The 55,740-nt window shown below is 64.4% G+C and carries 56 protein-coding genes and 1 pseudogene (1 of these 57 cut by a window edge); 34 read left to right on the top strand and 23 right to left on the bottom strand.

Translation table 11 applies throughout. The features are described 5' to 3' along the window. The 5 genes from CCZ28_RS08405 to CCZ28_RS08420 all read left to right on the top strand — a co-directional run. Positions 1–1,593 carry the 3' portion of a ribonucleoside-diphosphate reductase subunit alpha gene (locus CCZ28_RS08405; RefSeq protein ID WP_140217420.1) on the top strand. It extends 1,323 nt beyond the left edge of the window, so only the last 1,593 of its 2,916 coding nucleotides appear in the window; the start codon falls outside the window, past its left edge; it ends in the stop codon at positions 1,591–1,593. Positions 1,594–1,829: 236 nt separating this feature from the next. Further along, entirely contained in the window at positions 1,830–3,080 is a 1,251-nt protein-coding gene (locus CCZ28_RS08410; protein ID WP_140217421.1) for a ribonucleotide-diphosphate reductase subunit beta, read from the top strand. Between the two features lie 73 nt (positions 3,081–3,153). Next, positions 3,154–3,309 carry a hypothetical protein gene (locus CCZ28_RS24425; RefSeq protein ID WP_167509223.1) on the top strand — a complete coding sequence of 52 codons (156 nt, stop codon included), beginning with the start codon at positions 3,154–3,156 and terminating at the stop codon, positions 3,307–3,309. 49 nt (positions 3,310–3,358) lie between these two features. Next, complete coding sequence (locus tag CCZ28_RS08415; RefSeq protein WP_140217422.1) at positions 3,359–4,294, top strand: 5'-nucleotidase; 936 nt, start codon at positions 3,359–3,361, stop codon at positions 4,292–4,294. A gap of 722 nt (positions 4,295–5,016) precedes the next feature. Continuing rightward, positions 5,017–6,060: a hypothetical protein gene (locus CCZ28_RS08420; protein WP_140217423.1), complete on the top strand. Its 1,044-nt coding sequence runs from the start codon at positions 5,017–5,019 to the stop codon at positions 6,058–6,060. A gap of 284 nt (positions 6,061–6,344) precedes the next feature. Here the strand turns inward: CCZ28_RS08420 and CCZ28_RS08425 are convergent, their stop codons facing one another. Then, positions 6,345–6,770, bottom strand: coding sequence for a transcriptional regulator (locus CCZ28_RS08425; protein ID WP_140217424.1), 426 nt, complete (start codon positions 6,768–6,770; stop codon positions 6,345–6,347). 172 nt (positions 6,771–6,942) lie between these two features. On the opposite strand from CCZ28_RS08425, the gene CCZ28_RS08430 reads away from it, so the two are divergent. The 3 genes from CCZ28_RS08430 (at position 6,943) to CCZ28_RS08440 (ending at position 9,589) form a co-directional block, all read left to right on the top strand. After that, entirely contained in the window at positions 6,943–7,371 is a 429-nt protein-coding gene (locus CCZ28_RS08430; RefSeq protein ID WP_140217425.1) for a BRO family protein, read from the top strand. A gap of 576 nt (positions 7,372–7,947) precedes the next feature. After that, positions 7,948–9,081, top strand: a complete 1,134-nt coding sequence (locus CCZ28_RS08435; protein ID WP_140217426.1) for a GGDEF domain-containing protein — start codon at positions 7,948–7,950, stop codon at positions 9,079–9,081. A 52-nt stretch (positions 9,082–9,133) separates the two neighbouring features. After that, positions 9,134–9,589: a GNAT family N-acetyltransferase gene (locus CCZ28_RS08440; RefSeq protein ID WP_140217427.1), complete on the top strand. Its 456-nt coding sequence runs from the start codon at positions 9,134–9,136 to the stop codon at positions 9,587–9,589. A 73-nt stretch (positions 9,590–9,662) separates the two neighbouring features. Here CCZ28_RS08440 and CCZ28_RS08445 read toward each other — a convergent pair whose 3' ends face one another. Beyond that, a complete protein-coding gene (locus CCZ28_RS08445; RefSeq protein ID WP_140217428.1) occupies positions 9,663–10,547 on the bottom strand; it encodes a LysR family transcriptional regulator in 885 nt (294 codons plus the stop codon). Between the two features lie 145 nt (positions 10,548–10,692). On the opposite strand from CCZ28_RS08445, the gene CCZ28_RS08450 reads away from it, so the two are divergent. Further along, positions 10,693–11,451 (top strand): SDR family NAD(P)-dependent oxidoreductase, encoded by a 759-nt coding sequence (locus CCZ28_RS08450; protein WP_140217429.1) that lies wholly within the window; start codon positions 10,693–10,695, stop codon positions 11,449–11,451. A gap of 6 nt (positions 11,452–11,457) precedes the next feature. Here CCZ28_RS08450 and CCZ28_RS08455 read toward each other — a convergent pair whose 3' ends face one another. After that, positions 11,458–12,201 (bottom strand): class I SAM-dependent DNA methyltransferase, encoded by a 744-nt coding sequence (locus CCZ28_RS08455; RefSeq protein WP_140217430.1) that lies wholly within the window; start codon positions 12,199–12,201, stop codon positions 11,458–11,460. A 97-nt stretch (positions 12,202–12,298) separates the two neighbouring features. Here CCZ28_RS08455 and CCZ28_RS08460 point away from each other — a divergent pair, with 97 nt between their 5' ends. After that, the gene (locus CCZ28_RS08460) at positions 12,299–12,766 is read left to right on the top strand and encodes an RNA methyltransferase (protein WP_007160503.1); all 468 of its coding nucleotides are present in this window, start codon (positions 12,299–12,301) and stop codon (positions 12,764–12,766) included. A gap of 5 nt (positions 12,767–12,771) precedes the next feature. Here the strand turns inward: CCZ28_RS08460 and CCZ28_RS08465 are convergent, their stop codons facing one another. Beyond that, a complete protein-coding gene (locus CCZ28_RS08465; protein WP_140217431.1) occupies positions 12,772–13,602 on the bottom strand; it encodes an IclR family transcriptional regulator in 831 nt (276 codons plus the stop codon). A 239-nt stretch (positions 13,603–13,841) separates the two neighbouring features. On the opposite strand from CCZ28_RS08465, the gene CCZ28_RS08470 reads away from it, so the two are divergent. The 8 genes from CCZ28_RS08470 to CCZ28_RS08505 all read left to right on the top strand — a co-directional run bounded on the left by CCZ28_RS08470 (position 13,842) and on the right by CCZ28_RS08505 (position 20,791). Next, on the top strand, positions 13,842–14,861 hold the full coding sequence (locus tag CCZ28_RS08470) for an ABC transporter ATP-binding protein (RefSeq protein ID WP_140217432.1): 1,020 nt from the start codon (positions 13,842–13,844) through the stop codon (positions 14,859–14,861). Next, on the top strand, positions 14,858–15,724 hold the full coding sequence (locus CCZ28_RS08475) for an ABC transporter permease (protein WP_140217433.1): 867 nt from the start codon (positions 14,858–14,860) through the stop codon (positions 15,722–15,724). Before CCZ28_RS08470 ends, CCZ28_RS08475 begins: the two co-directional genes overlap by 4 nt. A gap of 4 nt (positions 15,725–15,728) precedes the next feature. Next, complete coding sequence (locus CCZ28_RS08480) at positions 15,729–16,523, top strand: ABC transporter permease (RefSeq protein WP_140217434.1); 795 nt, start codon at positions 15,729–15,731, stop codon at positions 16,521–16,523. Positions 16,524–16,540: 17 nt separating this feature from the next. Beyond that, positions 16,541–16,831: a (2Fe-2S)-binding protein gene (locus tag CCZ28_RS08485; protein ID WP_140221308.1), complete on the top strand. Its 291-nt coding sequence runs from the start codon at positions 16,541–16,543 to the stop codon at positions 16,829–16,831. Then, positions 16,828–18,189 (top strand): NAD(P)/FAD-dependent oxidoreductase, encoded by a 1,362-nt coding sequence (locus tag CCZ28_RS08490; RefSeq protein WP_140217435.1) that lies wholly within the window; start codon positions 16,828–16,830, stop codon positions 18,187–18,189. The genes CCZ28_RS08485 and CCZ28_RS08490 overlap by 4 nt, the downstream gene beginning before the upstream one ends. Further along, positions 18,186–19,322, top strand: coding sequence for an NAD(P)/FAD-dependent oxidoreductase (locus tag CCZ28_RS08495; RefSeq protein WP_140217436.1), 1,137 nt, complete (start codon positions 18,186–18,188; stop codon positions 19,320–19,322). The genes CCZ28_RS08490 and CCZ28_RS08495 overlap by 4 nt, the downstream gene beginning before the upstream one ends. Beyond that, positions 19,313–20,341, top strand: coding sequence for an ABC transporter substrate-binding protein (locus CCZ28_RS08500; RefSeq protein WP_140217437.1), 1,029 nt, complete (start codon positions 19,313–19,315; stop codon positions 20,339–20,341). Before CCZ28_RS08495 ends, CCZ28_RS08500 begins: the two co-directional genes overlap by 10 nt. Positions 20,342–20,443: 102 nt before the next feature. Continuing rightward, a complete protein-coding gene (locus CCZ28_RS08505) occupies positions 20,444–20,791 on the top strand; it encodes a cupin domain-containing protein (protein WP_140217438.1) in 348 nt (115 codons plus the stop codon). A gap of 49 nt (positions 20,792–20,840) precedes the next feature. Here CCZ28_RS08505 and CCZ28_RS08510 read toward each other — a convergent pair whose 3' ends face one another. Continuing rightward, complete coding sequence (locus CCZ28_RS08510; RefSeq protein ID WP_140217439.1) at positions 20,841–21,464, bottom strand: glutathione S-transferase family protein; 624 nt, start codon at positions 21,462–21,464, stop codon at positions 20,841–20,843. Next, the gene (locus tag CCZ28_RS08515; RefSeq protein ID WP_140217440.1) at positions 21,458–22,090 is read right to left on the bottom strand and encodes a DJ-1/PfpI family protein; all 633 of its coding nucleotides are present in this window, start codon (positions 22,088–22,090) and stop codon (positions 21,458–21,460) included. Before CCZ28_RS08515 ends, CCZ28_RS08510 begins: the two co-directional genes overlap by 7 nt. Before the next feature lie 247 nt (positions 22,091–22,337). Between CCZ28_RS08515 and CCZ28_RS08520 the strand changes: the two genes are divergently transcribed. After that, on the top strand, positions 22,338–23,354 hold the full coding sequence (locus CCZ28_RS08520) for a GGDEF domain-containing protein (RefSeq protein ID WP_140217441.1): 1,017 nt from the start codon (positions 22,338–22,340) through the stop codon (positions 23,352–23,354). Between the two features lie 5 nt (positions 23,355–23,359). Here the strand turns inward: CCZ28_RS08520 and CCZ28_RS08525 are convergent, their stop codons facing one another. From CCZ28_RS08525 to CCZ28_RS08535, 3 genes are all read right to left on the bottom strand, one after another. Then, positions 23,360–23,758, bottom strand: a complete 399-nt coding sequence (locus CCZ28_RS08525) for a septal ring lytic transglycosylase RlpA family protein (RefSeq protein WP_140217442.1) — start codon at positions 23,756–23,758, stop codon at positions 23,360–23,362. A 135-nt stretch (positions 23,759–23,893) separates the two neighbouring features. Further along, on the bottom strand, positions 23,894–24,520 hold the full coding sequence (gene trhA, locus CCZ28_RS08530) for a PAQR family membrane homeostasis protein TrhA (RefSeq protein ID WP_140217443.1): 627 nt from the start codon (positions 24,518–24,520) through the stop codon (positions 23,894–23,896). 30 nt (positions 24,521–24,550) lie between these two features. Next, complete coding sequence (locus tag CCZ28_RS08535) at positions 24,551–25,912, bottom strand: cation:proton antiporter (protein ID WP_205894649.1); 1,362 nt, start codon at positions 25,910–25,912, stop codon at positions 24,551–24,553. Positions 25,913–26,096: 184 nt separating this feature from the next. Here CCZ28_RS08535 and CCZ28_RS08540 point away from each other — a divergent pair, with 184 nt between their 5' ends. Continuing rightward, positions 26,097–28,490 carry a DEAD/DEAH box helicase gene (locus CCZ28_RS08540; protein WP_140217444.1) on the top strand — a complete coding sequence of 798 codons (2,394 nt, stop codon included), beginning with the start codon at positions 26,097–26,099 and terminating at the stop codon, positions 28,488–28,490. 311 nt (positions 28,491–28,801) lie between these two features. On the opposite strand, the gene CCZ28_RS08545 is transcribed toward CCZ28_RS08540, so the two are convergent. Together CCZ28_RS08545 and CCZ28_RS08550 are read right to left on the bottom strand one after the other, a co-directional pair. After that, positions 28,802–29,269, bottom strand: a complete 468-nt coding sequence (locus tag CCZ28_RS08545; RefSeq protein ID WP_140217445.1) for a DUF4442 domain-containing protein — start codon at positions 29,267–29,269, stop codon at positions 28,802–28,804. Positions 29,270–29,431: 162 nt separating this feature from the next. Beyond that, a complete protein-coding gene (locus CCZ28_RS08550; protein WP_140217446.1) occupies positions 29,432–30,622 on the bottom strand; it encodes a sugar transporter in 1,191 nt (396 codons plus the stop codon). A gap of 416 nt (positions 30,623–31,038) precedes the next feature. Here CCZ28_RS08550 and copM point away from each other — a divergent pair, with 416 nt between their 5' ends. Then, positions 31,039–31,374: a CopM family metallochaperone gene (copM, locus tag CCZ28_RS08555; protein WP_140217447.1), complete on the top strand. Its 336-nt coding sequence runs from the start codon at positions 31,039–31,041 to the stop codon at positions 31,372–31,374. A gap of 61 nt (positions 31,375–31,435) precedes the next feature. Then, positions 31,436–31,516: pseudogene (locus tag CCZ28_RS08560) on the top strand (VOC family protein); the annotation flags it as partial. Between the two features lie 165 nt (positions 31,517–31,681). Here CCZ28_RS08560 and CCZ28_RS08565 read toward each other — a convergent pair. The 6 genes from CCZ28_RS08565 to CCZ28_RS08590 all read right to left on the bottom strand — a co-directional run bounded on the left by CCZ28_RS08565 (position 31,682) and on the right by CCZ28_RS08590 (position 37,402). Beyond that, positions 31,682–33,001 (bottom strand): purine-cytosine permease family protein, encoded by a 1,320-nt coding sequence (locus CCZ28_RS08565; RefSeq protein ID WP_140217448.1) that lies wholly within the window; start codon positions 32,999–33,001, stop codon positions 31,682–31,684. A 102-nt stretch (positions 33,002–33,103) separates the two neighbouring features. Beyond that, positions 33,104–34,081, bottom strand: a complete 978-nt coding sequence (locus CCZ28_RS08570; protein ID WP_140217449.1) for a biotin-dependent carboxyltransferase family protein — start codon at positions 34,079–34,081, stop codon at positions 33,104–33,106. Continuing rightward, a complete protein-coding gene (locus CCZ28_RS08575; RefSeq protein WP_140217450.1) occupies positions 34,071–34,949 on the bottom strand; it encodes a 5-oxoprolinase subunit B family protein in 879 nt (292 codons plus the stop codon). Before CCZ28_RS08575 ends, CCZ28_RS08570 begins: the two co-directional genes overlap by 11 nt. Position 34,950: 1 nt before the next feature. Continuing rightward, positions 34,951–36,315, bottom strand: a complete 1,365-nt coding sequence (locus tag CCZ28_RS08580) for an acetyl-CoA carboxylase biotin carboxylase subunit (protein WP_140217451.1) — start codon at positions 36,313–36,315, stop codon at positions 34,951–34,953. A gap of 10 nt (positions 36,316–36,325) precedes the next feature. Further along, on the bottom strand, positions 36,326–36,574 hold the full coding sequence (locus CCZ28_RS08585; protein WP_140217452.1) for an acetyl-CoA carboxylase: 249 nt from the start codon (positions 36,572–36,574) through the stop codon (positions 36,326–36,328). A gap of 69 nt (positions 36,575–36,643) precedes the next feature. After that, on the bottom strand, positions 36,644–37,402 hold the full coding sequence (locus CCZ28_RS08590; protein WP_140217453.1) for a 5-oxoprolinase subunit PxpA: 759 nt from the start codon (positions 37,400–37,402) through the stop codon (positions 36,644–36,646). A 129-nt stretch (positions 37,403–37,531) separates the two neighbouring features. Between CCZ28_RS08590 and CCZ28_RS08595 the strand changes: the two genes are divergently transcribed. Next, on the top strand, positions 37,532–38,449 hold the full coding sequence (locus CCZ28_RS08595) for a LysR family transcriptional regulator (RefSeq protein ID WP_140217454.1): 918 nt from the start codon (positions 37,532–37,534) through the stop codon (positions 38,447–38,449). 459 nt (positions 38,450–38,908) lie between these two features. After that, positions 38,909–39,289, top strand: coding sequence for a VOC family protein (locus CCZ28_RS08605; RefSeq protein ID WP_140221310.1), 381 nt, complete (start codon positions 38,909–38,911; stop codon positions 39,287–39,289). Here CCZ28_RS08605 and CCZ28_RS08610 read toward each other — a convergent pair. Then, on the bottom strand, positions 39,286–40,134 hold the full coding sequence (locus tag CCZ28_RS08610; RefSeq protein ID WP_140217455.1) for a CAP domain-containing protein: 849 nt from the start codon (positions 40,132–40,134) through the stop codon (positions 39,286–39,288). The two genes, CCZ28_RS08605 and CCZ28_RS08610, sit on opposite strands and share 4 nt — an antisense overlap. A 148-nt stretch (positions 40,135–40,282) precedes the next feature. Here CCZ28_RS08610 and CCZ28_RS08615 point away from each other — a divergent pair, with 148 nt between their 5' ends. From CCZ28_RS08615 to CCZ28_RS08630, 4 genes are all read left to right on the top strand, one after another. Next, entirely contained in the window at positions 40,283–40,564 is a 282-nt protein-coding gene (locus CCZ28_RS08615) for a peptidylprolyl isomerase (protein WP_007160531.1), read from the top strand. Positions 40,565–40,664: 100 nt separating this feature from the next. Further along, a complete protein-coding gene (locus tag CCZ28_RS08620; RefSeq protein WP_140217456.1) occupies positions 40,665–41,096 on the top strand; it encodes a GFA family protein in 432 nt (143 codons plus the stop codon). Between the two features lie 659 nt (positions 41,097–41,755). Then, a complete protein-coding gene (locus CCZ28_RS08625) occupies positions 41,756–43,351 on the top strand; it encodes an isocitrate lyase (RefSeq protein WP_140217457.1) in 1,596 nt (531 codons plus the stop codon). A 26-nt stretch (positions 43,352–43,377) separates the two neighbouring features. Further along, entirely contained in the window at positions 43,378–43,707 is a 330-nt protein-coding gene (locus CCZ28_RS08630) for a hypothetical protein (protein ID WP_140217458.1), read from the top strand. Positions 43,708–43,820: 113 nt separating this feature from the next. Here CCZ28_RS08630 and prpD read toward each other — a convergent pair whose 3' ends face one another. The 4 genes from prpD to CCZ28_RS08650 form a co-directional block, all read right to left on the bottom strand. After that, on the bottom strand, positions 43,821–45,305 hold the full coding sequence (gene prpD, locus CCZ28_RS08635; protein ID WP_140217459.1) for a 2-methylcitrate dehydratase: 1,485 nt from the start codon (positions 45,303–45,305) through the stop codon (positions 43,821–43,823). Between the two features lie 95 nt (positions 45,306–45,400). After that, the gene (prpC, locus tag CCZ28_RS08640) at positions 45,401–46,528 is read right to left on the bottom strand and encodes a bifunctional 2-methylcitrate synthase/citrate synthase (protein ID WP_140217460.1); all 1,128 of its coding nucleotides are present in this window, start codon (positions 46,526–46,528) and stop codon (positions 45,401–45,403) included. Between the two features lie 55 nt (positions 46,529–46,583). Further along, positions 46,584–47,471 (bottom strand): methylisocitrate lyase, encoded by an 888-nt coding sequence (prpB, locus tag CCZ28_RS08645; RefSeq protein ID WP_140217461.1) that lies wholly within the window; start codon positions 47,469–47,471, stop codon positions 46,584–46,586. A 4-nt stretch (positions 47,472–47,475) separates the two neighbouring features. Then, the gene (locus tag CCZ28_RS08650; RefSeq protein WP_140217462.1) at positions 47,476–48,177 is read right to left on the bottom strand and encodes a GntR family transcriptional regulator; all 702 of its coding nucleotides are present in this window, start codon (positions 48,175–48,177) and stop codon (positions 47,476–47,478) included. Positions 48,178–48,333: 156 nt separating this feature from the next. On the opposite strand from CCZ28_RS08650, the gene pabB reads away from it, so the two are divergent. The 3 genes from pabB to CCZ28_RS08665 are packed head-to-tail and all read left to right on the top strand — an operon-like array spanning position 48,334 to position 51,687. After that, the gene (gene pabB, locus CCZ28_RS08655; RefSeq protein ID WP_140217463.1) at positions 48,334–49,677 is read left to right on the top strand and encodes an aminodeoxychorismate synthase component I; all 1,344 of its coding nucleotides are present in this window, start codon (positions 48,334–48,336) and stop codon (positions 49,675–49,677) included. Between the two features lie 48 nt (positions 49,678–49,725). Next, positions 49,726–50,346, top strand: a complete 621-nt coding sequence (locus CCZ28_RS08660) for a phosphoadenosine phosphosulfate reductase domain-containing protein (RefSeq protein WP_017641933.1) — start codon at positions 49,726–49,728, stop codon at positions 50,344–50,346. A gap of 60 nt (positions 50,347–50,406) precedes the next feature. Next, positions 50,407–51,687: an MFS transporter gene (locus CCZ28_RS08665; protein ID WP_140217464.1), complete on the top strand. Its 1,281-nt coding sequence runs from the start codon at positions 50,407–50,409 to the stop codon at positions 51,685–51,687. Here CCZ28_RS08665 and CCZ28_RS08670 read toward each other — a convergent pair. Continuing rightward, a complete protein-coding gene (locus CCZ28_RS08670; RefSeq protein WP_140217465.1) occupies positions 51,660–52,970 on the bottom strand; it encodes an MFS transporter in 1,311 nt (436 codons plus the stop codon). The two genes, CCZ28_RS08665 and CCZ28_RS08670, sit on opposite strands and share 28 nt — an antisense overlap. Positions 52,971–53,236: 266 nt before the next feature. On the opposite strand from CCZ28_RS08670, the gene CCZ28_RS08675 reads away from it, so the two are divergent. The 3 genes from CCZ28_RS08675 (at position 53,237) to CCZ28_RS08685 (ending at position 55,657) form a co-directional block, all read left to right on the top strand. Next, entirely contained in the window at positions 53,237–53,977 is a 741-nt protein-coding gene (locus CCZ28_RS08675) for a FadR/GntR family transcriptional regulator (protein WP_140217466.1), read from the top strand. 40 nt (positions 53,978–54,017) lie between these two features. Beyond that, positions 54,018–54,704 carry a FadR/GntR family transcriptional regulator gene (locus CCZ28_RS08680; protein ID WP_140217467.1) on the top strand — a complete coding sequence of 229 codons (687 nt, stop codon included), beginning with the start codon at positions 54,018–54,020 and terminating at the stop codon, positions 54,702–54,704. Between the two features lie 83 nt (positions 54,705–54,787). Further along, positions 54,788–55,657, top strand: a complete 870-nt coding sequence (locus tag CCZ28_RS08685; protein WP_140217468.1) for an SMP-30/gluconolactonase/LRE family protein — start codon at positions 54,788–54,790, stop codon at positions 55,655–55,657. The last annotated feature ends 83 nt before the right edge of the window (positions 55,658–55,740 follow it).

The following is a 55,740-nucleotide window of genomic DNA, read 5'->3' on the forward strand; positions in this document are numbered from 1 at the left end:
GGCAAGCGCAAGGGCGCGGTCTGCGCCTACCTGGAAACCTGGCACCTGGACATCGAGGAATTCCTCGAGCTGCGCAAGAACACCGGTGACGACCGTCGTCGTACCCACGACATGAACACCGCCAACTGGATCCCCGACCTGTTCATGAAGCGGGTCTTCGAGGACGGCAACTGGACCCTGTTCTCTCCCGCCGACGTGCCCGATCTGCACGACCTCTACGGCAAGGCCTTCGAAGAGCGCTACGAGTACTACGAAGCCCTGACCGAGTACGGCAAGCTCAAGCTGCACAAGACCATCAAGGCCAAGGATCTCTGGCGCAAGATGCTGTCCATGCTGTTCGAGACCGGCCACCCGTGGCTGACCTTCAAGGACCCGTGCAACCTGCGCAGCCCGCAGCAGCACGTGGGCGTGGTGCATAGCTCCAACCTCTGCACCGAGATCACCCTGAACACCAACAAGGACGAGATCGCCGTGTGCAACCTGGGTTCGGTGAACCTGGTGAACCACATCGTCGACGGCAAGCTGGACGTGGCCAAGGTCGCCCGCACCGTGAAGACCGCCGTGCGCATGCTCGACAACGTCATCGACATCAACTACTACTCGGTGCCCCAGGCGGAGAACTCCAACCTCAAGCACCGTCCGGTCGGCATGGGCATCATGGGCTTCCAGGATGCGCTGTACCTGCAGCACATCGCCTACGGTTCCGATGCCGCCGTGCAGTTCGCCGACACCTCCATGGAAGTGATCAGCTACTACGCCATCCAGGCCTCCTGTGACCTGGCCGAAGAGCGTGGCAGCTACTCCAGCTTCCAGGGCTCGCTGTGGTCCCAGGGCATCCTGCCGATCGATTCCGAGAAGCGCCTGATCGAAGAGCGCGGCGCCAAGTACATCGAGGTCGACCTGTCCGAGACCCTGGACTGGGCCCCGCTGCGCGAGCGTGCCAAGAAAGGCATCCGCAACTCCAACATCATGGCCATCGCCCCGACCGCGACCATCGCCAACATCACCGGCGTGTCCCAGTCGATCGAGCCGACCTACCAGAACCTCTATGTGAAGTCGAACCTCTCGGGCGAATTCACCGTCATCAACCCCTACCTGGTACGCGACCTCAAGGCCCGCGGCCTGTGGGACTCGGTGATGGTCAACGACCTCAAGTACTACGACGGCTCCGTGCAGCAGATCGAGCGCATCCCGCAGGATCTGAAGGACCTCTACGCCACTGCCTTCGAAGTGGAGACCAAGTGGATCGTCGAGGCCGCCAGCCGTCGCCAGAAGTGGATCGACCAGGCCCAGTCGCTGAACCTGTACATCGCCGGCGCCTCGGGCAAGAAGCTCGACGTGACCTACCGCATGGCCTGGTTCCGCGGTCTGAAGACCACCTACTACCTCCGTGCCCTGGCCGCCACCAGCACCGAGAAGTCGACCATCAACACCGGCAAGCTGAACGCCGTGAGCGCCGACCCCATCACTGGCGTCCAGGCCAGTGCCGCGCCCGCCCCGGCGCAGAAGGTCGAAGCCGCTCCGGCCCCCGCACCGGCTCCGGTGCCCAAGGCCTGCAGCCTCGACGATCCCGAGTGCGAAGCCTGCCAGTAACACCCAGCCCTCTCTAGCAGAGGGCCGCTCTCCATCCCCTCTCCCTCTGGGAGAGGGTTAGGGTGAGGGTCACACCCCACCCGCGCACCGCTCTTATCCCCTCTCCCCTCGGGAGAGGGTTAGGGTGAGGGCCAACCCCCACACCCACAGCTCCAGACCCCCTCTCCCCCGGGAGAGGGCTAGGGTGAGGGCCACGCCGCCCCGCCCCCACCACACAGCCACCCAGGAGACACCCCATGCTGAACTGGGACGAATTCGACAAAGACGACGAAACCACCACCGCCAAGCCCGCCCAGGCTGCCGGCCAGCAGGCGCCCGCCCAGACCGAGCGCCTGGATTCCGAAGGCGACGCCCTGGTCCATGACGCCCGCGCCCTGTCCGCCGATGACTCCGATGCCGTGGCCCGCGCCAAGGCCGCGTTGAACGAGCTGGACATCCAGGAAGGCCTGGACGACTTGGAAGGCTCCTCCGCCCGCGTGCACGTCGGCGACAAGCAGATGATCAACGCCCGCGCCGACCTCAACCAGCTCGTGCCCTTCAAGTACGATTGGGCCTGGCAGAAGTACCTGGATGGTTGCGCCAACCACTGGATGCCCCAGGAAGTGAACATGAACGCCGACATCGCGACCTGGAAGAGCGCGGACGGCCTCACCGAGGACGAGCGTCGCATCGTCAAGCGCAACCTCGGCTTCTTCTCCACCGCCGACTCCCTGGTAGCCAACAACCTGGTCCTGGCCGTCTACCGCCTGATCACCAACCCCGAATGCCGCCAGTACATCCTGCGCCAGGCCTTCGAAGAGGCGATCCACACCCACGCCTACCAGTACTGCATCGAGTCGCTGGGCATGGATGAAGGCGAGATCTTCAACATGTACCACGAGATCCCGAGCGTCGCGAAGAAGGCGAGCTGGGGCCTGAAGTACACCCGCTCCATCTCCGACCCCGAGTTCAAGACCGGCACCCCGGAGACCGATCGCCAGTTCCTCAAGAACCTGATCGCCTACTACTGCGTACTGGAAGGCATCTTCTTCTACTGCGGCTTCACCCAGATTCTCTCCATGGGCCGCCGCAACAAGATGACCGGCACCGCCGAGCAGTTCCAGTACATCCTGCGTGACGAGTCCATGCACCTGAACTTCGGCATCGACATGATCAACCAGATCAAGATCGAGAATCCCCATCTGTGGGATGCCCAGATGAAGGACGAAGCCACCCAGATGATCCTCCAGGGCACCCAGCTGGAAATCGAATACGCCCGCGACACCATGCCCCGCGGCGTGCTGGGTATGAACGCGGCGATGATGGAGGACTACCTCAAGTTCATCGCCAACCGCCGCCTAACCCAGATCGGCCTCAAGGAAGAATACCCGGGCGCCACCAACCCCTTCCCCTGGATGAGCGAGATCATGGACCTCAAGAAGGAGAAGAACTTCTTCGAGACGCGGGTGATCGAGTATCAGACGGGTGGGGCGTTGAGCTGGGATTGAAAGAGTTTATCAAGGCTCCTTAAAACACCTATTTGCTTATAGCATCTACTCAAAACCACCAGGGGAGATAAGCATGTTTTTAGGTTTCTTTATAATGGCAGCCGGCATATTAGCTTTAGCCGAAGCCATAGGGCTAATTGGTGCAAATGTAAAATGGGGAATTCCACTAGCCATTACTTGCTTTGGCGCATCGCTTATATGGGAAGCAATCCAAAAGCGTAAAACCTAGAATAAAAGAAGGGCCGCGCTTGCGGCCCTTCTTTATGGGAGTCAAAAAATTGCCCTATGATCTTGAAAAGCGCTTAGTGATCGGACTAGCGTCTAGCGCACTCTTTAATCTTGAAGAGTCTGACAATGTTTTTAGGACTCAAGGAGAGGAGGCCTATCGAAAATATCAACGAGAACACCAAGACACACCACTACCTAACGGCGTCGCATTCCCATTCATTAGACGAATACTATCCCTCAACAATTTAAATCCGAAAGATCCATTAGTAGAAGTAATTTTAATGTCTAGAAATGACCCTGACACGGGTCTAAGGGTAATGAAATCGATTGAATTTAATAATTTACCAATATCTAGAGCGGTGTTCCTGCAGGGGAGATCGCCTCAAGACTACATTCCCGCACTAAAAATTAGTCTATTTCTATCTGCAAACGAAAAAGATGTAAATCAAGCAACAATTGCTGGATACCCAGCAGGCCAGGTTTTAAAAACAAACTCATACGAAGACCCCGATGACAGTGAGCTGAGAATAGCGTTTGACTTTGATGGAGTACTAGCTGACGACGAGGCGGAAGCAATCTTTCAAAAAGATCGTGATCTTTCTGTCTTTCATCAATATGAGAAAAATCTTGTTGACACCCCTCATAACCCTGGACCACTTGCTGAATTTCTAAAGAAAATTTCAAAAATCCAAAAAATAGAGCAAACCCAAAAAATTAATGATCTTTCGTATAGCCCAATATTGAACATTAGCATAGTAACAGCGAGGAACGCGCCCTCACACGAGCGAGTTATAAATACGATGCGAGCATGGGATATAACGGTAAACGAGGCTTTTTTCCTAGGAGGAATTGAAAAGAGATCTGTCTTGAACGTATTAAAGCCACACATATTTTTCGATGATCAAAGGCTACACCTAGACCCATCATCTTCTACTTTACCTTCAGTTCATATCCCCTTCGGCGTAGCAAACACACCCAAGCTATAAATACTTAAAATGCTCGAATTCTCTACACTATCAGCACTTTCAATAATAATTGCCACATGGTCAATAAGCTCTGGCAGCCTTTATCGAAATCCTTCTCTACTACTTATAACAGGACTTCTTCTTTCCCTATATGGAGCATTCTTAACAACCACCTTAAACACACTATCTAACAGCTCTGTCTTTACAAAAATCTTTGAATCACTACCTCTATCTGCTGCGATAATAAATTACACAATTGCAGCTGCGGGCGGAAGCCTAATTGCATCAGGAATACTTTTAAAAGCTCAGGCTACTCACGAAAAAGAAAAAAGAACGCCAAGAAAATACTAAAAATATTACTTAAAGAGCAGCAGCGGGCAAATCAACAAGATGACGATTTAAAAATAAGAGCAAAAGATCTAAGCGACCGTGAATTCGATATCGAGCTAGCCCGTGTAAAAGAAAGAAAAAAAAGAGCAACCGTAGAGGTGATCGCTGCAAAATTAACCTACAAGCATCTGCTCGACGATTAGATCTATAAATCTTTATACCTTACATTACACCAAATCCACACTAACACCCCAACCACTCTCAGGTGCAATCTTAAATCTGTACGCTTTATGATAGTTTTTCTACCCACTAGCGTTAGCACCACTATGACTAAATAGTTTTTTGTCCCATTTTCTTTGTCATAGTAACTCTATGGTGTTATTAATAACTTTGTAATTACCCAAGGACGAACCGTGCCCCGCTGGACCGACCAACCCGCCACCGATACGGATGCCGTCTTCGATTTTATCCTCGAGTTCTCCGGTACCTTCCTGCGGCGTCATGCTTCGCTGCTGGCCAAGATGCTGCCGCCGACGTTGGGCTTTGGGATGTTCCTGGCCTATTTCGCCCGTAATCACTTCTATCCCAGCTTCGATCTCTTCCAGTTCTCGTCGCTGCTGCTGGCGGCTGCCTGCCTGGGTTTCCTGACCATAGGCGCCTTCGTTGCGGCGCTGTTCCTGCCGGGGGCCTGGGTTTATTACGGCTTTATCAATACGCCGGCGATCAAGGAAGACATCACCTATGCCCTGCCCTATCGAGGCGAAGGGCGCTTTCGCAAGATAATGCTGCTGATGGCGCTGGTGTTCTTCGTGCCCTATCTGCTGGCGGGGTTCAGCGATGCGGCCATCCTCTTCGTCGATCCTGAGCTGTTCCTCGGAGTTTCACTGCTGGCGCCCATACCTATCACGCTGTTGGCAGGCATCACTGTGCAGTGGCTGTACGAGCTACGCCGTTTCAGTTTTTTGAAGTTCGTCTGGCAGGCGTATCTCCCAACGATGGTGGTGGGCTACTTCATCCTTTGGATGCTGATACAGACCTATCCACTGGTGGAAGGCTGGTCGCCTCTCGCGAAGTGGGCCACGCTCGCTGCAGCGCCTTTCGCCATTGCTTTTGTCGCGACCTCCACATCCATGGTGTTCATCGCGGGTTGGCAGGTGGCGTTGATGTTTTCCTCGATCTTCGCCTTTATCCTGGCTGGCTACAGTGGCGCCCTCACTACCCTACCCGAAACGATGGTCAAGACGCTGGGCCTGGGTAACTACCAGGCCAAGGCCATCGTGCTGGATGCCTCCTATTGCGCCAAGGAACAGGCCAAGGTGCTGCCTACCAATGACCAGTGCGTGCTGCAGGATGTGCAGGTGGTCTGGTCGTTGGGTGAGGCCTTCGTGCTGCGGCTGGCGGATGACAGCACGGCGCGGTTGCCGGCCTCGGCGATTCGGGCGCTAGTGAAGCTCTAGACGAAAATAAGGTTTAGCTTTCGCCATATCTTGGTCCACGGCTAGTCACGGGCAAGACCACTCAGCGAAAGCCTGAATGTGCGTAGGGTGAACAACGCGAAGCTTGTCCACCATGGGGGCTTGATCGCAGCGTCTACGTGGAAAAGGCTGCGCCGTTTTCTACCCTACGCAAGGCTGGCATACCGTTACTCACGGATGACCCCATAGTGGCGAGAAGTGCTCTCGCAAGATCCTGCTAAGGGCATGAGGCTTTTAATACCCCGTGGCGCCCTGCTGGACCAAGATCACTCCTTCCCTTTGCCGCCCTTGACGACGGGCTGGGAGGCGCCGGCCTTGACGAAGGCGAGGATGACGTCGCGCACGACCTTGCGCTGCTCCGTCGGTAGTTTGAGAAAGGCCTCGATGGCCTCGCGCTCGGGATAGAGCTCGGGGGTTTCCCAGTTGCCCCGGGTCTCGCGAATCGCGGTCTGCGCCTGTTCGCCGTAGCGCAGGACCTGGGGTTCGATCTGTAGCCACTGGGCCAGGACCTGTAATTTGTCCTGAGCGGGAATGGATTTGCCGCCCAGCCAGCGGGAGACCGCCTGGAAGGTCACGGAGCGCCCCCAGTAACGCGAGTTGAATTCTCGCTCCAGCACGGCGGGTCGGTCGGGGTAACCGGCCGCGAGCATGGCGTTGCGCAGGCGCTGGGCGAAGTCGGCTTTATCGTTCATGGAGGCGGACGTTAAGGTCCGCTTCAGTTCTGCATTGAACGTTCATTTGCATAAAAAATGAAATTCATGGTTTCATTCGAGCTCTGAAAGGGGCGTTCCCGGCGTCTTGGCCAGTAGCCCTCCCCTGCAAGCGGATAGTTTTCCGCCCTGTCTTCGCTACGGAGGTAATGGAATGCCTACGCCTCATCTCATGCACTTCGCCGGGCGTCCCCTGCGCATCTATCAGTTCTTCGACGGCCAGCTCTGGTTCGATTGCCGCGATGTGGCCAAGGTGTTGGGTTATCCGGATGCACTCGAGGCTGTCCGTACTCACTGCAACCACAACGGTCTGCATTTCGGCATCGGTGAGCGTCCGGTGGTGCTTGTCGACCTACCTAACACCTTGCGCCTGATGATCCACAGTTCCAGCGAACAAGCCGCGCTCTTCGAGGAGTGGCTGCGACATGATTGTCTGAATCACTTCTTCTGCCGTCTCCTGCTGCCCAGCGAAGGCCAGGTGAGGGTCGACGCCCAGCCGCTTCTCCGTCTCTATTGGCGCGACCAGTACTGGGTGAAACTGTCCGACGTCGCCGAGGCACTCGGACCGCGCCTGCGCTTCTGAGCGGTAACAATCAGGGATAGGCGAGTAGAAGTCGAACAAGCATCCGCCCTCCCTGCTCCGGTGAGCAGTCAGCATAGGTCATCGTTGCCAGGGGAAGCCGTCGCGCTCGCTCGTGCCTTGTACAAAACACCACTGCACCCAGGGATAGGCCTGGAGCCTGCCGATCTCCCTTGGAAGTCCGCAGGGCCAGAGAGACCGCAGCATATCAAACGTCATACAGAACACCCACGGGAGGACCGAAGATGCTCGCCAGATCCCGTGGTGCCGATCTGCCTCCATCGACCATTGTTGCCCGCTGCAAGGCTTCGCCCTGACCATGGCGCTCAGTGCAAACAGCCCTTCGCGTAGCTTGCCGATAGCGATCTGCCGAGCAAAGCCAACATCGCTCCGCGGCAAAGCACGTCAGTGGAAATTCAGGGTTTGCTCCTCGCTCGTCCGCTTTAGTCACCTTTTATCCAGAATAGGTCTGCGGCTTCGCTTATCCCTGCCGATATACTGCGTGGATGCCCAGCCTTCCGGTTGGCTGGTGTCATGGCGAGGGAGCGCTTCATTCGGCTAAGTGGAAGATCCGATTCGATGGCTCTCGACCCCGTTACCCTCCTTGCGCTCACCATTGCCATGGCGACGGCATCTGCGTGCTACCTCGTGGCCGAGTGGCATTCGGTACGGGAACGCTCGCTGCTGTTCTGGAGCGCCGGCTTCGCCACCATCAGCGTCGGCTCGACACTGGCACTATTACGTCTGCACGGTTTTCCCATCCTGGGTATCTGGTTCGCCAATGGACTGCTGGTCTGTGCCCATGGGTTGTTCCTGCTAGGGGTGGCGCGCTTCACTCGACGGCCACTGTCACCAGCCTGGCTGTTGCTGTCGGTGGTGTGGGGTGCCCTGTTGCTGCTGCCGGAGGCCGCCTGGTGGTCGCGGGTGATGCTGCTGGTGAATTCCTGGCTGGTGGGACTGCTCTCGATACGGGGCGCCCTGCTGCTCAGACGCAACAGGGTCGGTGAGCGCCAACTGCGCTGGGTGCTGCTCGGCCACGGATTGTTTTACCTGGCCAAGGGTACGACCGTGCTGACCCCGGGCACGCCGTTGGACCTCACTGCCTTCCAAGGCCAGATCATCCAGATTTCCCTGGTGGAGGGCGCGATCGTCATCATGCTGATCGCCCTGTCGGTGACCGGTACCGTCCGCTACCGGCGTGAAAAAAATATCGAGCGATTGGCCGGCAGCGATCCCTTGACCGGTCTCTATAACCGACGGGCACTGATGGCTCAAGCACCAGCCTTGCTGGAACAGGTGGATAAGGAGCACCCGGGCGCCCTGCTGCTGATCGACCTCGACAATTTCAAGCTGGCCAACGACCTGCACGGCCACGCGGCCGGTGATGGGCTGCTGATGGCTCTGAGCGATCTGATCCGCACCGCCCTGCCCAAGCGAGGCCTGGCCGCGCGGTTGGGTGGAGACGAATTCGTGCTGCTGCTCGGTGCGACCTCTAACGCTGAAGCGATACGCCTCGGCGAGCGGTTACGCGAGCAGTTCAACGAATTGGCGGCGCGGCGCCTTACCACACCCGAGCCCGTCACCCTGAGCATAGGGGCGGTGCTTTTCGACGACGCCCAAGAGGACCTGGCAACCCTGCTGGAGCGCGGCGACCTGGCCCTTTACGAAGCCAAGCGCGGGGGCCGCGATGTGCTGAGGGTCAGTATGGGGTGATGGACGGCGAGGCAATCGCTTAGGCTTGAGCGACTTGCCGAGGGGAGTCGCCATGCCCATCGCCCTCGAATCCCCCGATCAACCCGAGGTGATCGCGCTGATCGCCGAGCTGGACGCCTATCAGGACGGGCTTTATCCGCCCGAGAGTCGCTACGCGCTGGATCTTGATTCGTTGATGCAGCCGAACGTGCTGTTCCTGGTGGCGCGTGACGAGAGCGGCTGCGCCCTGGGCTGTGGCGCCATGGTGTTGCATGAGGGCTATGGCGAACTCAAGCGGATGTATGTGAGGCCGGCGGGGCGGGGTCGGGGGTTGGGTAGGCGTTTGCTCGCTCGGCTGGAGGCTGAGGCACTCACGATAGGATGCGAGCGGGCGATGCTGGAGACCGGCCCTTACCAACCTGAGGCATTGGCGCTGTATGCCGCGGCGGGCTACGAGCAGCGCGGGTCTTTTGGTGGGTATAGGGATGATCCGTTGAGTGTGTTTATGGAGAAGCGGTTGGTGCCCTAGGGTAGACCAGCGAAGCCTGTCCATGGATGGCGTGGGTGGATGCGAGTGGAAAAGGCTAGCGCCGTTTTCCACGCTACGGGGACTTGTCGCCGAACTCCGCCAATAGGAACTCCACGAAACTCCTCACCGTCACCGAGCGCCATCTCGCCTGGGGATAGAGCGCATTCAGCGGGCGAGTGAGTTCCTGGCCCTGGAACAGGCGTACCAGGCGGCCCGCGGCGACGTCGTCCTGTAGCAGGAAGGCTGGCTGGAGGATGATGCCGAGACCTTGCAGAGCGGCCAGGCGTAGGGCGGGGCCGTTGCTCAGGTGCAGGCGGCCAGGTGGCAGTGGACCGAAGGTGGCGCCGGTCTGGGCGCGCCACTGGGCCAGGGCGCGGGGGTCTATGCCGAGGCAGTCGTGGCCTTCCAGCTCGGCCAGCCGCTCCGGCGTGCCGCGGCGCGCCAGGTAAGCCGGTGCGGCGCAGCACCAAAGAACATAGGGTGCCAGCGGTCGCGCCACCAGGGAGGAATCGGCCAGTTCGCCGATCCGAATGGCGATATCGATGCCCTCCTCCACCAGGTCCTGCACCCGGTCGCTCAGCACCAGGTCGAGGGTGACCTGGGGATGGCGCGCAAGGTATTCGCCGACTCGCGGCGTGAGGCCGTAGGTACCGAAGGACACCGGTGCGGAGACACGCAGGATGCCGGCCGGGGCCAGGCGCTGGGTTTCGGCCTGGCGGTCGGTGTCGGTGACCAAGGCGAGAATCTCGCGGCAGCGGGCATAGTAGCCCTCGCCGAAGGCGGTCAGGCGCTGGCGTCGGGTGGTGCGCACCAGCAACTGCAAGCCGAGACGCTGTTCCAAGGCGCGCAGGTGATTGCCGGCCATGGTTGGCGAGATGCCTTGCGCCTGGGCCGCCGCGGCCAGGCTGCCGCGCTCCACCACGGCGACGAACACCTGCATGCTATCGAGCAGATCCATTCAACACCCCTGCTAAGGAATCCTCACACTGGGTTGGTGTTTATCTCATCTGGGTGGTGGGTGAGGCTAGCGGTGCGGGGAGGCAGCGGAGTGTTGGGCTTCGCTGCGCTCAACCCAACCTACAGCTGCTACTGGAGAATCGATCATGGATCTGCAACTGCACGACCGTACTGCACTGGTGACCGGCGCCAGCATGGGGATAGGCACGGGCATCGCCCGCGTCCTGGCGGCCGAAGGCGTTCGGCTGGCGATCACCGCGCGGCGGCGGGATGCCCTGGAAGCCCTGGCCGAGGAGATCGTCGCGGCGGGTCATGCCCGGCCGCTGGTGATCGCAGCGGATATCACCGACGCCGAAGACGTCCAGCGGCTGGCGCGGGAGGCCGAACAAGGCCTGGGCCGGGTGGATATCCTGGTCAATAACGCTGGCGGCACGAGGCCGCTTTCGGTGGCGGCGGACGATGCGGCCTGGGACGAAGCCTGGGCTCTCAACTTTACCGCGACCCGCCGCCTGACCCAGGCGCTGCTGGGCGGGATGCGCGAAAGACGCTGGGGACGGATCGTGAATTTCAGCGGCAGCATGGAGCCACGCGACGTGAACGGCGCCGGGACGGCCAAGGCGGCGATCCAGTTCTGGTCCAAGGGACTGGCGAGCCAGTTGGCGGCCGAGGGCATCACGGTCAACACCATTGCCCCAGGGCGGATCAATTCAGAGCAGATCCTGCAGCGCCTGCACCCGACGCCCGAGTCCCGCGCGGCCTTCATTGCCCGCCATATCCCCATCGGCTATTTCGGCGAACCGGAAGACGTGGGCCAGGTGGTGGCCTTTCTGGCCTCGCCGCTGGCGCGCTATCTCACGGGCGACGTGATCGCGGTGGATGGCGGGATGCATGCCTACGCCCACTAACGCCCTCTAGCGTTTGACGCAGACGAACAGGGCATTACCCGAGGCGCCGTCCCAGGGTTCGATCCGCTGGTAGTCGTGCTCCAGCACCTGGACCTCGAAGCGCGGCTCCAGCAAGGCCAGCAGCTCGGGGAAGTCGACTGCCACCATGGGGTGTTCGTCCTGCCAGGTCTGGTGCTCACCCGTGTGCTGGCGCTCGATGCGCAGCCGGAGCCACTGACGCTCGCCTTCGCCCGGGTAGTGCCAGGCGGAGGCGAAGTTGAAGTGGCCATCCGCCCGCTCGACGCTGTGGCCGACCGCGGAGGCGTTGTCGATACGGCGCTTGTCGACGGCATTGAAGCAGAACAACCCACCCGGCGTCAGGGCCGCATGAACACGCTCAAGACAGGCCTGGAGGCGTTCGAGGCTGGCGCTATAGTGCAGGGAGTAGAGAAAGCAGGTGATCAGATCGACCGGCTGCTCCAGTTCGAAGGCGCACATGTCCTGGCAGGAGAACTGCGCTTCCGGGCAGCGCAGCGCGGCCTGGGCGAGCATGGGTGGATTGAGGTCCAGCCCGCTGCTGTGGAAGCCGGCATCGAGGAAATGCCTGACATGGGGCCCAGTACCGCAGGCGAGGTCCAGATGGCGGGTGCCGCCGTTGCCGAACATTCGTTGCAGACGCAGCACCGCCTCGCTCTGGGCCCGGTAGTCGATGTCGGCGCAGAGCAGGTCGTAGTAGGCCGACAGGTCGGTGTAGAGGGCGGTGGCGGACATCGCAGGGGCTCGGGGCGGGAGACGCGGGCGCGCATCTTAGTCGGTTTTAGCCGTGATCGAGCCTTTATACTGGCGGTTTTCCCGGGAGTCTCCTGACGTGAGCAACAAGAGATACGCCTGCATCGGCCTGAGCAACCCCAAGTCGCCGTCCAACGTCGGCTCCATCATGAGGGCGGCAGGCTGCTACGGAGTGGCCTCGGTGTTCTATACCGGCACCCGCTACGACCGCGCCAAGGACTTCGTCACCGACACCAAGAAGGTCCACCAGGACATTCCGCTGATCAACATCGACGACCTGCGCCGCATCCTGCCGCTGGGCTGCGTGCCGGTGGCGGTAGAGTTGGTGGACGGCGCCCGACCGTTGCCCGAGTACACCCATCCCGATCGCGCCCTCTACCTGTTCGGCGCAGAGGACGGGTCCCTGAGCCAGGAGTTGCGCGACTGGTGCGAGGATGTGGTGTACATCCCCACCCAGGGCTGCATGAATCTGGCGGCCACGGTCAACGTGGTGCTCTATGACCGCCTGGCGAAGGGCAATAACACCCGCTCCGGTCCGCTCTTCTAAGGCTGTTAGCCAAACCCCTGAGTCGGCCGGCGCAGCACCGGATCGAAGGGGTTGATGCGCGCGGCGATTACCCCGGCCTCGCGCTTGAGCAACTCGATCACCGTGGGCAGCCGCTGGGCGTTGAGGCGCTCGCTCAGGGTGCCCACACTTAGCGCCGCCACCGCCCGCCCATTGCGGTCGAGGATGGGCACGGCCAGCCCCGCCATGCCTTCCAGCACCCCGGTGTTGCGCGCGGCGTAGCCCAGGCGGCGGACGTTATCGATCTCGGCGCGCAGCAGCACCTCGTCGTAGTGATGGGCGTCGCGCAGCCGTGGCAGGTTGTAGCGGATCACCTCCTCCCGCTCCTCCTCGGGCAGGAAGGCGAGGATCGCCAGGGCGCCCTGACCACCACCGAGGGGCACGCGTCCGCCGATGTCGCCGGTGAAGGTGCGGATCGGATAGGGCCCTTCGCTGCGATCCAGGCACATGGCGTCGAAGCCGCTGCGCGCCAGTAGGAACAGCGAATCGCCCAGGGACGCCGACAGTCGCAGCAGACTCGGCCGCGCCAGATCGCGTAGATTGCCGACCTGGCCAGCGCGCGCCGCCAGGGCGAAGAAGTCCAGGCTCAGCCGGTATCTCTTGCTGCGGGCGCACTGCTCCACCATGCCCTCCTCCACCAGGCCGCGCAGCAGCCGGTGGGTGGTGGGTTGCGACAGCCCCACGCGCTCGGCCAGGCGGGTGACCTTCTCGCCTTCGGGATCGCCCTCACCCAGGGCGCGCACCACGGCGAACACCCGGCTGATGGCGCCAACGCCTGCTTCGCCTGGGGCGGCCTTGCTCTCTGTGGAATTTTCCATCTCGATAATTCCTTTAAATTTCACTGAGTGAATAAATTCAGAAAAATAGTTCGATCAGTGAAAAACTTGCTTGTCCGGCATCCTAGATCGCCCTTACCTTCGGGTCCATAGGGCGATACTCACAATCACCGGACGCCGCCAAGTCGAGCGAGCGCCAACGTCCAGTTCCAGGCTGTCTTTCGCCCTGCCCAAACCCTGCCCACCGCCCGCGTGGGCGCGACCGGAGGAGCATTGCGGCCATGGCTTTCCTGACTCTCGACAACCTCAGCAAGCGCTACGGCGAGACCTATGCGGTGGCCGGTTCGACCCTGGCCATCGAGCGCGGCGAATTCGTCTCCCTGCTCGGCCCCTCCGGCTGCGGCAAGACCACCACCCTGCAGATGATCGCCGGCTTCGTCGACGTCAGCAGCGGACGCATCCTGCTCGACGGCCAGGACATCACCCACGCCAAACCGGCCAGCCGTGGCCTCGGGGTGGTCTTCCAGAGCTATGCGCTGTTCCCGCACATGACGGTGCGAGACAACGTCGCCTTCGGCCTGCGCATGCGCAAGGTGGCGGGCGCCGAGCTGGCGCGCCGCGTCGAGGAAGCCCTCGGCCTGGTGCACCTCGGTCAGCACGCCGAGCGCTATCCCCGCGAACTCTCCGGTGGCCAGCGCCAGCGGGTGGCCCTTGCCAGGGCGCTGGTGATAGCCCCGCCGGTGCTGCTCTTGGACGAGCCGCTGTCCAACCTGGACGCCCATCTGCGCGAGGAGATGCAGTTCGAGATCCGCCGCATCCAGCGCGAGGTAGGTATCACCACCCTGATGGTGACCCATGACCAGTCCGAGGCGTTGTCCATCAGCGACCGGGTGGTGGTGATGGAGGCCGGGCGCATCACCCAGGTGGATGCGCCCTATCGTCTCTACGAACATCCGCGCAACAGATTCATCTCCGACTTCGTCGGCAAGGCCAATCTGCTGCCGGGCAGCCTGGATGCCCAGGGCCAGCCGCAGATCGCCGCTGATGGCGCCCTGGCGATCTCGCTGCGACCGGAAAAGATCGAGCTGCGCCCCGCCGGGGAAGGCCGCCTGCAAGGGCGGGTGCTGACCCGCTTCTTCCTCGGTAGCCAGTGGCTGTACCGCCTGGAGACCACCCTGGGCGAGCTGTCGGTATTGCGCAGCAACGATGGCCAGCCACCGCTGGACGAGGGCCAGGACGTCGGACTGCACTGGAACGACGCTCTGCTGCGCCGGCTGGAAGCCGCGGAGGCGGCGGCATGAGTACCCTGCTGCGCGGCACCGGTCGCGCCTATCTGCTCAGCGCCCCGGCGCTGGTGCTGTTCGCCGTACTGCTGTTGTTACCCCTGGCACTCACGGTGGTGCTGTCGTTCAACGTCTTCGACTACGAGACCGGGGTGAAGGCCGGCAGTTACACCCTGGCCCATTACCTGACCCTCCTGGGCGATCCCTATTTCTACGAGATCTTTCTACGCACCTTCTGGATCAGTGCCCTAGTCACCCTGCTCTGCGTGCTGATCGGGGTGCCGGAAGCCATCGTCCTCAGTCGCATGGGCGCACCCTGGCGCTCGATCTTCCTGATCCTGGTGCTTACGCCGCTGCTGATCTCGGTGGTGGTGCGCGCCTTTGGCTGGAGTCTGCTGCTGGGCGCCGATGGGCTGGTCAACCAGGCCATCATGGCCCTGGGCGGGCGGCCGCTGAAGCTGCTCTACACCCCCTTCGCGGTGATCGTCGGCCTGGTCCACGTGATGCTGCCCTTCATGATCATCCCGGTGTGGACCTCGCTGCAGAAACTCGATCCCGCCGCCGAGCAGGCCGCGCTGTCCCTCGGCGCCAGTCACTGGACGGTACTGAGGCGCATCGTGCTGCCCCAGGTGATGCCCGGGGTGCTCTCCGGGACGCTGATCGTCTTCGGCCTGGCCGCCAGCTCCTTCGCCATCCCCGGCCTGCTCGGCGGACGCCGGCTGAAGATGGTCGCCACCCTGATCTACGACCAGTACCTGGCCGAACTCAACTGGCCGATGGGCGCCACCCTGGCGGTGGCCCTGCTGCTGCTCAACCTGCTGGTGATGCTGGGCTGGAATCGCCTGGTGGAACGCCGCTACCAACGCGCCCTGGGAGTCTGAAGCCATGACCCGCAACGGCCCGCTCGGGCTCGCCTTCCATACCCTGGTGATGGTCTTCATGCTGGCGCCGCTGGTGGTGGTCTGCCTGGTGGCCTTCACCCCGGAGAACACCCTCAGCCTGCCTACCTCTGGCTTCTCGCTACGCTGGTTCGCCGCCGTGTTCGAACGGGCGGACTTCCTCACCGCCTTCTACAACAGCCTGCAACTGGCGGCGCTCTCGGCCACCCTGGCGACGCTGATCGCGGTGCCGGCGGGGCTGGCCATCACCCGCTACCGCTTTCCCGGCCAGGGCCTGCTCAACGGCCTGTTCCTCTCGCCGATCATCATCCCGCACCTGGTGCTGGGCGTGGCCATGCTGCGGCTGTTCGCCCTGCTGGGGGTGAACGGCAGCTTCAGCTGGCTGGTGCTGGCCCACGTGGTGGTGATCACCCCCTATGTGCTGCGCCTGGTGATCGCCGCCGCCATCGGCATCGACCGTAGCGCCGAGCAGGCCGCCGAGAGCCTGGGCGCCAGTCGCACCACGCTGTTCTGCCGCATCACCCTGCCGATGATCCTGCCCGGCGTCGCTGGCGGCTGGCTGCTGGCCTTCATCAACAGTTTCGACGAGGTGACCCTGTCGATCTTCGTCACCTCCCCGGCGACCCAGACCCTGCCGGTGCGGATGTACGTCTACGCTACCGAATCCATCGACCCGATGATGGCGGCGGTGTCGGCCCTGGTGATCGCCCTCACCGCGGCCACCATGATCCTGCTCGACCGCATCTATGGCCTGGATCGCGTACTGGTGGGCAAACAATGAACGACCGAGACCCCTCCATGGCACTGCTCAAGCGGGTGGCCGAACGCGACCGCCCGACCCTGGCCTTCACCCTCGACGGCCAGCCGGCCACGGGCTTGCAGGGCGATACCCTGCTCACCGCCATCCTCACTCAGAGCGATCACCTGCGCGGCAGCGACTTCGGCGGCGAACCCCGCGCCGGTTTCTGCCTGATGGGCGCCTGCCAGGATTGCTGGGTGCGCCTGGCCGACGGCCGCCGGGTGCGCGCCTGCGCCACCTTTCTCGAAGCGGGCCAGCAGGTCAGCCGCGATCCGGGGCGGTCGCTGTGAGCGCCGTCGTGGTGGTGGGCGCCGGACCGGCGGGCATTCGCGCGGCCCAGACCCTGGTCGCCCATGGCCTTGCGCCGGTGCTGCTCGACGAAAGCGCGCGCGGCGGCGGCCAGATCTATCGCCAGCAACCGGGCAATTTCCGGCGGCCGATCAAGGCGCTGTACGGCTTCGAAGCGGGCAAGGCCCAGGCGCTGCACGGCGCGCTGGAGCAAATGCAAACGGCGCTGGACTATCGGCCCGACACCCTGGTGTGGAATGCCGAGCAGAGTGCCCTGGATACCCTGAGCCAAGGCCGCTATGTCCACCGCCTGGCCTTTGACCAGGTAATCGTCGCCACCGGCGCCACCGACCGCGTCCTGCCAGTGCCCGGTTGGACCCTGCCGGGCGTCTACAGCCTCGGCGCGGCCCAGGTGGCGCTCAAATTCCAAAGCTGCGCCATCGGCAGCCGCCCGGTGCTGGCCGGTACGGGGCCGCTGCTCTATCTGGTCGCCTATCAATACGCCAAGGCCGGGGCCAAGCCACTGGCGGTGCTGGACAGCGCGCCCTTCCGCGACCAGGCCGCCGCTACCCCGGCCCTGCTCGGCCAACCGGCCACCTTCGCCAAGGGCCTCTACTACCGCAGCTGGCTGGCGCTGCACGGCGTGCCCGTGCACCAGGGCGCCGAGCTCCTGGCGGTCGAAGGCGAACGCCGGGTGGCTGCCGTGCGCTGGCGCGCCGCCGATGGCGAGGCGCACCGGCTGGAGTGCGACGCCCTGGGCTTCGGCCAGACGCTGCGCAGCGAGACCCAGCTGGCCGATCTGCTGGGTTGCGACTTCACCTGGAATCCCCTCAACCGCGCCTGGTTGCCAGTCCGCGATGCCGGCGGGCGCAGCAGCCAGGCCGGGGTCTACCTGGCCGGCGACGGCGCCGGTATCCAGGGCGCCGATGCCGCCGAACTGGCGGGCGAACTGGCGGCCCTGAGTTTGCTGGCCGACCGTGGCGCAACCGTCGACGCGGCGCGAATCGAGGCGCTGCAAGCACGCCTGGCGCGCTTCGAGGTCTTTCGCCAGGGCCTGGAGCGGGCCTTTCCCTTTCCCGCGGACTGGGCGGCCAAGGCGCCGGACGAAGTCACGGTCTGTCGCTGCGAACAGGTCAGCGCCGGCGAGATCCGCGCCGCCGTGGCCCAGGGTCATTGGGAGATCAACAGGGTCAAGGCCACCTGCCGGGTCGGCATGGGCCGCTGCCAGGGGCGCATCTGCGGCGCCGCGGCGGCCGAATTGATCGCCTGCGCCAGTGGTCGCCCCCTGGACCAGATCGGCCGATTGCGCGCCCAGGCGCCGATCAAGCCACTGCCCTTTGGCGTGGAGCTGGCGCCATGAGCCGGCTGGACGTGGACGTGCTGATCATCGGTGGTGGCATCGTCGGCAGCAGCGCGGCGCTGTTCCTGGCCCAGGGTGGCCAGCGCGTCGCCTTGCTGGAACGCAACTTCTGTGGCGCCCAGGCCAGCGGCGTCAACTATGGCGGGGTACGCCGCCAGGGACGACCACTGGTGCAGCTGCCGCTGTCCAGCCGCGCGCACCAGATCTGGGGCGGCCTGCAAAATTTGCTGGGTACCGACGGTGAATACCTGAGATCCGGCCACCTCAAGCTGGCGCGCAGTGAGTCCGACTTCGCCGCCCTGCAGGCCTATGAGCGGTCCAGCCAGGGCTTCGGGTTGGACTTGCAGTTGCTCGACCGGAGCGAATTGCGCCGGCGCTTTCCCTGGGTCGGCGACGTCGCCGTGGGCGCCTCCTTCTGCCCGGAGGACGGCCACGCCAATCCACGGTTGGTCTCGCCGGCTTTCGCCCAGGCAGCCGCCCGTGCCGGTGCCCAGGTCTTCGAGCGCACCGCCGTGACACAGGTCGAGCACGATGGCCAGCGCTTCCAGGTCCGCACCGACAGCGGCCTGACCTTGAGCGCCCCCTGGCTGCTCAATTGCGCGGGTGCCTGGGCCGCGGAGCTGGCCGCCCGCTTCGGCGAGCCGGTGCCCCTCACCGCGGCCCATCCGGCCATGCTGGTGACCGAACCGCTGCCTCTCTTCATGACCGCCAGCACCGGCGTGGAAGGCGGCGGCATCTATGCCCGCCAAGTGGCGCGGGGCAATTGCGTGCTGGGCGGCGGGCGCGGTTTCGCCCTCGACGCCGACCGCGCCCGCCCCGACCAGCTGGCCATCCTCGACATCCTGAGAAACGCCGCCGAACTCTATCCAGCCCTCAGCGGTGCCCAGGCGATCCGTACCTGGAGCGGCGTCGAGGGCTATCTGCCGGATCACCAGCCGGTGCTCGGCCCCAGTCTCACCACCCCCGGCCTGCTGCACGGCTTCGGCTTTGCCGGCGCGGGCTTCCAGATCGGGCCGGCGGCTGGCGAAGCCCTGGCCGAGTGCATCCTGCAGGGCGCCCCCCGGCACAGCCTGCAGGCCTTTTCCATCGCCCGTTTCCCTTCCCAGCCCAGGAGTTCCCAATCATGCGCCTGACCCCTGCCCTGCTCGTGGCCCTCGCCGGCCTGCCCCTGGCCGCCCTGGCCGAACCGACGCTCTACCTCGGCATGAATGGCGGCACCATGGAGCGCCTCTATGCCGACAGCGTGCTGCCCGCCTTCGAGAAGGCGCACAACGTCAAGGTGGTGATCGTGCCCGGCACCTCGGCGGACATCCTCGCCAAGGTGCAGGCCAGCCCGCAGAAGCCGCCGATCCACGTAATGTTCCTCGACGACGGCATCATGTACCGCGCCATCGGCATGAATCTGTGCAGCCCGCTCAAGCCCAGCGCGGCCCTGGCGCAGATCCCCGACAAGGCCAAGATCAAGGACCAGGCGGCGGCCGTCAGCCTGGGCGTGACCGGTCTGGCCTACAACAGCCGGCTGTTCAAGGAGAACGGCTGGGCGCCGCCGACCTCCTGGGCGGACCTGGCCGATCCGAAATACAAGGGCAAGGTGGTGTTCCAGTCGCTGTCCTCGTCCACCTTCGGGCTGCACGGCTTTTTGATGTTCAACCGCCTGCAAGGCGGCACCGAGCAAAATGTCGACCCCGGCTTCAAGGCCTGGCCCACCACCGTCGGTCCCAATGTGCTGGAGTACATCCCCAGCTCGGCCAAGCTCTCGGAGATGGTGCAGACCGACGAGGCGGCGCTGTTCCCGCTGACGCCCACCCAGGTCACCGCGCTCAAGCTCAAGGGCATCCCGGTGGAATACGCGCCGCCCAAGGAAGGCGCCGTGGTCCTCAACGTCGCCGAATGCGTGACCGCCAACAACGACCAACCCGAGCTGGCCCAGCAACTGGCGGAGTACCTGCTGACCCCGGAGGCCCAGGCCCCGGCACTGGAACTCGGCGACCAGATCCCGTCCAACCCCAACACCCCCACCACCGACAAGACCCGCGGCCAGGTGGACGCTATGCAGAACTACCTGAAGACCGCCGTGACCATCGACTGGGACGAGGTCAACAAGGTGCGGCCGCAGTGGAATGCGCGCTGGAATCGGCAGGTGGAGCGTTAGTCGGTCGAATAGCGCAAATGCACCGGTAGAGGTCGACCCTGGACAACCTCACTCCCGGGCGAGCCCTCACCCTTGGCGGCTTCCATCATCAGGAGAGCCGCCATGGCCAACCCGCCCATCACCGTTCTGCGCGATACCCAACCCATGCCCGTGGTCGATGCCTGCAAGTGGGAGCGCATCGAAGGTGACCCCCATACCGTCAACCTCAATGCCTACACCTCCGACGACGGCAGCAAGATCATGGGCACCTGGATCTGCACCCCCGGCAAGTGGCGCGTCGAGTACGTCAAGTGGGAGTACTGCCACTTCCAGGAGGGCTACTGCATCATCACCCCGGACGGCCAGGAGCCCATCCACCTGAAGGCCGGCGACATCTTCGTCGTCGAACCCGGCATGAAGGGCACCTGGGAAGTGGTCGAGACGGTGCGCAAGTACTTCGTCTTCGCCTGATCTGAAAGCGCTGCCTGCCGGCGCTCGCTGGTGCTCGCCAGCGGGCTGCTCAGGGCGTGGCATCGCTCGCATAGCAGGCCCAGGCCGGGTGCGTGGCCAGGCGGTCGAGATAGGCCTCGATGGCCGGCGCCGCGATGCGCTCCATCGGGGTGCTGCGCCAGCGGTGCAGCGACAGGCCGAGGACGATGTCGGCCAGACTGAAGGTGGCGCCCGCCACATAGGGACCGTGCTGCGTCAGATGGGCTTCGAGCACCGCGACCCGGCCATTCCAGGCGGTGACGCCCTCCGCCAGCCGCTGCGGATCGGGTTCTGGCGGCTGCTGCTTGACCAACGCCAGGTAGGCGTAGCTCCAGGCCGGGTTGAGTTCGCTGGCCTGCCAGTCCAACCACTGATCGACCCGCGCCCTGGCCTGGGCCTCCTGCGGATACAGCGCCTCACCGCCATGGGCATTGGCCAGGTAGCGCAGGATGCTGTTGGACTCCCAGAGCACGAAATCGCCATCCAGCAGCACCGGGATCTGCCCGTTGGGGTTCCATTGCAGGTATTCGGCCGACTGCGCCGAGCGAAAACCAGCGCCCCAGTCCTCGCGCTCGTAGGCGAGGCCGAGTTCGTCACAGCACCAGAGCACCTTGCGCACGTTGATGGACGAAATCCGTCCGAGGATCTTCAGCATGGGGCAGTGACCTCCAGAGGTTGGTGGCTGAGATAGGGATCGATGTTGCCGAGTGCCCGAGCCACATAGTCTGACTTTTCCCCCACCGGCGCCACATAATGCAGGGCCTCGACTGCCGCGTCGCGTCCCACCAAGCGGGCGATGGCCCAGGCCGCCAGATAGCTGGAGGCCAGGCAACCGCCGGCCGTGGCCAGATTGCCACGGGCGAAGAAGGGTTGCTCCAGCACCTCGATGCCGGCCTCCTGTACCCAGGGCTTGGTGGTGAGGTCGGTGCAGCCGGGCACACCATCCAGCAGGCCGAGCCGGGCCAGCAGCAGGGTGCCGGAACACTGGGCACCGATCAGCTGGCGAGCGGGATCGAGCACGGCGAGTTGCGCCATCAGCGCCTCGTCCTGGACGATCTCGCGGGTGCGGCGACCACTACCCACCAGCACGGCGGTGCACTCTGCCAGGTCCTCGAGGCCAGCCTGGCGTTCCAGGCGCACGCCGTTCATGGAGGTCACCCAGGGCGTGGGCGCCATCAGCGATACCCGCCAGTCCGGGCGCTTGATGCGGTTGAGAATGCCCAGGGCGATCAGCGAATCCAGCTCGTTGAAGCCGTCGAAAGTAAGAATGGCGAGGTGCATGGGGCGCTGCTCGAGGTTGGGAGGTTTCCCCCATTCTCATACCCGTTGTCAAACCCGGCCAGATACAGCACCCAGGCCAGCCAGCCATACAGTCCACGCCGCATCCGCCAACCGCTCTAGCCTGGGGCTCTAGTTTTACAATAATGGCATCTAGCCACTAAAGTATTGCCAGCCAGAGTCGATATGCTGCTTCAACTTCCCTACCCCGCCCTTTCGCCGACAGCGCGCGAGTAGTTCAGAGATTACGATGAACGATGAAATTCGCTACGAGCGGCATGTCAGACGGATATTCCGGATTCCCCTCCTTGTACTCCAGCCTCTGATTCTGCTGATCTTTCCCCTGAGCCTGCTGAGTAACCCGCTTATCGGCAGTCCCTTCAAGCCCCGCTATTTCGCCGTGATGGTGCTGCTGCTGGCCGTGACGGCACTGCTTTGTCTGGCGCGCAGCGCGCGCATGATGAATATCGCCTTCACCGGCAATATCTGGGCGCTCGCCTTCGCCTTTCGCATAGAGATCAACGATGGTGGGGCGCTGGGCCACTACTGGAATCTCCCAATCGCCATCCTGACGACCCTGGGTACCTGTGGCCTGACCTACAGGCTCAAGGACTACCTCATCACCCTCTCCGGGGCCTGGTTCATTCTCTTCGTCGGTCAGGATTACCTGGCTCCAGCCACCATGCCCAGGCAGTTGGTGTGGATGCTGATCGGTACGACGCTGGCCATCGGTATCGCCTACAACTACGTCAACAGCAACTGGATGCGGCGTACTTTCATCATGAAGGAGCGCTATCGCATTCTGGCGGAAACCGATGCCCTCACCGGGATCGCCAACCGGCGCAAGCTGTTGGAACAACTGGAAGCCGCTATCGGCAACAGCGGCGAACAACCCTGTCATTTCGTCATGCTCGATGTGGATGACTTCAAGAGCATCAATGATCGCCATGGGCATCAAGGGGGTGACGAGGTGCTGGTCGCCCTGGCCGACGAGATGAGCAATCTCGATCCGGCGCTCGTTGTTGGACGGCTCGGCGGCGAGGAGTTCGGCATCCTGGCGATAGGGCTGAGCGCCCCCCAGCTGAGCGAAATCCTGGACCGCTTGCGAGCCAAGCTGGCGCAACGCGAGCAGCAGTCCATCACCTTCAGCGCCGGTGCGATACAGCTACAGGTGAAGGACTCCTTGGGCGAGCTGTTGCGGCGTGCGGACGAAGCCCTCTATCTGGCCAAGCGCGAGGGCAAGGACAGGGTCATCTGGGCCCTGTGAGGCCCCTACTCCAGCTTTTCCACCTTCACCGCGGTGGTGCCATCGTCGACCATGTCCACCCGCCGGGCCGCGGCGCGAGACAGGTCGATGATGCGACCGCGGATGTAGGGGCCGCGGTCGTTGATGCGCACGATGACGGCGCGATCGTTTTCCAGGTTGGTCACCTTGACCCGGGTACCGAGCGGCAGGGTCTTGTGGGCGGCGACCAGTTCGTTGTTGTTGAAGGTCTCGCCACTGGCGGTTTCCTTGCCATGAAACTTGCGCGAATAGAAGGAGGCCTTGCCACGTTGTTCGAAGCTGGCTTCCTTCTTGGCCGGCGCCGCGACGATCTTGGCGTCCTTATCCTGGCAGGCGGTGCAGGCGAGCACCAGCAGCAAGACGAGAGCTCTGGGACGGATGAACACGTTTCACCTTCCTGTTTTTTTCGTTCTGTGGAAAGCGCTGCACGAGGGGTCATTCAGCTAGCTCTGAACCACCCCGAGCCCTGAGGTTCTCGCCAGATGGCGATAGGCCGCCCTATCTGTGACGAGCCCCGCAGGCTAGTGGGGTGGCAAGACGTACTTGAGGATGGCGACGAAGTGCAGCGCGCTGCCGGCCATGACGAAGCCATGCCAGATGCCGTGCCAATGGCGAAAGCGGTCGTCGAAGACGAAGAACAGGATGCCGACGGTATAGAGCACCCCACCGGCCGCCAGCCAGGTGAAACCGGCGCTGCCCAGGCGATCCAGCAGCGGTCCCACGGCCACCAGCACGATCCAGCCCATGGTGGCGTAGATCACCAGCGACAGGACGCGCGCCTCGGAGCGCGGCTTGATCTCCTGCAGCATGCCGATCAACGCCAGCCCCCAGACGATGCCGAACAGCGTCCAGCCCCAGGGACCGCGCAGGGTCACCAGGCAGAACGGCGTGTAGCTGCCGGCGATGAGCAGGTAGATAGACAGGTGATCGAGCTTCTGCAGGTAGCGCTTCGCCCGCCCCTTCACGCTGTGATAGAGGGTGGACACGCTGTACAGGATCACCAGCGCCACCCCGTAGATGGCCACACTGACGATCCGCCAGGGATCACCCTGCAGGCTGGCCAGCACCACCAGCACGATGGCACCGGCCAGGGCCAGTAGAGCTCCGATCAAATGGGTCCAGGCATTGAGCCGTTCGCCGTAATACATGCGTCCTCCAGGTCAGGGTCGCAAGGCGGCTCAGGGTCTCGCCGATCCCTCGCGACGGGCAGTCAGGCGCTCGTAGCGGTCGAGCAGCGGCTGGATGGAAACGCCATGAACCGCGATGCTCAGGGCCACCACCGAGAGAGTCAGGTCGACGATGGTACCCGCCCAGTCGGCCGTGACGTGGTGCGTGAGCGCGTAGCACAGGTAATACAGGCTACCAATCCCACGGATGCCGAACCAGCCGATCAGCCCGCCCTGCAGGCGGTCGATACGGGTGAAGGGCAGCATGGTCGCCACGCTCAGGGGCCGGATCACCACGAACAGCAAGGCGCCCAACAGCAGCGCGCGGCTATCCCAGTGGGTGATGAGCACCACGCCCAGCAGCGTCACCAGCAGCACCTCGAAGGAGCGCTCCACCAGGCTGCCGAAGGCGAGCATGTCGCCCATCATCACCCCGGCGGCCATCTTGGGCTCCTCGATGTCATCCGCACGGGCCACGGTGGCCTGTTCCGGGGCCCCAGTGAGATGGCCAATCACCGGTTGCGCCAGCTGCTCGGAAGGGGTTTCCGAATGCCCCGAGGACTTGACCTCGGCCTGGCGCAGGCCCAGCCCGGCGGCGAACACGGCGAGAAAGCCGAAGGCGCCGATCTCGTCGGCCAGTACATAGGACAGGGCGATCAGCGCCAGGGCGAGGAAGTCGTTGGGGGAAATCGTGCTGTCACCGTGGCGGATGCGCAGGTAGATCATCAGGTGCCCTACCCCCTTGCCCATGGCGTAGCCCAGCAACAGCCCGGCCGGTACGCCCCAGACCACGCTTTTCAGGAACCACTCCAGGGTCCAGCCCCACTGCAGTTCGCCGTGCTGCAAGAGCAGCAGCCCCAGCAGCACGAAGGGAAAGGCGGTGCCATCGTTGAGCCCCGCCTCACCGGAGAGGCCGAAGCGCACCCGGTCGAAATCCTGGGCGTGGTTGACCTGCACCAGGCCGGCCAGCACCGGGTCGGTGGGCGCGAGGATGGCGCCGATCAGCAGGGCCACGCCCCAGGGCAGGCCGAGCACGTAGTGGGCCGCCAGGCAGACCCCGGCGATGCTGAGGATCATCACCGGCCCGGCCAGCAGATAGGCGCCATGCCAGGCGGAGCGGTGGAAGGACAGCCGCAACTTGAGGCCGCTGACGAACAGCGAAAAGAGCACCGCCACCTCGGTGAGATGGCCGATCCAGGTGGCCGATTGCTGGAAATCGACCTCGGCCAGGCCCAGCCCGATGGGGCTGATGAGCATGCCGAACACCAGACAGACGGCCGAGGTAGTCACCGGCAGCCAACGTAGATAGGCGGAGGTCAGGGCAAGGATCATCAATAGCGATCCCAATACCCCGACCCAGACGAGAAAAGTCATGTGGGTAGCGTGATCCAAAACAGGTGGAACGGAAGGAGGTGGCGAGGGCCACCGTCTTCATGGAGACTGCGCAAACCTCGCTCCGGTGCCCCACAACTGCCCAATGGCGCGGCCCGCGGTGACCCCAGGGGCCGGAATGCGGTCCCATCCCTTATAGTCCCGCCACAGGAAGTCGTCTTCTCGCATGAGCGATCACCGCCTACGCAAGCAACGCCGTCTCGAGCGCCTGCAGCGCTTCATCGACTGGGCCAGCCGCACCCATCCGGATTTCGTCGCCAAGCAACAGCATCAGGAACAGTGGTTCAAGCCCTATGCGGGCTATCCCTTTCCGCACCTCGGCCGGATCGCCAAGACCTTCTGGCTGGGCCTCGACGAGTCCGCGGCGGTGGCCAACGGCACTACGCCCGAGCCGGAGACCCTGCTGGGCCAGGCCTTGCTCAGCGTCAGCAAGACCTTCGGCTACCCGGTGGATGTCTTCGGCAGCGAGAAACTCTTTACCGGCGGCGCGGCGAGCGAATTGCTCGAAGCCCATTGGGCGCTGAATCTCGCCGATAGCGATTCGGCGGCCGGTTTCGAAGCGGCGGTGGCCGAGCGCCTGGGCGCGGCGGTACGGGAGCGGCTTGCGCTACTGGCCGGGCCCTTCGCGGAGATGGCGGCGGAAGATCGCCAGCGAGTGCTGGAACGGGTGCCCCAGGCGCTGATCCGCCTGGACGACTTCCTGTCGCGGGCGGTGGAGGTCCTCAACGAAACGCGCCACGAGCTGAGATTCAACGTGGTGCTCAGCCACGACGACATCCGCCTGGAAATCCCCCGGCGCCTGGCAGCGAACCAGGGTCGTCTGCTCAGTGACGCCGATGTCGTCGCGCTCAAGGCCGAGGCGGAAGGCGACTTGCGCCAGCGCTTCGCCGTGCTGGTGGGCGAGGCCGATGCCCTGGATTTCGATCTGCACCAGCTCGGCACGCCACGGCTGCAGGAGTTGATGCGCCTGGAGACGGGCAAGCTGCGCCTGGCCCTGCGCCAGGCGGTGGAACAGCAGCGCGAGAAGATGGCCTTCGCCGTGTTGCTGGAGAACAATCCACGCTTCGCCCAGTACCACCAGAACTATCCCGCCCGGCGCCTGACCCGCACCTGGACCGCTCTGCTCGGCCCCACCAACAGCGGCAAGACCCACAGGTCCATCGAGGCGATGGCGGCGGTGACCCATGCCATCTACCTGTCGCCGCTGCGCTTGATGGCGTTGGAAAACCAGGAGCGCCTGGAGTCCCTCGGGGTGCCCTGCTCGCTGGTCACCGGCGAGGAAGAGATCATCCGGCCGGGCGCCACCCACTTCTGCTGCACCGTGGAGGAATTCGCCCGTTTCCGCCGCCAGCAATGGGAGGTGGTGGTGGTCGACGAGGTGCAGATGCTGGCCGATCCGCAACGCGGCTGGGCCTGGGTCGATGCTCTGGTCAGCGCCCAGACGCCGCGCCTGCTGATGACCGGTCCGGCGCTGATCGAACCCTCGCTGCGGACCCTCTGCACGCTGTGCGAGGACCGCCTGGAGATCAAACCCACCAAGCGCCTGTCGCCGGTCACGGTGGCGCGCCACGCCACCACCCTGGAACGGCTGGAGCCGGGCTCGCTGCTGGTGGCCTTCAGCCGCCGAGTGGTGCTGGAACTCAAGGGTATGCTGGAGATGGCCGGACGCCGGGTCTCGGTGGTGTACGGCGCCCTCTCGCCGGAGGTGCGCCGGGAACAGGCGCGACGCTTCCGCGAAGGCGAGACCGAAATCATGGTCGCTACCGACGCGGTGGGCATGGGCCTCAACCTGCCCGCCCATACCCTGTGCTTCTACACCGATGAGAAATTCGACGGGGTGGAGAATCGCCCGCTGCGGGTACAGGAGGTCAAGCAGATCGGCGGTCGCGCCGGGCGTTTCGGTCATCACGCCGAGGGCGAGATCACCGCGCTGGCGCCCCATGTGCTGCGCAATATCAAGCGGCTGTTCCACAGCCCGGACGATCCGGTAGACCTGCATCAGTTTCAGGTACGACCCAGCCTGGAACACCTGCACGCCCTGTCGGAGTTCATGGAAGAACCCAGCCTGCTGCGCACCTGGCTGACCTTCAACCGCAACATCAACTACGGCGACGCCTTCGTCTCGGTACTGCCCGACGAACTGGCCGAGTGGATCAAGCTGATCGACCTGCCTGGCATCGACTTCCACCTGCGCTGGATCTTCGCCTGCACCCCGATTCGCGGCGGCTTGGAGGGCCCGGCCAGCGGTCAGGCCCAGCGCTGGCTGCGCAGCGTCGCCCGCGGCGAGCCGGTGGACCTGCCGCGCGTTCCCCTGGGCAGCGATCTCGCCGGCCTGGAAAGCGCCCTGCACGTGGTGGAGACCTATCTGCACCTGGCGCGCAGCCTGCCGGAGCTGTTTCCCGCCCTGGAACGCGGCGAGGATCATCGCGACCTGCTCAACGAGGCCATCACCCGCGAGCTGTCGCGCCGCCGCCGTCCGCGTGGCCAGGAAAAGGGTCAGGGCAAGGGTGGACGGCGCCAGGGGCGTGGCGAGCGCCGGGGTGGGCGCTTCGGGCGCTAGGCCACGCGGGATTCGCCGACTGAAGCCGGCAGCCAGGTAGCGTGGATAACGGCGAAGCCTTATCCACTCTTCGCAGCGCCCTGGCCATGGACCACGCAGCACGGTTTTCACCCAACCTATCGCGACCATGGCGGTTCGTCCACCACAGGCACCGCAGTAACCGTAGGAGCGGCCCATGGCCGCGATCAGCCGCGTAGCGTGGATAACGGCCAAGCCTTATCCACCCTTCGCAGCGCCCTGCCCATGGACCACGCCGCACGTATTTTCACCCAACCTATCGCGACCATGGCGGTCTGCTGATGCGGCCGCTCCTACTGGGACATCCCTAGCGGCGACCGCGCCTTGAAACTCCAGGTAAAGCAGAATTCGGCGACCTGATCGCCGCTTTCATCGATGCCGACGCTGCGCAGTTGCACCACCTGCGGATCACCCGTCTCCCGGGCCACGCGCAGGGCGGCGGCGATGGCCTCGCCCTGGTCGCAGCGAAAGACGATGGTGCCCACCGCCTTCTTGGTGAAGGTCGCGTTGAGGGCCACCACCAGCATGGCGAAGCGACTGCCGGAGCGGCGGATGTGCAGGTCGGCGAGCATGCCGGTGGAAAATTCCGCCGCCATGCCCTCCACCGCCCAGAACATGCTCTTGAAGGGATTCTGGTTCAGCCAGCCAAGTGTCACCTGGATCTGGCAGCCGGCGGCATCGAGCTGCCGCAGCCTTAGGCCGGCGATCTTGGCGATGGGCACCTTGGCCCAGACGAAGAGATTGAACAGCAGTCGATTCATGACGGGCGCATCCGGCAGCCTGGCCAAAGCGCCAGGTGACCCGCAGCTTAGCGCGTCGTCCCGGGCCGCTCCATGGCTGCGGGGAGCGGCCGAGCAGACAGTTCGCGACCCTCGAGTCGCGCTGCCTGGGGCGCCTCGACAACGCGAGACGCCCCCCAGGGATCACAGCGGATTGGCGTTGAGCTGCTCGGCGTAGCGCCGGGTCATGAACACCGCGAACAGCAGGCCGCCGACCGCCAGGCCGCCCCCCACCAGGCCGATGTAGGGCATGCCGACATGGGTGCCCACCACGCTGCCCAGCAGGGCGCCACCGCCGATGCCGACGTTGTAGATACCCGAGAACAGCGCCATGGCCACGTCGGTGGCGTCCTTGGCCAGGGCCAGCACCTTGGATTGCAGCGCCAGGCCAAAGCTCATGATGGCGATGCCCCAGACCACGCTCAGCCCTTCGAGCAGGAAGCCCTTCCAGGCGAACGGCAGCAGCAACAGCAGCGACAAGGCGATGCCGCCAATGGCGGTGATGAGGAAGCCATTGGGGAATCTCAGGCTGTAGCGGCTGAACAACAGCGAGCCGATCACCCCGGAACCACCGAACAGCAGCAGCAAGGCGGTGATCTGCATACCGCCCATGCCCGCCACTTCCACGGCGAAGGGCTCGATGTAGCTGTAGCCGGTGAAGTGAGCCGTCACCACCAGCACCGTGAGCAGGTAGATGCACAACAATGCCGGGCGCTTAAACAGCACCGGCAGGCTGGCCAGGGAGCCGGAATTCTCGCTGGGCAACAGCGGCAGGTTGCGCGCCAGCCAGATCACCGTACCCACGGCTAGGGCAGCGATGGCGAGGAAGGTGTAGCGCCAGCCGAGCAATTCACCGAGCACCCGGCCCAGCGGGATGCCCAGCACCATGGCCAGGCAGGTGCCCGTGGCCAACAGGCCGAGCGCCTGGGTCTGCTTGCCGGCCGGCGCGATGCGTACGGCCAGCGAGGCGGTGATCGACCAGAACACCGCATGGGCGAAGGCGATGCCGATCCGGCTGGCCACCAGCACCTCGAAGCTCCAGGCCACCCCCGACAGCGCGTGGCAGGCGATGAAGACGACGAAGACGAACACCAGCAGGCGCCGCCGCTCGATGGAACGGGTGGCGAGCATCATCGGCAGGGACATCAGGGCGACCACCCAGGCATAGATGGTCAGCATCAGCCCGACCTGCGACGGACGCAGGTCGAAGCTGCGACCGATGTCGCTGAGCAGCGCCACCGGGACGAATTCCGTGGTGTTGAAGATGAAGGCGGCCAGGGCCAGGGCGATCACGCCGGACCAACTGGGTTTCCGGGCTTCGGCGGTAGCATCCATGGGAGATCTTCTACTCCAGAGCGGGAGGGGTGAGCGACTCCGCGGCGCGGAATCGACGACGAAAACCCACGAGCAAAAGCTTGGCCCGCCTGCGGAGGAGAACGCCGCGAGCGAGAAGATTGCCGTAGGTCAGGATTGATAGTGGATGTAGTAAAAATTCTACGCTGCCGATTCGGACCACCACAACCGCCCAGGGGTGCCCCGCTATGGGCCAGGATTCCGAGCCCGGCACCCAAGCTGCTGATGGGTGGCGCTTTTTGGATCGATCCAAGCCTGGACCAAAATCCCGGAACTGCGACAAAACATCGCGAAACCTTTTAGTCGTCCCAGGCTCGGACAGAAACAGCGCAGCGGTTGACCTTGCCCCAGAGGCAAGCTCTAGCCTCGATCTCGTCAGTTTCTCAGGAGCCTCCCCCATGCGTATCACCATCCCCACCGCCCTGCTCGCCCTCACCCTGCTGGCGAGCGGTACCGCCAGCGCCGCCGAAGACACTCACCAGGCCCATCAGGACATGCAGAAAAGCATGGACGCCATGCATCAGGGCATGGAAGAAGGCCTCAAGGCCAAGGACCCGGACCTGGGTTTCGCCAAGGGCATGCTGGCCCACCATGAGGGCGCCCTCGACATGGCCCGCTATGAACTCCAGCATGGCAAGGACCCGGAAATGCGCAAGCTGGCCGAGGACATCATCCAGGCCCAACAAAAGGAGATCGATCAGCTCAAACGCTGGATCGAGGCCCACGGCAAATGATGGCCGTGCAGGCACGGGACTGGCACAGTGGAAAACCAGTCCCATCGCGGAGACCACCATGCTGATCGATCACCTGGATCACCTAGTCCTGACCACCGTGGATCTCGCCGCCTGCGAGGATTTCTACACCCGGGTGCTGGGGAGGTAGTTCAACGTTGACTGGACAATCTCTTGCTGGCGCTTTTCAGCGCAGGCGGAGTCACCACTCCTCGCCATAGCTTCGCTATGAAGCGTGATGGCTGAGGCGGCGAACATAGAGCTATGACGCCGCCACTTCTTGGTCGAAACCATCAATCAAGCTGGGTTTTCATGAGCCCGACGTAGTGGCAGGCAACGCCACGCGTCTCCGGCGCAACAGGGCGTACATTCCCGCCGACAGCAAGAACGTCAAAGGCGCGGAAAACGGTTGCAGACTTTGGCCCCCTTCCATCAGCGCGAAACCCAGCAGCGCACCGCAGAACCAAGCGGCAAGGCCGACGCCATTCAGTCGGGCCGGCTCATCTGACGATGACGGCACCTTTCCCAGTATGTGCGCCAGGGCAACGCCGACCCAGGCCACCACGAATACGCCCTGCCAGGCCAAGGCCTTGAGCAGCCAGGCGAAGACATCGGCCAGCATCAGGGCATAGACCACCGCCCCGACAACCAGGGCCCAGACCAGTCTGGACGCGCGCAAATGGAACACCTCGCCGAAGAACGCCTGCATGTTCACCGTCGCCAGGTAGTAGTTGGCGGTGTTGATCCGCGTCTGTGTCACCCAGACGAACAGCAATCCCCAGAGGCCCATCAATTTGAGGATCGCCAGCAACACGGTGACCTCACTGAGCGCGCCATCCCGCGGAATGCTGCTGGCCAGGTAGATGCCGGCCATCCCGTTGAGAAGAAAGGTCACCAGGTAGAACGGCATGCCGAAGTTCCAGCGCCCGTGCCAGGCAGCGTCTTCCGGCCTGCCGAAGCGGGCGTAATCGAAGGTGAACATCATCAATACCCAGACGCCCATGTAGGCACTGAAGCAGTTCCACCAGCCTCCTGCCGGCGGCTGCGCCGGGCCGAAGTCCAGCCACTGGGGCTGGTAACCATACTCGCCGATGGACAAGGCCACCGCTGCCAGCAGGCCGAACAGGTAGAACGGCAGCAGCACGCCGTTGAAGCGATCCAGCCAATGCTGTACGCCGCCGAAGATCAGCGGGACGCTGTACACCACTACCAGCAGCGCTGCCAGCGAGTAGGAAACCCCGGGATACAGGTGATTGAGCGCCACCGCGATCACCGAGCCTTCGAATACGGCGTAGTAGATGGCCGTGGAGAAGAAGATCAAGGTTGCCAGCGAGGCGCCCAGCGAACCGAACAGCACCCGCGAGAACAAGGCCACGGAGAGCCCGGTACGCATGGCATAGCGGCTGATCACCGCGTTGATCAGCCCGTAGCAGAGCACCGACAGCACCATGCCGAAGATGGCGTTGCGGGCACCGTAGGCCAGCGCCAGCGAGGCGCCAACGACGATGTAGAACATGGCGCTGCACACGGCCCACCAGGCCATGCTCAGGGAAAGCCGGCCCATCCGGGCATGGCTGGGAAGATGGGGAACGGAAGAGTCGACCTCGGGATGCTGCGACAGACTTGCCATCTTGGTTGCTCCGCAAGATTAGGGTGGCGAGCGGCAGCAGGACGCCATGGCGGCGCCCTCAGGGGAACCACCCGGTGTCGTACCGCCGCGGCGTTTTATTGGCTAGGCAAGAAAGAAGCGATGGAGTTTTTCGAGTTGTTGGTTGTATCGACGGCGCGCCGCCAGGGCCTCCTCCAGGGTGATGGCGACGAAGTGGGCCTTCTGGTTGGGTTGCATCTGGGCCATGAGATTGAGATCCGGACTGATCACCGTGCCGATGGTGGCGTAGCCGCCGCCGGACACCGCATCGCGGTGCAGGATGATCGGCTCCAGTCCGCCAGGTACTTGGATCGAGCCGATCGGGTAACAGGCGTCGACGATGTTCGACGGATCGGAGCCGGCGCCGAACGGCTGCTCGCGCGGCTCGAACACCATTGGTGTGCCGCCTTTGAAACGGTATCCGGTGCGATCCGCCTCGGAACCGACGGTCCAGGTGTCGGCGAAGAAGCGCTCAGCGGCCTGCGCCGTCAGGCGGTGGTGATAAAGGCCAGGCAGCACTCGTAGACTGACCTCACCGCCGACGTCGATCTGCAGCGAACGCGGCAGCCCCAGGCCTTCGCGCCCGCGTCCGCTCGGTTCGCCCAGCGGCAACTCGTCGCCGGCCTGGAGGCGCCGACCGTTGAACCCGCCGATGGCGCCCAGGCCATAGGTCGAGCGGCTGTCCAGCACTGGCGGCACGGCAATGCCGCCATCGATGGCGATATAGCCGCGGGCGCCCGCCTTGATGAAGTCGAAGCCCAGCACCTGCCCGGCACGCACCCGGAAGGCGGTGTCCAGCGGCATCTCGGCGCCATCCAGGCGTGGGGTCATGGCCGCGCCGCAGATGGCTACCAAGGCGTCGCGCTGGACTTCGAACTGCGGGCCGAGCAGCGTGCATTCGAGCACCGCCGCCGTGGCCGGATTCCCCACCAGCAGGTTGGCTGCGCGCAACGCATACTGGTCGAGCGCCCCGGACGGCGGGATGCCCAGGTGGTAGTAACCCTCGCGGCCGCCATCCTGCACCGAGGTCGCAAGTCCGGGCTTGAGTACCTTAAGCGACATGAAGCACCTCCTGCAGGCGCTGCTTGCAGCCCTGGGGATCGTTGAGGAAAGCGTCGAGGTCGAACTCGACCGGACGAATACGCAGATCGAAACTACCCGCCTCCACGGCGGCGATCGCCTGGTCATACTCGGCACGATCAATCGGCTTGAACTGGACGATGTCGCCAGCCCGGAAGAACACCATGGAATCCTTCAGGTAGCCCAGGCTCTGCCGCGGGTCGTAGATCGGCGCCGGGGTGACGCCGAACATCTGGTAGCCGCCGGCGCCTCGTACCGAGTAGATACAACCGAAGCAGCCGCCGTGACCGAGGGTCAGTTTCGGCGTGTCGGTGCGCGGCCGCAGGTACTTGGGCACCTGCAACTGCCGCTCGCGCTCGACCATCTGGTACATGAACGGCAGGCCGGCAACGAAGCCGACCATGGAGACGAACCACGGCGTGCCGCTGTGCGCCTCGATGAATGCCCGAGTGTCTCGGTAGCCGTTGATCCGCGTCGCGTATTCCAAGTCGGTGGAGTCCGGGTCCTGATGACGGTCACGGAAGCGCATCAGCGTCTCGTGGGTCCAGGGGTCGTTGTACAGCACCGGGATCTCGATGATCCGCGTCTGGATGCGCCGCTCGGTAGTGGCCAGCGCTTCCAGTTCGCGCACCTGGTCGAGCAGCGCCTGCGGAGCGATCAAGTCGGGATTGAAACGTACCTGGAACGAGGCGTTGGCCAGGCAGACGTCCAGCACACCGGGAATCCGCTGCTGCTCGATAGCGCGGGTAACGGCCATGCCACGAAAGAACGCCGCCAGCGACATGGACTCGGCGACCTCGGCGAACAGGTGCTCGTCGCCGCCGAAGCTGTAACGGATCTGCTCATGCATCTCACACCTCCGCGGTGGCCGAACGCTCGGCCAGCCAGGTTTCCAAGGTACCGGTATCGAACCGCGCCGCCTGAACGCGCGCATCGGCCAGCAGCCAGCGGTGCAGCGACAGGGTGGTCGCCATGCCGGTCAGCTCGGTGTTCTCCAACGCTTGCCGGGCTCGGGCGAACGCTTCCGCGCGATCCCGGCCATGGACGATGATCTTCGCCAACAGCGAGTCGTAGTACGGCGGCACGCGATAGCCGGGATACAGGTGGCTGTCCACCCGCACGCCCTCGCCCTGCGGCCAACCCAGACTTTCCACAACTCCCGGACAGGGAAAGAAGTTGCGCGCCGGATCCTCGGCATTGATGCGCATCTCCAATGCCGCGCCCTGTAAACGGATGGCGTCCTGGCGCAGCGTCAGGGGCTCGCCACCCGCGATGCGCAGCATGGCCTGCACCAAATCGATACCGGTGACCATCTCGCTGACAGGATGCTCGACCTGGATGCGGGTGTTCATCTCGATGAAGAAGAACTCGCCGCTATGCTCATCGAACAGGTATTCCAGGGTGCCGGCACCGCGATACCCCAGGCGCTGCGCCAGGCGTACCGCACTCGCACAGAGGGCTTCGCGCTGGCCCTCATTCAGCGCAGCCGAGGGCGCTTCCTCGAAGACCTTCTGCCGGCGACGCTGCAGCGAACACTCGCGCTCGAACAGGTGCACGACACGCTCACCGTCACCAAGGACCTGCACTTCGATGTGTCGCGCCCGGTGGATGAAGCGCTCCAGATACACCGCACCGGAGCCGAACGCCGCCTGCGCCTCGCGCTGAGCAATCGGGAACTCGCGGCGCAGGTCATCGGCATCCTGGGCGATGCGGATGCCACGCCCGCCACCACCGGCGGAAGCCTTGATCAACAACGGATAGCCGACCTCCTGCGCACAGCGCAATGCCGACTCGAGGTCCTCCAGCTCACCCGGCGAGCCCGGCACCACCGGCACACCGGCCTCCATCGCAGTACGCCGCGCCTCGGCCTTGTCGCCCATGCGGCGGATGGTCTGCGCATCCGGACCGACGAAGATCAGTCCGGCATCGACCACCGTCTGAGCGAAGGCGGCACTCTCGGAGAGGAAGCCATAGCCGGGGTGGATCGAGTCCGCACCGCTATCCCGCGCCGCCTGCAGCAAGACCTCGGCATTGAGGTAGCTGCGGTCGGCACGGGCCGGACCGATGATCCGTACTTCGTCGGCCTGGCGCGCCGCCAGTGAATCGGCATCCGCTTCGCTGCATGCCGCAACGGTGGGAATCCCCAAGGCTCGCGCCGCGCGGATGATGCGTACGGCGATCTCGCCACGATTGGCGATCAGCAGTTTCTTCAGCATGTTCAGGCCCTCACGCGTCGACGCTGATGGTCGCGAGTGCCTGCCCCGGCTCGACCGGATCGCCGTCTTCCACCAAGAAGGCCTGCAGGGTACCGGCACGCTCAGCGAGCACTTCGGAGAACTGTTTCATCACCTCGATCAGTCCGATCACACTGCCGGGTTCGACCCAATGACCCACCTCGACATAGACCGGGGCGTCCGGCGCAGACTTGCGGTAGAAGGTGCCCGGCAAGGGCGACTGCACGTTATGTTCAGTCATGACTGTTCCTCATTGCTCCAATGTGCGGATGGCAGATTCAACAAGGGGGATCCCGTCGTGCGGGGGCGCTCAGTGCGGCGCCTTGATGGTGATGCCAGCGTCCTGCAAGGCCGCTCGGATCGCCTGGACCAGCGCCAGTGCGCCGGGGGTGTCACTGTGGATACAGATCGAATCGAAGGCGATTTCGATGTCGTCACCCTCGACCGTCCGCACGACTCCTTTCTGGCAAGCCCGCAGCACCTTGGCGGCAACCTCCCAAGGGTCGAGCGCCTTGACTCGGCGGATGAAGACGATGGAGCCGCTGTTGTCGTAATCGCGATCAGCGTAGAACTCGCGTACCGTCGGCTGGCCCAACGCCTGGGCGACGCGCCAGGTGGCCGAACCGGGCATGCAGAACAACAGGAGCTGCGGATCGACACGCTGCAGCGTCTCGACGAATTCGCGGGCGGCCCGCTCGTCTCGCGCCAGGTGCATGTACAAGGCGCCATGCGGCTTGATGTGCTGCAGCTCCGCGCCATGCAGGCGCGCGAACTCACGCAGGGCGCCGAGCTGGTAGAGCATGTCGTTGATCAGCTCGGTGACGGGCGCGTCGAGGTACCGACGGCCGAAGCCGACCAGGTCACGGAAGCCGGGGTGGGCACCGATACCGACGCCAAGTTCGAGGGCCCGCTCGACGGTACGGCGCATGATGTTCGGATCACCGGCGTGGAAACCGGTGGCGATGTTGGCACTGCTGATCAGCGGCATGATCGCCTCATCCACGCCATCGCCGATGGTCCAGGGGCCGAAACCTTCACCCATGTCGGAATTGAGATCGACTGTTTTCATCACCGCGTGGCCTCTGTCTTCGAAGGTGCAAGGTCAGTGCAGTGACGTTAAGTCGCAGGGGTGGTATTGGGTAGATTTATTATCCGATAGAGTAGTTTCGGAAAAATCGATACCTAGCCGAGCAGTCCTATGGCCTTCACCCTGCGTCAGGTGCGTTACTTCGTCGCCACCGCCGAGATCGGACAGATTTCCCAAGCGGCGGCGAACCTGCACATCTCGCAATCAGCGATCACCAGCGCGATCCAGGAACTGGAGCATCTGCTCGGCGCCGCCTTGTTCACGCGCACGGCCCAGGGCATGACGCTGACCGATAACGGTCGGCACTTCCTCAACCACGCCTATTCGATCCTGCGTAGCGTCGATGACGCGCTGAACAGCCCATTGCCGGACACCCAGTTCAACGGCAGCTTGAACGTGGCCGCCAGTTACACCGTGATGGGCTATTTCCTGCCGCACCACCTGCAACGCCTGGCGCAGTGGTATCCGGACCTGCACATGCATCTACACGAACGGGAACGGGTGGATATCGAGCAGGGGCTGCTCGACGGCCGCTACGACATGGCCGTCGTGCTTACCGGCAACCTGACCGAGCCGCAGATCGCCGCGGAAACCCTTTTCAGCTCGACGCGCCGGCTCTGGCTGCCAGCGCGCCATCCTCTGGTCGAGCAACCTGCGGTAAACCTGGCCGATGTCGCCGCTCAGCCGTACATCATGCTCACGGTCGACGAAGCCGGTGAGTCCTCCATGCGTTACTGGCGCGCCAGTGGGCAAGAGCCGCGGGTGATCTTGCGCACCAGTTCAGTGGAAGCCGTTCGTAGCATGGTCGCCAATGGCTCCGGCGTCGCCATCCTATCCGACCTGGTCTACCGTCCCTGGTCGCTGGAAGGTAAACGCATCGAGACGCTGAGCCTGCTTGACCCGGTTCCCCCGATGAGCGTGGGCTTGGCCTGGCACCGAGAGCGTGAGCTGACGCCCGCGATGCAGGCCTTCCGCGAATATTTCCGCCAGTCCTTCCTGACCCCGCAACTGACCAGTACGAGACGCTAGGGCACTGCAAAGAAGCTCAGTCGGGTCAGGACGAACAGCCAAGCTAGTGTGGTGTTTCAGAAATTACCTGCACAATTTTGGCGGCGCTTTTTCGGCCTTGGCGTTGTTGCCATTCCTCGCCATAGCCCTGCTATGACTCGTCGCGGCGCCTAGCCCAGGTCAAAAAATCACTCGCCAATTCTTGCGCGAACTTCTGAAACACCACACTAGCTCCAGGCTACCGAGGCGCGCTGCGCGTTATGCCGGTTGGCCGATTCGGCTATGCCTTGGCCTGACATCGTCGAAATCCGAGACCAATCGCAGGCTCGTCGAAGCTCGTTCGTTGCACGCTCAAGGTTATCCATGCTGCTCGACCAGGTGAGCCAGGAACAAACAGGATCGAGGCCCACGGCAAATGATGGCCGTGCAGGCACGGGACTGGCACAGTGGAAAACCAGTCCCATCGCGGAGACCACCATGCTGATCGATCACCTGGATCACCTGGTCCTGACCACCGTGGACCTCGCCGCCTGCGAAGACTTCTACACCCGGGTGCTGGGCATGCGCCTGGAGGTGTTCGGCGCGGGACGCAAGGCGCTGAGATACGGCAACCAGAAGATCAACCTGCACGAGCGCGGCCGGGAATTCGAACCCAAGGCCCACCTGCCCGTGCCGGGCGCGCTCGATCTCTGCTTCATCGCCGGCCAGCCGCTCGCGGCAGTCATCGCCCATCTGCAGCGCGAACGCTGGCCGATCGTGGAAGGCCCGGTGGACCGAACCGGTGCCAGGGGGCCGATCCGTTCGGTCTATGTGCGCGATCCGGATCTCAACCTGATCGAGATCGCCGAATACCAGGCCTAGCGCGGCCGACCGAACACCTGCGTCCAGTAGAGACTATGGGTGCTGCGCGGATTCAAGGCATAGGCCGCGCCCATCTCGGTGAATTCCGGATTCATCAAATTGGCGCAGTGCCCCGGACTGGCCAGCCAGCCTTGCATGGCCTGGGCCACCGAGCCGGCGCCCGCGGCAATGTTCTCGCCGATGCGGGTCCACCCATAGCCCTGCTTGGCCACCCGCTCGGCTACGGTGCCGCCACCTGGCGCCGTGTGGGAGAAGTAGTCACGCCCGGCCATGTCCTGGCTGTGCGCCAGGGCGGCGTTGGCCAGGGCCGGATTCCAGCGCAGCGGCGCAGTCGCGGCGAAGCGGCGGGTGCCGCAGGTACGACCCTGGGCGCGGGCACGATTGACCTCGGCCAGGACCGCCTGGCCGGCGGTCTGCCAATTGCCCAGGCCGGCGCTCACCACCGGGCGCGCCAGCACCAGCTGCCAGCGCGGCCCCTGCTGGCTCACGCCGATCTGGGCGTAGTCGGCGCTGGCCAGCGGGCGACAATACTGCTGGCGCAAGCCGGCCATGGCCGCCTGGGCGGTGGGCGCGCCGGCCAGCATGATCACCTGCACCGCCGCGGCCTGATAGCCCACGGCGCGCAGGTCACTCTGCAATCGGTCACGACCCGTCAGGCGCACGGCCGCCAGCCGGCTATCGGCAGCCAATGGCGCGGCAGCGCGTGCACCGGCACAACCCTGGGGGGCGGCGCGGTAGGCGTTGATCAGGCCGAGCAACTGGGCTTCCGCAGGGGTTGCCGCCAGGGCGACGTCGCTCAGCAGGCCAGCGGTCAGCAGGAGAGAAACAGCTAGGAAACGAGACATGCAAGCCGATCCGAAACAGGGAAGCGCTATGTACCCGGCCTGGCCACGGGGTGCAAGTCAGATGGGTGGCCAGCCGAAGAACGGACGGCAGTTTGCTTGCCAGGGCGATTGGGGTAGGCTCGCCGGTCAATTCAACAGGAGTCATCCCATGGCCAAAGCCTCTGCCCGCCACATCCTGGTTTCCAGCGAAGCCAAGTGCAACGAACTCAAAGCCGCCATCGAAGGGGGCGCCGACTTCGCCCAGGTGGCCAAGGACAACTCCAGCTGCCCGTCTAGCCGCCAGGGCGGTGACCTGGGTACCTTCCGCCCGGGCCAGATGGTCAAGGAATTCGACACCGTGGTGTTCAGCGCTCCGCTGCACCAGGTCCAGGGTCCGGTGAAGACCCAGTTCGGCTATCACCTGGTGGAAGTCACCAGCCGCGAGGATTGATCCCGCTGGCGCTCCCGCACCGTGTGGGAGCGTCGTTCCGTCCTTGTTCCGCGTTCCCGACTATCCTCCAGATTCCCCTGCCCCTTGCGAGGATAGCGCCTTGTCCACTCCCCTCTCCTGCCACGGCCAGTGCCTGTGCGGCGCCGTCCAGCTCGATTGCCGCCCCGACAGCACCGAGGTATCGGCCTGCCACTGCCAGACCTGCCGCCGCTGGGGCGGAGGCCCGCTGCTGGTCGCGGAATGCGCGCTGCCCCCCATCATCGGCGGCGGTGACGCCCTGGCCATCCACGCCTCGTCCGACTGGGCGGAGCGCGGCTTCTGCCGCCACTGCGGCACCCATCTGTTCTACCGACTCAAGACCAAACCTTACTACGCCATCCCCGTCGGTCTGCTCGGCGACGGCCCGGATTGGACCCTGACCAGCGAAGTCTTCACCGACGCGAAACCCGCCTGGTACTGCTTCAGCAACCAGACCCGCCAGTTGACCGGCGCGCAGCTGTTCGCCGAACAGGATCCGTCCGACCCGACCTAGCGCCACGCTCCTGCGCCCTCGCTCGCCGTAACGGACGGATCACGCCGCATGAGTGGCTACCCAGCCGGGGGTGTCGCTACCGCTCGTCGGTACTGACCGGCGAGTATTCCCTCCGCTCCCTCCCTTGGGCAGTGGCCAAGTCCCAAGACCAAAGCCCGCTCAACCACCTCTGCTCTGACCGCAGGGTCACGGCCTAGGCCTTGGCTTGCGGCCCTGTTTTGCCACGAGCCGCGACCCGTTGGTCACCGATAGACGCCTGAAACCCACTCCACAGCTGCTCTACGACTTTTGTAGTGACTATACAAAAGCACTACAAAACACGATTGACTACGCCTCGATCTCCTGCAAATCTCTAGTTGCACCGGACGCGAACCCTTATCCAAGCGGGTCGCGCCTGGGCTCCGGGTGACCCTCGGGCCGTCTTGCGTAGTGATGCTCAAGAGGCACTACAAGAGAAGACGACTGGAACGCCACGCTGCTCGAGGCAGCGTCGCCAGAGGTAACGTCCGGATCCATGCAGGTACGTACGGCGACATGACTCGACAGCTGGGCTGACCTTTCGCCTTCGCGACCGGTATCCGGGTGGCAACCGCCATCCCGCTGCCGGACGTTGGGAAAAGACTGGTACCCAAGCAACCCTAATCAGGAAGGATCGACTCATGTCCGCTTACGAGAACGACGTTCAGGCCATCGCCGCCCTCAAGACCACCGCCGGCAACCACTGGAGCGCCATCAATCCGGAATACGCCGCACGGATGCGCTTGCAGAATCGCTTCAAGACCGGTCTCGACATCGCCCGCCATTGCGCGGCCATCATGCGCCGGGACATGGCCGCCTACGACGCCGACAGCAGCGCCTACACCCAGTCGCTGGGCTGCTGGCACGGCTTCATCGGGCAGCAGAAGCTGATCGCCATCAAGAAGCACCTGGGCAGCACGAAAGGCCGCTACCTCTATCTGTCCGGCTGGATGATCGCCGCGCTGCGCTCGGAATTCGGCCCGCTGCCGGATCAGTCCATGCACGAGAAGACCAGCGTGCCGGCACTGATCGAAGAGCTCTACACCTTCCTGCGCCAGGCCGACGCCCGCGAGCTGGGCATGCTGTTCCGCGAGCTGGACGCCGCCCGCGCCGCCGACGAGAACGCCAAGGCCGCCGCTATCCAGGCCAAGATCGACAACCATGAAACCCATGTGGTGCCGATCATCGCCGACATCGACGCCGGGTTCGGCAACGCCGAGGCCACCTACCTCTTGGCCAAGAAGATGATCGAGGCCGGGGCCTGCTGCATCCAGCTGGAAAATCAGGTCTCCGACGAGAAGCAGTGCGGCCACCAGGACGGCAAGGTCACGGTGCCCCACGAGGACTTCCTGGCCAAGATCAACGCCGTGCGCTACGCCTTCCTCGAACTGGGCGTGGACGAGGGCGTCATCGTCGCCCGCACCGACTCCCTGGGCGCCGGCCTGACCAAGCAGATCGCCGTGAGCAAGCAGCCGGGCGACCTGGGCGACCAGTACAACAGCTTCCTCGACTGCGACGAGGTGGACGCCAGCCAGCTGGGCAACGGCGACGTCTTGATCAGCCGCGGCGGCAAGCTGCTCCGGCCCAAGCGCCTGGCCAGCGGCCTGTTCCAGTTCCGTGCCGGCAGCGGCGTGGATCGCGTGGTGCTGGACTGCATCACCTCGCTGCAGAACGGCGCCGACCTGCTGTGGATTGAGACCGAGAAGCCCCACGTCGGCCAGATCAAGGCCATGGTCGACCGCATCCGCGAGGTCGTGCCCAACGCCAAGCTGGTCTACAACAACAGCCCGTCGTTCAACTGGACGCTGAGCTTCCGCCAGCAGGTGTTCGACGCCCTGCAGGCCGAGGGCAAGGACGTCTCCGCCTATGACCGCGCCAAGCTGATGAGCGTGGACTACGACGACACCGAACTGGGTCGCCTGGCTGATGCCCGCATCCAGAGCTTCCAGCGTGACGCGGCGCGGGAGGCAGGGATCTTCCATCACCTGATCACCCTGCCCACCTACCACACCGCGGCCCTGTCCACCGACAACCTGGCCAAGGGCTACTTCGCCGAGGAAGGCATGCTGGCCTACGTCAAGGGCGTGCAGCGCCAGGAGATCCGCCAGGGCATCGCCTGCGTCAAGCACCAGAACATGGCCGGCTCGGACATGGGCGACGACCACAAGGAATACTTTGCCGGGGAAGCCGCGCTCAAGGCGGCGGGCAAGGACAACACCATGAACCAGTTCCATTGATCACGGCCACTGTGGAGGACACGCTCATGAACCTGAACGACAACCCCAGCCTGGACGACCTCAAGCAACTGTTCGCCCGGCTCAAGGACAAGAACCACAACCACATCCTCTGGGTCTGCGAGAGCGGCGCGGTGCACGTCGACCGCCTGCCCGGCGGCGAGACGCCCGAACAGTTCGAACAGCGTCATCCCAGCCTGCGCATCCGCTTCAAGACCTACAACAAGGGCGGCGGCTACGTTGGCAAGTCGGCGGCGGCGGATGAACACTTCATCCGAAGCGTCCACGCCGCCCTGCAGGAACACTGGCGCCTGGCCGGACGGCAGCAGCAGCCGGCCTATGTGGATCGCTACTACTGAAATGAAAAAGGGCGCGGCGGGTAGTTGAACACCCGCTACGCCCTGCCCCACCTCTGAGGCGACTCGCCTGATCCTGCATGGCCCTGCGGGATCGAGCGAGTCGCCTCTTCTATTTACAACACGAACAGATCCACGAAGCGATGCACCGGGGTGGCTTCCAGGTCTGCCTGGTCCTTGCACAGGTCGAAGATCTGGGCGCAGCGACCGGCTGGGAAGCGCGTGGCCAGGTTGTTCTGGAACTTGCGCTCCAAGAGCGGAATGCCCTCTTCGCGACGCCGGCGATGGCCGATGGGATATTCCACGGCGATCTTCTCGGTACTGCTGCCGTCGGTGAAGAACACCTGCAGGGCGTTGGCGATGGATCTCTTGTCGGCTTCCAGGTACTCGCGGCTGTAGCGCTCGTCCTCGACGATCTCCATCTTCTCGCGCAGCTGATCGATACGCGGATGCGCCTGGTGGAAGGCGTCCTCGTAGTGCTCGGCGACCAGGTCACCGAACAGCAGCGGCACGGCGATCATGTATTGCAGGCAGTGGTCGCGGTCGGCGGCATTGGCCATGGGGCCCTGCTTGGAGATGATGCGGATGGCCGATTCGTGGGTGGTCACCACGATCTTCTCGATCTCATCCACCCGGTCGCGCACCTGGGGATGCAGGAGCACCGCGGCCTCGGCGGCGGTCTGGGCATGGAATTCCGCGGGGAAGCTGATCTTGAACAGCACGTTTTCCATCACGTAGCTGCCGAAGCCCTGGGGGAAGCGGAACTGGCGCTGGTCGGCTGGCTTGGTGGCCAGGTCCTTGTTGGTGTGGCTGAACAGCACGTCATAGAAGCCCCACTGGGGCGCGCTGAGCACGCCGGGGATGCCCATCTCGCCACGCAGGGCGATGTCGGCCAGGCGCACGCCGCGGCTGGAGGCGTCACCTGCGGCCCAGGACTTGCGGCTGCCGGCATTGGGCGCATGGCGATAGGTGCGCAGCGCCTGGCCGTCAACGAAGGCATGGGACAGGGCCGCCAGCAGCTGTTCGCGATTGGCACCCATCAGCTTGGCGCTGACCGCGGTTGAGGCCAGCTTGACCAGGAAGACATGGTCCAGGCCGACGCGGTTGAAGGAGTTCTCCAGGGCGAACACCCCCTGGATCTCGTGGGCCATGACCATGGCCTCCAGCACCTGGCGCATGGTCAGGGGCGCTTCGCCCTGGGCCACGCGGCGCTGGGAGAGGTGGTCGGCCACCGCCAGGATGGCGCCGAGGTTGTCGGAGGGGTGGCCCCACTCGGCGGCCAGCCAGGTGTCGTTGTAGTCCAGCCAGCGAATGATGCAGCCGATGTCCCAGGCCGCCTTGACCGGGTCCAGGCGATAGCTGGTGCCCGGCACCCGCGCGCCCTGGGGCACCACGGTGCCTTCGACTTGGGGACCGAGCAGCTTGGTGCACTCGGGGAAGCGCAGGGCCAGTAGGCCGCAGCCGAGGGTGTCCATCAGACAGTTGCGGGCGGTGTCCAGGGCCTCGCGGGAGGTGACCTGGTAGGTCAGCACGTAATCGGCCAGGTCCTGGATGACCTGGTCGTAATCGGGTCGGTTGTTGAGATCGACGTTGGCGCTCATGGGTTTTGGTTCCTTATCGCGGCCATGGGCCGCTCCTACGGAGTTGGCGGCCGCGGGCGCTCCCGTAGGAGCGGCCCATGGCCGCGATCAAACGCTTAACGATTGGCGATGGGCGTGAACGGACGCTGCTCGACGCCGATGTAATCCGCGCTGGGGCGGATGATGCGGTTGTCGGCGCGCTGCTCGAAGACATGGGCGCACCAGCCGGCCGTCCGCGAGCAGACGAAGATCGGGGTGAACAGCGGCGTCGGAATGCCGAGGAAGTGATAGGCCGAGGCGTGATAGAAGTCGGCGTTGGGGAATAGCCCCTTCTCTTCCTTCATGGTGCGGTCGATGGCTTCCGAGACCGGGAACAGCACGCGGTCGCCCACCTCCGCCGCCAGTTGTCGGGCATAGTCCTTGATCACCTCGTTGCGCGGATCGCTGTCGCGGTAGATGGCGTGGCCGAAGCCCATCACCTTTTCCTTGCGTTCGAGCAGCTGCTTGAGCCCGGTGACCGCCTCCTCGGGCGAAGCGAAGCGCTCGATCAGCGCCATGGCCGCCTCGTTGGCGCCGCCGTGCAGCGGCCCGCGCAGGGAGCCGATGGCGCCGGTGACGCAGGAATAGAGATCCGACAGCGTCGAGGCGCAGACCCGGGCGGTAAAGGTGGAGGCGTTGAATTCGTGCTCGGCATAGAGGATCAGCGAGACGTTCATCACCCGGGCATGCAGCTCGCTGGGCGCCTTGCCGTGCAGCAGAGTGAGGAAGTGACTGGCAATGTCCGGCGCATTACTGCTGCAGTCGATGCGGGTGCCACTCTGGCTGAAGTGATGCCAATACAGCAGGATCGCCGGGAAGGCGCCGAGCAGGCGGTCAGCCACCAGTTGCTGGTCGGCGAAGCTGCGCTCCGGCTCCAGGGTACCCAGCAACGAGGCGCCGGTGCGCATCACGTCCATGGGGTGGGCACTGGCGGGAATGCGCTCCAGGCCCTCCTTGAGTGGTTGCGGCAGGTCGCGCAGCGCGGCCAGGCGCTGGCGGTAGGCGTCCAGTTGCGCCTGGGTCGGCAGCTCGCCATAGAGCAACAGGTGGGCCACTTCCTCGAAGTCGGCCCCGGCGGCCAGTTCGCGGATGTCGTAGCCCCGGTAGGTGAGGCCGGCGCCGGTCTTGCCGACGGTGCATAGCGCGGTGCGGCCGGCGACTTGGCCACGCAGGCCGGCGCCGCCGAGGGTTTTGCTGTCTGCCATCGTCTCGCTCCTCTTGGAGTTGTTATGCGAAAAAGCGGGCGTTCAGGGTGGAGCCTTAGTGCTTGTGTTGCTGGAATAGCCTGTCCAGCTGATCTTCGTATCTGTGGTAATCGATGCGGTCATAGAGCTCGGCGCGGGTCTGCATGGTGTCGACCACCGCCTGCTGGCTGCCATCGCGGCGGATCGCCGTATAGACGTTCTCGGCGGCGCGGTTGGCGGCGCGGAAGGCTGACAGCGGGTAAAGCACCAGGCTGACTTCGGCCCCGGCCAGCTCCTCGGTGGTGAACAGCGGCGTGGCGCCGAATTCGGTGATGTTGGCCAGGATCGGCACCCCCACCGCCTGGGCGAACTGGCGGTACATGGGCAGCTCGGTCATGGCCTCGGGAAAGATCATGTCGGCGCCGGCCTCGACGCAGGCGCAGGCGCGGTCGATGGCGGCCTGCAGCCCCTCCACCGCCAGGGCGTCGGTGCGGGCCATGATCACGAAGTCGGGATCGGTACGGGCATCCACCGCCGCCTTGATGCGATCGACCATCTCCTGCTGGCTGACGATCTCCTTGCCCGGCCGGTGGCCACAGCGCTTGGCGCCCACCTGATCCTCGATATGCATGGCCGCCGCGCCGGCCTTGATCAGCGACCGGACGGTGCGGGCCACGTTGAAGGCCGAGGCGCCGAAGCCGGTGTCAACGTCCACCAGCAGCGGCAGGTCGCAGACATCGGTGATCCGGCGCACGTCGATCAGTACGTCTTCCAGTCCGCTGATGCCCAGGTCCGGCAGCCCCAGGGAACCAGCCGCGACCCCGCCGCCGGACAGATAGATGGCGTGGAAGCCGGCGCGCTTGGCCAGCAGCGCATGGTTGGCGTTGAGGGTGCCGACCACCTGCAGCGGGCGTTCGGCGGCGACGGCGGCGCGGAATTTCTGGCCGGGACTGACGGCAGGCATGGCGTTACCTCGACTGAGCTTGGACTAGGGGATGGTGCTGCAGATTGCGCTTGGAAGCGGCGATGTGGCGGCGCATCAGCAGCTCGGCCAGCTCGCCATCGCCCTCGGCCAGGGCATCGAGGATGCGATGGTGCTCGGCGAAGGCCTGGCGCGGCCGATTGGGGGTGGCGGAGACCTTGAGTCGGTACATGCGCACCAGGTGATAGAGCTCGCCGCACAGCAGCCGCACCAGCATGCCGTTGCCGCTGGCCTGGATGATGCGGTAGTGGAAGTCGTGGTCGCCTTCTTGCAGGTAGTAGCCGGTACCGGCCTGGAACGCCGGGTCGCGCTCGTGGGTATCCAGCAGTTGGCGCAATTCGTCGATGCCCTGGGGGGTGAGGCGCTCGGCCGCCAGGCGGCAGGCCATGCCTTCGAGGGATTCGCGGATCTCGTAGAGTTCGACCAGCTCGGCCAGGCTCAGGGCGGCGACCCGGGCGCCGGCATGGGGCACCCGCACCACCAGCCGTTGGCCCTCCAGGCGATGGATGGCTTCGCGCAGCGGACCGCGACTGATGCCATAGGTACGGGCCAGCTCCGGTTCGGAAATCTTGCTGCCCGGCGCCACGTCGCCGCGGACGATGGCCTCGCGAATACGCCGGAAGACCTGCTCGGAGAGGGTCCCGCTGTCGGTCTCGGGCGCGTCACCTAAGAGAGGGCTATCGATCATTGTCGACACCTTTTGTGTTTATGGACTTAATAACTACGCCTTAACACCTTATCAGTCAATCTTTGTCGACAATCCAGCTGTGACAGTCTGTATCTCCCCTGCCCTCACGACGGTTCGCTACACTAGCGCGCCGTCCAGCCTCCAGCCGACCTCGCCATGCCCCTCTGCCACCTGCATCCGCTGCCCTACCACGCCGAGCCCACGGCGCGTTTCGCCCTGCTGCACGGCGAGCCTGGCGCGGTGCTGCTGGATTCGGGGCGGCCAGTAGCCGAGCGCGGTCGTTACGACCTCATGGCGGCCTGGCCGCTGGCGGTGCTGCAACCGGCAGCCGGCGAAGATGGCCGCGCCTTCTTCGCCCGTGCGCGTGCCGCCTTGGTCAAACTGGGCCGGGCGGAATTGCCGGACGAGGTGGAGCTACCCTTCGCCGGTGGCCTGCTGGGCTATCTCGGCTATGACTTCGGCCGGCGCCTGGAACGGCTGCCGGAGGGTGCCCGCGCCGATCTGCAACTGCCCGATGCCCGCCTGGGGCTCTATGCCTGGGCGCTGATCACCGATCACCAGGCACGGACCAGCCAGCTGGTCTGCCATCCGGCACTGGACGCAGCGGAACGAAAACGACTGATCGCCCTGTTCGAAGCCGAGGCAACGCCCGAGACCTCTGACTTCAGCCTCACCGCGCCCTTCGCCGCCGACATCGACCGCGATACCTATCGCCAGCGCATCGAGGCCATCCAGGCCTATATCGCCGCGGGCGATTGCTACCAGGTCAACTTCGCCCAGCGCTTCCGCGCGCCCTTCGAGGGTTCGCCCTGGACCGCCTACCTCGCCCTGCGCGCGGCCTGTCCGACGCCCTTTTCCGGCTACCTGGCGCTGGACCGGGGCGCCCTGCTCAGCCATTCGCCCGAGCGCTTCCTGCGGGTGAGCCGCGGCCAGGTGGAAACCCGGCCGATCAAGGGCACCCGGCCACGGCGTGCCGATCCCAGCGCCGATGCCGCCGAAGCCACAGCGCTGCTCGCCAGCCCCAAGGATCGCGCCGAGAATCTGATGATCGTCGATCTGCTGCGCAACGACCTGGGCCGCAGTTGCCGCATCGGCTCGGTACGGGTGCCCGAGCTGTTCGCCCTGGAGAGCTATCCCAACGTCCACCATCTGGTCAGCGCCGTGACCGGTGAACTGGCCGCGGGCCTGGACGCCCTTGATCTTTTGGCCGGCAGCTTTCCCGGCGGCTCCATCACCGGCGCGCCGAAGATCCGCGCCATGCAGATCATCGACGAACTGGAAGAGACCCGCCGCGGCCCCTACTGCGGCTCGCTGCTCTACCTGGACGTGCGTGGCGAGAGCGACAGCTCCATCCTCATCCGCAGCCTGCTGGCCGAAGATGGCGTACTCAGTTGCTGGGGCGGCGGCGGCATCGTCATGGATTCCCACTGGGCCGACGAGTACGCCGAGTCTCTGGCCAAGGTGCGGGTCTTGCTGGAAACGCTGGAAGCCCATAGCTGATCCGGCTTTGCTACCATGGGCGCAACCTTCGCCTGGCTGGAGCCCACCATGTCTCTCGATCTCGCCCGCATCAACGCCGACCTCGGCCGCGACCCCGAAAAGCTCGTCGCCTGGGCCCTGGGGCTGGGTAAAAGCGCCATCGTCACCACCAACTTCCGCCCCTTCGAGGCGGTGATCCTGCACCTGGTCAGCCAGGTCAAGCCGGACATCCCGGTGGTCTGGATGGACAGTGGCTACAACACCCCCGCCACCTACCGCTGCGCCGACGAGATCGTGCGCAAGCTGAATCTCAACCTGGTGACCTACCTACCCAAGCGCTCCCGCGCCCACCGCGAGGCCATCGACGGCCCGGTGCCGGGGCTGGACGATCCGCGCCACGCCGCCTTCACCGAAGAGGTCAAGCTCGAACCCTTCGCCCGTGCCTTGCGCGAGACCGCCCCGGAAGTCTGGTTCACCGCCCTGCGCGCCACCGACACCGCGGTGCGCGCCCAGATGGACCCGGTCAGCGTCAATCCGGACGGCCTGATCAAGGTCGCGCCGCTACTGCACTGGACCTCCAAGGACCTCTACCAGTACCTGACCGCCCACGACCTGCCCAACGAATTCGACTACTTCGATCCCACCAAGGGCGACGAAAACCGCGAGTGCGGCCTGCACCTCGCCCACTGAGTCGACGTCTCCTGCGCGCCCGACCCAGGGCGCGCGTTCTGCCTGCCTGAAAACCCGCCCATGAACGCTGCCAGCCCTACCCAGTCCCGCAAGGGCGTCTTCGCCGTGGTCCTCGGCAACGCCGTGGAATTCTTCGACTTCGGCGTCTACGCCACCTTCGCCGTACTCATCGGCCAGGTGTTCTTTCCCTCGGAAAACGCCTTCGCCAGCCTGATGGCCAGCGTCATCACCTTCGGCGTCGGCTTCGTCGTCCGGCCGCTGGGCGCCATCTTCATCGGCGCCTGGGCCGACCGTGTCGGTCGCAAGCCCGCGATGCTGCTGACCATGGTGCTGATGGCCCTGGGCACCGGTGGTATCGCCGTGCTGCCCGGCTACGAACAGATCGGCATCGCCGCGCCCATCCTGCTGGTGGTGACGCGCTTGCTGCAGGGCTTGGCCTGGGGCGGCGAAGCCGGTCCCGCCACCACCTACATCCTCGAAGCAGCGCCGCTGCACAAGCGCGGCACCTACGCCTGTTGGCAGGTGGTGGCCCAGGGCCTGGCGGCAGTGGCAGCCGGGCTGATCGGCTATGGTCTGACGCTCTGGCTCACTCCCGAACAACTGCTGGCCTGGGGCTGGCGAATGCCCTTCCTGCTCGGTCTGGCGATCCTACCCATCGGCCTCTATATAAGGCGCGGCTTGGTAGATACCCACGTTGGCGAAACCCGCGGAACCGGGGCGGTGTTGCGCGAGGTCACGACCACCCAGCGCCGACCGCTGCTGCTGGGACTCTTGATCCTCTCCGGCAGCACCATCACCCAGTATTTCCTCAACTACATGACCACCTTCGCCCTGGTGGAACTCAAGCTACCCGCCAGCATCGCCATGCTCGCCACCCTGGTGATGGGCGCGGCCATGGCGGTCTGCTCGATCCTCGGCGGCATCCTCAGCGATCGCTATGGCCGGCGCATCATCCTGATCCTGCCGCGGCTACTGTTGCTGGTGCTGCTCTATCCGGCGCTGGAACTGATCATCCAGGCCCCCGGACCAGGCACCTTCCTGCTGACCCTGGCAGTGCTCTCCGGCCTGCACGGCATGAGCGGCGCCGCGCTGATCGTCTTGCTGGTGGAGAGCTTTCCGCAGCGGGTGCGGGCCACCGGCTTCTCGCTGGTCTATGCGGTGGGGGTGGCAGCCTTCGGCGGCACCGCCCAGATCGTGGTGACCTGGCTGCTCGGCGCCACCGGGGATCGCATGGCGCCGGCCGCCTACCTGCTGGTTGCCAACCTGGTCTGTCTCGGCGCCGCCTGGTTCGCCGCCGAGACCTGTCCGGGACGTCAGCCGGCGGAGCGCTCCGCGGCATAACCCTCCTCGCGGCGGCTCTTGCGTTCGAGGCCGGTGTAGACCACCCCGGTCAGCAGCAGACCGAACACCAGCACCCCCGCCAGCAGATAGAGTCCGGAAGCCAGGGTACCGGTCGCCGCCTTGAGCGCGCCGATGCCATAGGGGCCCAGATAGCCGCCGAGGTTGCCGACCGAGTTGATCAGGGCGATGCCGGCGGCAGCGCTGGCTCCGGCGAAGAAGCGTCCGGGCAGGGTCCAGAACAGCGCGGTGAGGGAAAACAGGCAGAAGGCCACGACCGACAGCGCCGCCAGTTGCAGCACGGCGGTGCCGAACCAGGCGCTACCGGCCATGGCCAGGGCGCCCACCGCATAGAGCACCGCCAGGTGCCCGTAGCGATCACCCAGCCGATCCGAACTGCGCGGCACGATCAGCAGGCCGAGGATACCGAAGGCATAGGGAATGGCCGAGACGAAACCGGTGGTGAGATCGCTGCCGCCGAATTGGTGGATCAACGTCGGCAGCCACAGCCCCAGGCCATAGATGCTCAGGGTCACCGGCAGATAGTAAAGGGCCAAGAGCAGCACCCGGCGATCCTTGAGCGCGTGCAGCGGATTGCCATGGCGGGTCTGGTCGAAGAGGTGCAGGTCCTTTTCCAGCTCGGCCGCCAACCAGCGCTTCTCCTCCGCATCGAGCCAGGCGACCTGATGCGGACCGTCCGGCAGTCGGGTCAGGGTCGGCCAGGCGAGCAGCACCGCCGGCGCGCCGATGCAGAGGAACAGCCACTGCCAGCCGTGCAGCCCGAGCGCGCCATCCAGTTGCAGCAGCATGCCCGACAGCGGCCCCGTCACCAGCATGGCGATGGGCTGGGAGAGGATGAACAGGCCCATGATCTTGCCGCGATGGCGGACCGGGAACCACTGGGTGAGGTAATAGAGCACCCCAGGGAAGAAGCCGGCCTCGGCCACCCCCAGCAGGAAGCGCATGACATAGAAGCTGTGTGGCCCCTGGACGAAGGCCATGCCCATGGTGATGGCACCCCAGGTCACCAGGATGCGGGCGAACCAGCGACGGGCGCCGAAGCGGTCCAGCAGCAGGTTACTGGGTACCTCGAACAGGAAGTAGCCCACGAAGAACAGCCCGGCCCCCAGGCCGTAGGCGGCATCACCGATGCCGACGTCGGCGCCCATGTGCAGCTTGGCGAAACCCACCGCGGAGCGATCGATGTAGGCCACGAGATAGAGCAGTACGAGGAAGGGGACGAGCTTGAAAGTGATCCGGCGGATGAGGGCGGACTCGGGGTTCATGGCGTTCTCCGACTTGTTGTTTTTGTGTCATTTGAGCGCGAGCCCCTAAAAACCTAACATAGTATGATTGAGGCGACAATTGTTCAAAAAAAGCCGTTTGTCGGCTATTTCTTATAATTTGATAATATAAAAATAAAGATACGAAGTAGGAAATCCTACATCTTGTCTTCCGCTAATCCCCATTCCAGAGCCGTCGGGCCGTCTCCCACAACGGTTATTGCGCTGACAGTGGTACAATGATGGCATGACGAATCGGATGCCTTTCGATGAATTACAAGACCCCGTTGCCGCGAAAAAGCCGACACGCCCGTATCGTCAATGAACTCGGAACCCAGATCGTTTCCGGTCATTTTCGACCCGAGCAGCGTCTGCCGCCCGAGGCTCAATTGTGCGAAGACTACGATGTCAGTCGTCCAGTGCTGCGAGAGGCAACCCGGGTGCTGGTCGCCAAGGGACTGGTCCGCTCCAAGCCCAAGGTCGGCACCGTAGTGAAGCCGCGCCATGAGTGGCACCTATTCGATCCCGATGTGCTGCATTGGCTGCTGCAGAGCGACTCGCGGCACGGCTTCTACGAGACGCTGGTCAAGGTGCGTAACATCATCGAGCCGGAGGTCGCGGCCATGGCTGCGGCCAATGCCCTACCCGAAGATGTAGCCGCGATCGAAGATGCGTATGTGCGAATGGAGCAGGCAGAGAACATCGCCGACATGGCCGAGCCGGACATGGCCTTCCATCTATCCATCGCCAATGCCACCCACAACGAGCTGCTGATCCACCTGTACAGCATCATGCTGCTGCCGGTACGGGAGTATCTCGAACGCTCCGCGGCACTGTTCGACAGGGGCGGCCTGACGCTGCTGGTATCTCGCCACAAGGCGATCCTGACCGCCATCCAGCATCGCGATCCGCTCAGTGCTCGCCATGCTGCCATCGCTCAACTGGCCGGAGTCGATGATCTGGTGACAGAAACCTTCAGAACCGAACCCTTGTCCGCGGCCGATATTTGATATGATCATTGAGGAAAGCACCCACTAGCGGTACGACCTCATGTCCAGCAGCTACCATGCCTCTACCGTAGAACAACTCGGCCAGCGCCTCGCCGCTGGCCAGTTTCCTCCTGGTAGCGCACTCAAGGTAGAAGCCGATCTCTGCCAGGAACTGGGTGTGAGCCGCACCATCCTGCGCGAGGCGATCAAGACGCTGGCGGCCAAAGGCATGCTGGAGGTCGGCCCCAAGGTCGGCACCCGTGTCCTGCCACTCAGCCGCTGGAATTTGTTCGATACCCAGGTGGTGGGCTGGCTGGCCACCGGCGGTCTACCCGCTCATTTCGTCAAAGACCTGCTCGACCTGCGCCATGCCATCGAACCGGCGGCAGTGCGCTGGGCCTGCGAAAGAGCCACACCTGACCAGGTCAAGGCCATTTTAACCGCGTATCAGCACCTGGAAGCTTCGTTGGACGGCGGCGACTACAACGCGGCCGACCAGCACTTCCACGAATGCGTCCTGGCCGCCAGCCACAACCAGTTCATCGAGCAGATGGTACCCGCCCTGGGCGCTCTGCTGGCCGCCTCCTTCACCCTGTCGTCGGCCGATCCCGCCGAGTTGCGCCGCACTCTCCCCCTGCACAAGGATCTGGCCAACGGCATCGCCTCCCGCGACGCCGCCCGCGCCGTCTGGGCCTGCATGATGCTGATCGACAGCGCCGCCGTGACTCTGGCGCGCTACACCGACTGACATCCGGCCCGGCGCAACCTCCGCGCTTCTCCAGGTTCCTATGCCTGGATTTTCCTGCACCGCCACAACAATAGAGGTGAACGATGGACTGGCAGCCGCTGCTTCCCCAGCGCTTCAAATTGGCCGAAGGTCCCTTCTGGGATCAGCAGACCAAGGCGCTCTACTGGGTGGACATCGCCGGTTTCAAGGCCTGCCGCCTGCACGGCGAGCATTATCAGGAATGGCAACTGGATCGCCCCTGCTCGGCCTTCGTGCCCACGGTGCGCGGCGATGCCCTGGTGACCCTGCCGGACGGTGTCTTCCGCCTGGATCTCGACTCGCCCGAAGACCGGCCTCGCCTCGAACTCTTCTGCGTCGCCGACCCCGACCCGGGCAACCGCGGCAACGAAGCCCGTTGCGACGCCCGTGGTCGCCTCTGGCTGGGCACCATGCAGAACAACCTCGACGCCCAGGGCGGCGACGTCCCCATCGAGCGGCATTCGGGCGGCCTGTTCCGCATCGATCCGGACGGCAGCGTCACCCGCCACGCCAGCAACCTGGGCATCGCCAATACCCTGGTGTGGAGCGCGGCGGAAAACCATGTCATCAGCGCCGACACCCTGAAGGACACCCTCTATCGCTATCCGCTGGATGCCGCCGGCAATCTCGGCGAACCCATGGTCTGGGCCGGCCCCCACGAACGCGGCTCGCCAGACGGCTCGGCCATCGACAGCGAAGGCTGCGTGTGGAACGCGCGCTGGGACGGCAACTGCCTGCTGCGCTTCTCGCCGGAGGGCGAGCTGCTGGAGATCGTCGAGCTGCCGGTCCAGCGCCCCACCAGCTGCGTCTTCGGCGGCGCGGATCTACGCACCCTGTTCGTCACCAGCGCCGCGGCCGATGGCGCTCTCGACGGTGCCGTATTGATGGCCACCGCGCCGGTTTCCGGCATGCCCTGCCATCGCTTCGCCGGTTGATTCATCCTACCCCGTTCGAGGCCGGCCAGCGGCCTCTTAGCCCTCCGGGTGCTTTGTAACGCAGCGGTGACAAAGGTGACGAA

It is taken from the genome of Pseudomonas oryzihabitans (assembly GCF_006384975.1).
GTDB classification, from domain to species: domain Bacteria; phylum Pseudomonadota; class Gammaproteobacteria; order Pseudomonadales; family Pseudomonadaceae; genus Chryseomonas; species Chryseomonas psychrotolerans_B.

Coding starts and splice junctions, on each gene's coding strand:
- CCZ28_RS08680 (WP_140217467.1), top strand. CDS start 54,018: ATGTCCAGCAGCTACCATGCCTCTACCGTAGAACAACTCGGCCAGCGC.
- CCZ28_RS08550 (WP_140217446.1), bottom strand. CDS start 30,622: ATGGATGCTACCGCCGAAGCCCGGAAACCCAGTTGGTCCGGCGTGATC.
- CCZ28_RS08440 (WP_140217427.1), top strand. CDS start 9,134: ATGCCCATCGCCCTCGAATCCCCCGATCAACCCGAGGTGATCGCGCTG.
- CCZ28_RS08630 (WP_140217458.1), top strand. CDS start 43,378: ATGAACCTGAACGACAACCCCAGCCTGGACGACCTCAAGCAACTGTTC.
- CCZ28_RS08410 (WP_140217421.1), top strand. CDS start 1,830: ATGCTGAACTGGGACGAATTCGACAAAGACGACGAAACCACCACCGCC.
- CCZ28_RS08435 (WP_140217426.1), top strand. CDS start 7,948: ATGGCTCTCGACCCCGTTACCCTCCTTGCGCTCACCATTGCCATGGCG.
- prpC (WP_140217460.1), bottom strand. CDS start 46,528: ATGGCAGACAGCAAAACCCTCGGCGGCGCCGGCCTGCGTGGCCAAGTC.
- CCZ28_RS08580 (WP_140217451.1), bottom strand. CDS start 36,315: ATGCTGAAGAAACTGCTGATCGCCAATCGTGGCGAGATCGCCGTACGC.
- CCZ28_RS08425 (WP_140217424.1), bottom strand. CDS start 6,770: ATGAACGATAAAGCCGACTTCGCCCAGCGCCTGCGCAACGCCATGCTC.
- CCZ28_RS08495 (WP_140217436.1), top strand. CDS start 18,186: ATGAGCCGGCTGGACGTGGACGTGCTGATCATCGGTGGTGGCATCGTC.
- CCZ28_RS08540 (WP_140217444.1), top strand. CDS start 26,097: ATGAGCGATCACCGCCTACGCAAGCAACGCCGTCTCGAGCGCCTGCAG.
- CCZ28_RS08595 (WP_140217454.1), top strand. CDS start 37,532: ATGGCCTTCACCCTGCGTCAGGTGCGTTACTTCGTCGCCACCGCCGAG.
- CCZ28_RS08570 (WP_140217449.1), bottom strand. CDS start 34,081: ATGTCGCTTAAGGTACTCAAGCCCGGACTTGCGACCTCGGTGCAGGAT.
- CCZ28_RS08535 (WP_205894649.1), bottom strand. CDS start 25,912: ATGACTTTTCTCGTCTGGGTCGGGGTATTGGGATCGCTATTGATGATC.
- CCZ28_RS08475 (WP_140217433.1), top strand. CDS start 14,858: ATGAGTACCCTGCTGCGCGGCACCGGTCGCGCCTATCTGCTCAGCGCC.
- CCZ28_RS08585 (WP_140217452.1), bottom strand. CDS start 36,574: ATGACTGAACATAACGTGCAGTCGCCCTTGCCGGGCACCTTCTACCGC.
- CCZ28_RS08500 (WP_140217437.1), top strand. CDS start 19,313: ATGCGCCTGACCCCTGCCCTGCTCGTGGCCCTCGCCGGCCTGCCCCTG.
- CCZ28_RS08675 (WP_140217466.1), top strand. CDS start 53,237: ATGAATTACAAGACCCCGTTGCCGCGAAAAAGCCGACACGCCCGTATC.
- CCZ28_RS08485 (WP_140221308.1), top strand. CDS start 16,541: ATGGCACTGCTCAAGCGGGTGGCCGAACGCGACCGCCCGACCCTGGCC.
- CCZ28_RS08660 (WP_017641933.1), top strand. CDS start 49,726: ATGTCTCTCGATCTCGCCCGCATCAACGCCGACCTCGGCCGCGACCCC.
- CCZ28_RS08480 (WP_140217434.1), top strand. CDS start 15,729: ATGACCCGCAACGGCCCGCTCGGGCTCGCCTTCCATACCCTGGTGATG.
- CCZ28_RS08625 (WP_140217457.1), top strand. CDS start 41,756: ATGTCCGCTTACGAGAACGACGTTCAGGCCATCGCCGCCCTCAAGACC.
- CCZ28_RS08510 (WP_140217439.1), bottom strand. CDS start 21,464: ATGCTGAAGATCCTCGGACGGATTTCGTCCATCAACGTGCGCAAGGTG.
- CCZ28_RS08450 (WP_140217429.1), top strand. CDS start 10,693: ATGGATCTGCAACTGCACGACCGTACTGCACTGGTGACCGGCGCCAGC.
- CCZ28_RS08455 (WP_140217430.1), bottom strand. CDS start 12,201: ATGTCCGCCACCGCCCTCTACACCGACCTGTCGGCCTACTACGACCTG.
- prpD (WP_140217459.1), bottom strand. CDS start 45,305: ATGAGCGCCAACGTCGATCTCAACAACCGACCCGATTACGACCAGGTC.
- CCZ28_RS08505 (WP_140217438.1), top strand. CDS start 20,444: ATGGCCAACCCGCCCATCACCGTTCTGCGCGATACCCAACCCATGCCC.
- CCZ28_RS08575 (WP_140217450.1), bottom strand. CDS start 34,949: ATGCATGAGCAGATCCGTTACAGCTTCGGCGGCGACGAGCACCTGTTC.
- prpB (WP_140217461.1), bottom strand. CDS start 47,471: ATGCCTGCCGTCAGTCCCGGCCAGAAATTCCGCGCCGCCGTCGCCGCC.
- CCZ28_RS08670 (WP_140217465.1), bottom strand. CDS start 52,970: ATGAACCCCGAGTCCGCCCTCATCCGCCGGATCACTTTCAAGCTCGTC.
- CCZ28_RS08610 (WP_140217455.1), bottom strand. CDS start 40,134: ATGTCTCGTTTCCTAGCTGTTTCTCTCCTGCTGACCGCTGGCCTGCTG.
- CCZ28_RS08470 (WP_140217432.1), top strand. CDS start 13,842: ATGGCTTTCCTGACTCTCGACAACCTCAGCAAGCGCTACGGCGAGACC.
- copM (WP_140217447.1), top strand. CDS start 31,039: ATGCGTATCACCATCCCCACCGCCCTGCTCGCCCTCACCCTGCTGGCG.
- CCZ28_RS08545 (WP_140217445.1), bottom strand. CDS start 29,269: ATGAATCGACTGCTGTTCAATCTCTTCGTCTGGGCCAAGGTGCCCATC.
- CCZ28_RS08615 (WP_007160531.1), top strand. CDS start 40,283: ATGGCCAAAGCCTCTGCCCGCCACATCCTGGTTTCCAGCGAAGCCAAG.
- CCZ28_RS08650 (WP_140217462.1), bottom strand. CDS start 48,177: ATGATCGATAGCCCTCTCTTAGGTGACGCGCCCGAGACCGACAGCGGG.
- CCZ28_RS08515 (WP_140217440.1), bottom strand. CDS start 22,090: ATGCACCTCGCCATTCTTACTTTCGACGGCTTCAACGAGCTGGATTCG.
- CCZ28_RS08685 (WP_140217468.1), top strand. CDS start 54,788: ATGGACTGGCAGCCGCTGCTTCCCCAGCGCTTCAAATTGGCCGAAGGT.
- CCZ28_RS08590 (WP_140217453.1), bottom strand. CDS start 37,402: ATGAAAACAGTCGATCTCAATTCCGACATGGGTGAAGGTTTCGGCCCC.
- pabB (WP_140217463.1), top strand. CDS start 48,334: ATGCCCCTCTGCCACCTGCATCCGCTGCCCTACCACGCCGAGCCCACG.
- CCZ28_RS08665 (WP_140217464.1), top strand. CDS start 50,407: ATGAACGCTGCCAGCCCTACCCAGTCCCGCAAGGGCGTCTTCGCCGTG.
- CCZ28_RS08520 (WP_140217441.1), top strand. CDS start 22,338: ATGAACGATGAAATTCGCTACGAGCGGCATGTCAGACGGATATTCCGG.
- CCZ28_RS08565 (WP_140217448.1), bottom strand. CDS start 33,001: ATGGCAAGTCTGTCGCAGCATCCCGAGGTCGACTCTTCCGTTCCCCAT.
- CCZ28_RS08465 (WP_140217431.1), bottom strand. CDS start 13,602: ATGGAAAATTCCACAGAGAGCAAGGCCGCCCCAGGCGAAGCAGGCGTT.
- CCZ28_RS08445 (WP_140217428.1), bottom strand. CDS start 10,547: ATGGATCTGCTCGATAGCATGCAGGTGTTCGTCGCCGTGGTGGAGCGC.
- trhA (WP_140217443.1), bottom strand. CDS start 24,520: ATGTATTACGGCGAACGGCTCAATGCCTGGACCCATTTGATCGGAGCT.
- CCZ28_RS08430 (WP_140217425.1), top strand. CDS start 6,943: ATGCCTACGCCTCATCTCATGCACTTCGCCGGGCGTCCCCTGCGCATC.
- CCZ28_RS24425 (WP_167509223.1), top strand. CDS start 3,154: ATGTTTTTAGGTTTCTTTATAATGGCAGCCGGCATATTAGCTTTAGCC.